We start from the raw sequence: 55,328 nt of genomic DNA on the forward strand, positions 1-55,328 counted from the left end.
CCGCGCCCGACAGGTCACTCAAACGGTGCAGCAGGCTCACCCGCCCAGTACTACACGTGTGCGGCCGCGTGACGTCCGGCGGCCCGGCCGCTGAACAGGCAGCCGCCGAGGAAGGTGCCCTCCAGGGCGTTGTAGCCGTGCACCCCGCCGCCACCGAACCCGGCGACCTCACCGGCGGCGTACAGGCCGGGAACGGCCGCCCCGGACGCGTCCAGGGCCCGCGAGTCCAGGTCGGTCTGGATACCACCGAGGGTCTTGCGGGTCAGGATGTGCAGTTTCACCGCGATCAGCGGCCCGGCCGCCGGGTCCAGCAGCCGGTGCGGCACCGACGTCCGGCCGATCCGGTCGCCGAGGTAGCGGCGCGAGTTGTGGATACCCTGGATCTGGGCGTCCTTGGTGACCGTGTTGGCGATCTGCGAATCCCGGGCCAGCACCTGCGCCCGCACCGTCGCCACATCCAGCAGCGGCTGGTCGGTGAGAGCGTTCATCCGCGCCACCAGGTCGTCGAGGGACGCCGACACCACGAAATCGGCGCCGTGCCGCTTGAACGCCTCCACCGGGGCCGGAGCGCCCTTGCCGAACAGCCGCTCCTTCAGGAAACCGCGCTTGTCACCGGCGGTCAGATCCGGATTCTGCTCGCTGCCCGACAGCGCGAACTCCTTCTCGATGATCCGCTGCGTGAGCACGAACCACGAGTGGTCGAACCCGGCGATCTCCGGACTGGTCCGCAGGTGCTTCAACGTGCCGAGGGTGTCGTACGACGGGAAGTAGGGTGCCGGCAGCCGCCGGCCGAGAGCATCCAGCCACAACGGTGACGGCGCGGACAGGATCCGGATACCGTGACCGGGCCACACCGGATCCCAGTTCTGCACACCCTCGGTGTAGTGCCACATCCGGTCCCGGTTGACCAGCCGCGCCCCGGCGTCCTCGGCGATCTGCAGCATCCGCCCGTCGACGTAGGCCGGCACCCCGGTCACCATCCGGGCCGGCGGGGTGCCCAGACGCTGCGGCCAGAACCGGCGCACCAGGTCGTGGTTGGCGCCGATCCCACCGGTGGTCACCACCACCGCCTGCGCACGCAGCTCGAAGTCACCGGTCTCGTCACGGTTGGACGGCCGGCCCCGGCCCGCGTCGTCACCGGCCAGAATCCTGCCGCGCACCCCGACAGCCGTGCCGTTCTCGATCAGGATCTCGTCGACGCGGTGCCGGTGACGAAACGCCAGCAGCCCCGCGGCGGCGGCCCGGTGCGCGGACGCGGCGAACGGGGCGACCACCCCGGTACCGGTACCCCAGGTGATGTGGAACCGGGGCACCGAGTTGCCGTGCCCACCGGCCTTCAGCTCGCCGCGTTCGGCCCAGCCGGCGAACGGCAGCCACGACAGGCCCAGCGACGACAGCCACGCCCGCTTCTCCCCGGCCGCGAACTCCACATAGGCGCGCGCCCACTTCACCGCCCACGAGTCCTGGTCGTCCAGGCGGTCGAAACCGGCACTGCCCTGCCAGTCCGCCCACGCCAGCTCGACGTGATCGCGGATGCGGGCGCGCCGCTGCTCGGGACTGTCGACGAAGAACAGGCCCCCGAACGACCACCAGGCCTGCCCGCCGAGATTCGCGGCGTTCTCCTGATCGAGCAGGGCCACCCTCTTCCCGGCGGCGGTCAGTTCATGGGCGGCGGCAAGCCCCGCCAGCCCGGCCCCCACCACGATGACGTCGACGTCCACGGCCCGCACCCCTTCCGATGAATATGAGAACTTATCGGATCCGTAGCGGTGGGGAAACAACCCGAACCCGCTGTGACCCCGACCGCCCCACCACGCTCCCCCACAGACACCACCACCCCCACAGCCCACAATGGGGACGTGCCGCACCCCACCGCCGACCCCGCCGGCACCCGCCAGCAACTGGCCACCCTGCGCCCCACCCTGCTCCCCCACTACGACACCGCCCTACCCGGAGCCCACGCCGCCATCCTGGCCCGCCTGCTCCTGGCCCTCGAACACGAACCACTACCCGGCCTCACCAGCCGACACCACCACCACCACGGCCACACCACCGTCACCTTCACCCACACCACCATCACCTACCCCACCGCCGCCGCCACCGCCTTCACCACCCCACCCGACGGCCTGACCGCCACCACCGCCACCGGCACCCCGATCACCGACCCCGCCCAGCTCACCGCCCTACTGTGGCCCGGCACCCCACTCATCACCGAGATCGCCAACAGCGTCGCCAACCTGGCCCTCGCCCGCGCCAACACCCCACCGGCCGACACCGGCCCCGGCGCCCTCGAACAAACCCTCGTCGACGGCCACCCCCTACACCCCTGCTGCCGCACCCGCACCGGCATGACCGTCGCCGACATCCTCACCTACGCCCCCGAACACCACCCCGTCATCCACCTGCGCCGCCTCGCCGTACCCCCCGAACGCTGGCACGGCAACAGCCCACCCGTCCTCCTCGCCCACCCCTGGCAGGCACCCCGCCTCCTCACCGAACACCCCTGGCTCACCGACCTCGGCCCCACCGGCCCCACCCGCCCCCTCATGTCCCTGCGCACCGTCGCACCCCTCGACGGCGGACCCCACATCAAAACCGCCGTCGACATCCAGATGACCTCCGCCATCCGCACCGTCTCCCCCGCCGCCGTCCACAACGGCCCCCGCCTGTCCACCCTCCTGCAAAAACTCACCACCGACCTGCCCCTGACCGTCCTCGCCGAGACCAACGCCGGCGCCGTCATCACCGACCACGGCCCCGACCGCCGCCTCGCCCACCTCACCCGCCAACCCCCACCCGACGACGCCATCCCCCTCGGCCTGCTCCCCCAACACCTGCACACCATCGACAACCCCCACACCCTCATGACCGACCTGTGCCGCATCCTGTTCATCCCCCTGGCCACCCTCCTCGCCCGCGGCATCGCCCTGGAAGCCCACGGCCAGAACACCCTCATCCGCCTACACCACGGCCGCGCCGTACACACCTACTACCGCGACCTCGGCGGCGTCCGCACCCACACCACACGCCTCACCCGAACCGGCCACCCCGACCCCGGCCTGCACGGCGACATCCCCACCGACGACCTCACCGAACTCCGCACCAAACTCTCCGCCGCCGCCCTCGCCACCGTCGCCCGCCAAACCATCACCGCCCTCACCACCCACCACGGCGCCGACCCCCACCACCTCTGGACCACCCTCGCCACCGCCCTACGCACCACCCCCGACGGCCACCACCTCACCACCGACCCCCTACCGGTCAAAGCCACCACCGCCATGCGCCTGGCCACCGACCCCCTCCACGACCAGTGGACCCACCTCGACAACCCGATGGCAGCCGGGAGTTAGGACCACCGATGATCCACACCGTCAGCACCGGACGACTCGCCGCAGCCGCCGCCCACACCGAAGCCGCCCTCACCGTCCACGCCCCCCACCTCACCGAAGCCTTCACCCGCCACCTCCCCCACGCCGCCGACACCATCGGCCGCCGCCTGCGCGCCGCCCTCGTCCGCGAAAACCTCACCCCCCACACCACCGGCGGCCGCACCCACGCCTTCGACCGCACCGAATACCCCCACGCCGGCGTCGCCGACCCCGTCGACCTGCTCGCCGGCATCGACACCACCGGCACCTTCTCCACCGAGATCCGCAACGCCGTCATCAACCAGGCCATCGCCCTCGCCCGCTTCACCCCCACCACCGGCGACCCCCACACCACCAACCCCGACCACCACGCCGTCCACCTCGAACGCCAAGCCGTCACCGGCCACAACCTGCACCCCTGCGGCCGCACCCGCCTCGGCTGGGACACCGTCGACGTCCTCCACCACGACCTCGAAGCCGGCCACACCCCCCTCAAATTCATCGCCGTCCGCGACGACACCCACCTCGGCGACGACCTCGGCACCTGGCTGCACCACCACCACACCGACATCCCCCAACCACCCGCCGGATACCGCCTCCAACCCGTCCACCCCTGGCAACACGACACCGTCCTGCACCGCTACCGAGACCTCTTCACCGACGGCACCCTGCAACGCCTCGACGGCCACCTCGACACCATCCCCACCGCCGCCCTGCGCACCCTCCTACTCCCCAGCGGCCACTACCTCAAAGTCAGCCTCGACATCCAGGTCACCTCCACCCGCCGCAGCATCAGCGTCGCCTCCACCCGCAACGGCCCCACCCTCTCCCGCCTCCTGCACCAGCTCATCGACGACGACCGCATCCTGCTCATGACCGAAACCGCAGGCGCCGCCGTCCCCACCGGCACCGGCCGCGACCTGTCCGCCATCGCCCGCACCGGACTCACCGGCCGCCTCCAACCCGGCGAACACGCCATCCCCGGCGGCGCCCTCGCCCTACCCCACATCCTCACCACCGTCGTCGACCAAGCCGGCGGCAACCCCGCCACCTGGCTCACCGACTACACCCGACTCCTACTCCCACCCCTGCTCCGACTACTCGCCGACGGCATCGCCCTCGAAGCCCACCTCCAGAACTGCCTGCCCACCTTCCGCAACGGCCACCCCCACCGCCTCGCCCTCCGCGACTTCGCCGGCCTCCGACTGCACCCCACCCGCCTCGCCCGAGCCGGCCACACCATCGACCTGTGGCCCGGCTCCGTCATCACCACCACCGACACCGAAACCCTGCGCGCCAAACTCGGATACACCGCCCTGCAAGCCCACCTCGGCGAACTCGTCATCCGCCTCGGCCAAACCCACCACCTCGACGAAACCCACGCCTGGACCCTCATCCGCGACGTCATCGACGCCACCTACGACACCCTCGGCACCCACCCCCACGCCGCCGCCGACCACAGCTGGCTGATCGCCCCCCGCATCCCCCACAAAGCCCTCGTCCGCATGCGCCTGGCCGGCCACGGCGACATCCACATCCCAGTGAGCAACCCCCTCCATGCCTGACCCCATCACCGCCGCACTCCTCACCCTGCCGACACCCCGCTGCGCCTACCTCTACGACACCCACACCCTGCGCGCCCGCGCCCGCGCCCTACGCGCCGCCGTCCCCGCCCGCACCACCATCCTCTACGCGGTCAAAGCCAACGGGCACCAGACCGTGATCCGAACCCTGGCCCAGGAATGCGACGGCCTCGAAGTCGCCTCCGGCGGCGAACTCGCCCTCGCCATCCACGCCGGAGCCCACCGCATCGCCTTCGGCGGCCCCGCCAAAACCGACACCGAACTCGCCGCCGCCCTCGACGCCGGCGCCCTCATCAACGTCGAAAGCCCCCACGAACTCCAGCGACTGGCCGCCCTCGGCCGGCCCGCCGACATCTGCCTGCGCGTCAACCGCACCGGCACAACCCTCACCGGCAGCCACACCATGACCGGCACCCCCACCCCCTTCGGCATCGACGAACACCAGCTGCCCCAGGTACTGGCCACCATCCCCGGCAACCTGCGCGTCATCGGCTTCCACCTGCACGCCGTCTCCAACAACCTCGACGGCCACGCCCACGCCGCCTACCTCACCGACGCCATCACCTGGTCCATCAAAACCGCGACAGCCCACGGAACAGACCTGCGCATCGTCAACGCCGGAGGCGGCCTCGGCGTCGACTACCTCACCGACGCCTCCATCGACCTCACCCCACTGTCAACCGTCACCGTCCCGCACGGCATCGAACTCATCCTCGAACCCGGCCGCTACCTCACCGCCGACGCCGGCCACTACGCCACCGAAGTCCTCGACCTCAAAACCACCCACGGCCGCACCTTCGCCATCCTCCGCGGCGGCACCCACCACTTCCGCCTCCCCGCCGCCTGGGGCTACTCCCACCCCTTCCAGATCATCCCCGTCGACCACTGGCCCCACCCCTACCCCCGCCTGGAGATCACCGACACCACAGTCGACGCCGTCGGCGAACTCTGCACCCCCCGCGACGTCCTCACCCGAGGCCACCACGTCACCCGCCTGCGCACCGGCGACATCCTGCTCTTCAGCCGCGCCGGCGCCTACGGCTGGGACATCTCCCACCACGACTTCCTCCGCCACGACCCACCCACCTTCCTCACCCTCGAATAAACCCCTGGCGCCCCCGCCACACCACTGCTACAAACCACGGGTGCACAACCCCCTCACCCACACCGACCTGCTGCGCCTCATCGACGAAAGGCACGCCACCTTCCGCCGGACGATCCACGCCGCCCCCACCCTCGACACCAAAGTCCCCACCTGCCCCGACTGGACCCTGCACCAGCTCGCCGAGCACATCGGACAGGGCCGCCGCTCCTGGGCCGCCACCGTCACCGCCGCCGACCCCACCAGCGGCCGCCTCCCCGACACCGACCCCGCACCCCACGACCGCACCCAGCTCGACACCTGGCTGACCACCGCCGCCGGCCGGCTCATCGACGCCCTGCGCACCGCCGGCCCCGACCAGCCCGTCTGGACCTGGTGGCCCACCGCCCAATCCCCGCAGACCAGCGGCGCCGTCGCCCGCCACCAACTCCAAGAGATCGCCGTCCACACCTACGACGCCCAGCTCACCACCGGCGACCCCCAACCCCTGCCCACCGACATCGCCCTCGACGGCGTCGAAGAATTCCTGCACACCGTCAGCACCACCACCACACCCTGGCCACACACCCCCGCCACCATCGCCTTCACCACCACCGAAGGCCCCACCTGGCACCTGCGCCTGGACCACGACGGCGCCTACACCGTCACCCCCGACGGCCCCGCCGACACCACCCTCACCGGCACCGCCTCCAACCTGGTCCTGCTCTGCTACGGCCGCGAACCCGACGGCATCACCCTCACCGGCGACCCCACCCACGTCGACCGCCTCATCGAATGGGACCCCAGCTAAACAGGACAACAACCGTCCGCAATCCCCCGTACCGTGGCGCACATGAACCCACCGGGATACACCACCGTCGCGCCCTGGGTCGTCACCGACGACACCGGGGCCTTCCTCGACTTCGTCACCCACACCTTCGACGGCCACGAGACCGCCCGCGTCACCACCGAAGACGGCATGATCGGCCACGCCGAGATCCGCATCGGCGACACCGTCGTCCTCGCCTTCGACCGCCGCCCCGACTGGCCCACCCTGCCCAGCCTCCTGCGCGTCTTCGTCCCCGACACCGACCACACCCTCACCCGCGCCACCGCAGCCGGCGCCCGCATCATCACCCCCGCCGCCGACGACGCCTTCGGACAACGCGGCGCCCGCATCCGCGACCCCTTCGGCAACATCTGGTGGGTGGTCAGCCACATCGAGGACATCACCGAGGACGAGATGTGGCGACGCCTCGCAACCCCCGAACAGGCCGCCGTCATGCGCACCGCACAGCAGACCCTCGACGCCGAACTCACCGGACACCGCCACGGCCGCAGCAGCCCACCCACCCGTCCATAGGGGACACCACTCAGGGACCAATCAGGGAACCACCCGGACGCGCCTGCGACCCCACCCCCACCAGGATCGACCCCATGAACCGAACACTCCTGGTGGCCGCACCCCTGGCGATGACCGCCTACGGCCTCACCCGCATCATCGGCCGCCTCGACGGCCACTACGGCCCCGGCGCCGACTGGCAGCTCGCCCACCTCTTCGGGCTCGCCGGCATGCTGCTGTTCATCCCGATCGTCCTCGGCCTGCGACCCCTGACCCGCACCGCCGGCACCCCCGTCACCGCCATCACCCTGGCCGGCCTGGCCACCACCATCGTCCAGTTCGCCGCCGACATGATCCTCGCCGTCGCCGCCACCGACCGCGACCACCTGAAAACCCTGCAACACCAGTTCACCGACCAGCCCGGCATCCAGCTCGCCTTCTACGACATCGGCCCGATGCTGTTCTTCCTCGGCATCGTCACCCTCGCCGCCCTCACCGCCGCCGCCGGCCACCTGCCCTGGTGGAGCCCCGCCCTGATGCTGATCGCCGTGCTCCTGCCCGCCGCCGATCTCAACCTGATGCCCCTGACCGGCCTGCTCATGCTCGCCGCCCTCGTCCCCCTCACCCGAGCCCGCCCCACCGGGGGCCAGCGACCCGGGCCGTCCCCACACCCGAGTCACGCAGCGACGCGGACGCCCGGCTGATCGTCTCCGGCACCACAGATGTATCGGTCGACCGGCCTCATACCCGCCGGCCGCGCGGATCACCGGGTCCCGCATTCAGCAGGACCCGGTCCCGCAGCACCTCGGGGTTGTCGGCGAAGCCGTCCTTTTCAGGGTTTTGACTCACCGCCTCTAATCCGTCCTAGGATTCTAGTAAGAAAGCGACCCGCGCCTGACATTCCGCCACGAACTCCGGGAACGTCTCCCAGTAGTACGAGATCCCACTGGCCGCCACCGCGACCGCCCAGGCCCGCGCCCGAGCCCACGTCACATCGTCGACGTCCAGCTCCGCGCGGTACGCCTGCCGCGCCGGCGCCGGCAGATCCCACACCGCGGCGTGCTCGGCGTCCGGCAAACCCACCGACAGCGCCCCGAAATCGATCACCGCCCGCAACCGGCCCTCCCCCACCAGCAGGTTCCCCGGCCGCAGATCACCGTGCAACCACACGTGCCGCCCGGTCGACGCGGGCAGCGCCAGCCCGGCCCGCCAGATCCCGTCCAGGGCGTCCACCCGGTCGTCTCCGATCAACGGCCGGCATTCGGCCAGCGCCCGGCTCACCCACGCGTCACACGGCGCCAGCTCCCCGCCCCGATACCAGCTCAGATCACCGGCACGCTCCACACCATCAAGATCAACAGCATGCAATTGGCGTACGAACGACGCCAGCCCCACACCCAGCCCCGCCCAGTCAGCCACCACCGACGGCCCCACCACCTCGCCCTCGATCCACCCGAACACCGCCCACTGAGCCGGAAACGATCGCGCCGGCTCCCCCACGTACACAGGCACGGGTGTCCGCAACGACAGACGGGCCGAAAGGCGCGGCAGCCACCGCACCTCCTTGCGCAGCGCGCCCGCCCGCCCGGCCGTGCGCGGCAGCCGCACCAGCAGCTCGTCACCGAGCCGGAACATCACGTTCTCGGTCCCCGCCCCGGCCCGCGACAGCGGCAGCCCGGCCCACTGCGGGCACTGCGCCGCCAGCAGCTCCCGCACCACCGGCTCCCCGATGGTGATCTCATCCTCATGCACCGCGGCACCCCTCCTTATGTACGCTTGTACACATGACCGAACCCACCATGCGCGAACGCATGCAGAACGGCGACCTCTACATCGCCGACGACCCCGAACTCGGCGAAGCCCTCCTGCACGCCCAAGATCTCACCGACGCCTACAACAGCACCAGCGCCCGCCGCCCCGACGAACGCCGCCGCATCCTCGAAGAGCTCCTCGGCCGGATCGGCGACGGCGTCGACATCCGCCCACCCTTCCGCGTCGACTACGGCCGCTACATCAGCATCGGCGCCCGCACCTTCGCCAACTACGGCCTCATCGCCCTCGACGTCGCCCCCATCACCATCGGCGAGGACTGCCAGATCGGCACCAACGTCCAGCTCCTCACCCCCACCCACCCCATCGAACCCGGCCCCCGCCGCGACAAATGGGAAGCCGCGAAACCCATCACCATCGGCGACAACGTCTGGCTCGGCAGCGGCGTCATCGTCCTGCCCGGCGTCACCATCGGCGACGACACCGTCGTCGGCGCCGGCTCCGTCGTCACCCGCGACCTGCCCGAGGGCGTCGTCGCCGTCGGCAACCCGGCCCGCGTCGTCCGCACCATCGAATGAGACGGCCCCGCCGCCACGACCCGCACCGCCGCGACCGCATCATCGACGCCGCCCTCACCGTCATCGCCCAGAAAGGCGTCGCCGCCACCACCCACCGCGAGATCGCCCGCGCCGCCGACGTCCCCCTCGGCTCCCTCACCTACCACTTCACCGGCCTCGACGAGATCCTCACCGAAGCCTTCACCCGCCACGCCCAAGCCATCGCCGAGATCTTCGACGCCCGCCTCACCGCCGCCCGCACCCGCGCCGAAGCCGTCCAAGCCGTCGTCGACCTGGTCACCGACGACCTGCTCAGCCCCGCCAACGACCTCATCCTGTCCACCGAGCTCTACGTCGCCGCAGCCCGCAACCCCGCCCTGCGCGCCGTCACCCAAGCCTGGATGCAACGCAGCCGCGACGCCCTCGAACACCACTTCGACCCCACCACCGCCCGCGAGGTCGACGCCCTCATCGAAGGCCTCACCCTGCACAGCGCCCTCTCCACCGCCCCGATGACACCCGCCCAGATCCGCCACGCCATCGAGCGCTACCTGAAGTAACCCGGAGTCACCATGAACACCCCCACCCGGCAGGCCCGGCACGCCCGAGCCGCCGTCGCCGCCCTCTTCCTCACCAACGGCGCCGTCTTCTTCAACATCGTCCCCCGCTACCCCCAGATCCGCGAGGACCTGCACCTCAGCAACGTCGCCCTCGGCTCGGCCATCGCCGCCATGCCGATCGGCGCCCTGCTGGCCGGACTGCTCGCCGGCGCGTTCATCCGCCGCTTCCACTCCGCCCGGGTCGCCGCCTTCGGTGTCATCCTCACCACCGTCACCAGCCTGACCGTCCCGTTCGCCCCCAACGGTTTCGGGCTGGCCGCCGCCCTGTTCGTCTTCGGTGCCCTCGACTCGGTCATCGACGTCGCCCAGAACACCCACGGCCTGCGCGTCCAGCGCCACTACGGCCGCTCCATCGTCAACTCCCTGCACGGCGTCTGGAGCATCGGCGCCGTCCTCGGCGGACTGATGGGCTCCGCCGCCGCCGGCCTGAACCTGTCACTGGGCCTGCACCTGACCATCTCCGCCGTCATCTTCAGCATCGTCGCCCTGGCCGCCTACCGGTTCCTGCTGCCCGGCCCCGACGACAGTCCCACCCCTGACCCGGCGGAGACGAAGACCGATCAAGAACCGATCAAAGCCGCCGCCGTACGTCTCCTCGCCGCCCTCGGTGTCCTGGCCGCATGTGGCGCCCTGGTCGAGGACGCCGGAGCCTCCTGGGGCGCCATCTTCCTCACCGACGAGCTGCACACCGACGCCGCCACCGCCGGCCTGGCCGTGGTAGCCATGCAGGTGGCCATGACCATCGGCCGCCTGACCGGGGACCGCGCCGTCGACCGCTTCGGCCAGCGCACCGTGGTCCGCTACGGCGCCGCCCTGGGCGCGATCGGGATGGCCGCCGCCCTCGCCTACCCGACCGTCCCGACCGCACTGGCCGGTTTCGCCCTGGCCGGCCTCGGCGTCGCCACCCTGGTACCGGCCGCCATGCACACCGCCGACGAACTCCCCGGCCTGTCCCCCGGCACCGGCCTGACCATCGTCAGCTGGCTGCTGCGCGCCGGTTTCCTGCTCTCACCCCCGCTGGTCGGTTTCCTCGCCGACCAGTTCAGCCTCCGCGTCGGCCTGCTCACCGTGGTCGCGGCCGGCGTCCTCACCCTGCTGTTCGCCCGCGTCCTGGTGAACCGCACCGCCGCCCCCATCCACTGACACCCGATGTCCCGGCGTTCCGCGGGGAACGCCGGGACATCGGATCGCCGGACCACCGAACGCGGCGTCCCATCGTCGATCCGCACACACCAGATTTTGTACGCCCGGCACCTCCCACAACCGCAGGCGGCACGTCCCGCCTCGTCCCCGCAAGGCAGGCGCCACACCGGACCGCCCGGCGTCCACCGGGCGAATCCGCCCCACACCGCTGACCGCGCGCCCACTCGTGGCGAGTGTGGTTTCGAGTCTTGTCCTGGCGGAGGGCCGGGTGTCGCGCAAGTCCTCGGCCGGGTCGGCCGGTCGTGCGCAGACCCAGACGCCCCGGGCCCGATGGGGGCATCACGGTCCACTGATCGTGTTGCCGCACCGGTGTCCTCAACCTGACCAGCGCATATGGACGGTGACCGGGTGCGCCTCCCGGGCCCGGGCTGACGGCTGATGATCGAGTCGCCCACCCGCCCCAGCCACAGTCCGTCACTCGAATGCGGAACTGCCCGACGGGCCCACCCCACCGACCAGAAACTCGAAACGGTCGAAATCCCTGATCTCAGTCGGCGAAGCCGTCGATGGGTAGTGCGGCTTGCCGCACTACCCATAATCCATCCTAGGATGAAGACTCCAAGGGCTTGGTGCACAGCACATCCGGACAGGGCAGATATCCGAGCCGCTGCCAGAACCGCAGCCCCGCCTCGTTGTCCGGCATGACCAGCAGGTTCACCCGGGGACAGCCCAGTTTCAGCAGCCGCGCCTCCAGCTCCGCCACCAGCCCGGTGGCGATCCCCCGCCGCCGGAACACCGGATCCACGGCAAGCCGGAAGATCCAACCCCGCCGCCCGTCGAAGGTCCCCATCACGACGCCGGCGACCCGCCCTTCCTCCTCGGCGACGAGAAGCAGCTCCGGATCCCGCCGAAGCTTGGCAACCAACTCGTCCCGGCCGACCACATCCCGCCCGGCCGCCTCCCAGACATCCACCACAGCGTCGTAGTCAGTCCACTCGAACTGCCGGATCATCGACAGACTCCCCTCGCACACCCTCTAGGGCATCCTAGGAATCTAGTCCAATAGCATCGCCGTTCCGGAGCCGATCCACGATGCGGCGTACGGCCCGGAAGTCCTCAAAACGCTCCGGCCAGCCCGGCGTTCGGGTTGAGCGCGATGAAGTCGGCGCCGGTGGCACGGGCGGCGGCGAGATCAGCCGGCGCGTCACCGATGAACACGATCCGCTGCCCCGCATGACGTCGTCCGATCAGACGCAGCGCCTCGGTCCTGGTCACCGGATGCCCGAGCACCCGCGCGAAGAAGTCACCCAGCCGATGCCGGCCCAACTGCGCATCGATCTCACCGACCGGCGCGCTGCTGGCCACATACCGCACCGCGGGCACCGCTTCCAGAAAGCCGGTCAGCCCCGGAACCGGCACATACGAGGGCAGCCGCAGCGCCGGCAACTCGGCGTACCGCGCGGCGACCTCGGGCGACCCCACGATCTCGGTCAGCACATATTCGATCTTGCGAGCCCGGGAACACCACGATGCGCGGCGTTGTAGACCTCCACCGCGGCGATCATGTCCGCGTCCCCGTCGCATAACGGCGCCATCTTCACCGCCTCGCTGTCGAACACCAGCACCGGAGCTGTCACGACGACTCATGTCAGGCGACTTCGGTGGAGTCACTTCGATGTCGTCGAGGATCCCGGTGGCCAGGCCATTGACTGCCGCGTCGCCGTCCCGTTCGCCGGGTTCGCCGGGCCACACCGAGACGAAGACGGTGACGTTGGCTTCACCGGCCGCCATCAGGACACGGGGGCGTGGAGATGAAGAACGCTTCGTCGCCGAAACCGGACACCCGGGCGTACCAGTGATCCGAACCGCGCTCCGCCTCGTCGAGATCACGGAACGCCGCGGTGACCGCGCTCTGTTCGGAGTCCGCTGAATGGCGCCCGACCGTCAGTCCGAACGCCCCCACCGCCCCGCTGCTGAACTGCCGCACCCAGGCACGCTGCCACAGTTCGGCCACGTCTCGCTCGAACCGCCGGCCGGGCAGCCGGCCGGACCGGGCGCGGGGCGGGGTGATCCTTCGGTCGACGGCAGGGGCGGGCTGCCCTCAGAGACCGAGCGGAATCGGCCGCGCCGGTGCGCCCGTGTCGAGCAGCGCGGTCAACGGCGTGCTCAGGTCGCGGGGTGAGAACAGGTCACGGCCGGTGTAGCCGGCGATCTCCGCGAGCGTCCACCACCGGAATTCGGCCAGGTTCTCGTCGGCGGCCAGTTGCTCGTCGGTCATCTCGCCGCGGGGCTGGAAGTGACGTACCCGTACCAGAAAATAGTCGTTGATGATGCCGTCGAGCCCTGGCGCGATGGCGGCGTCGACGACCACCTGGTGCCAGACGTGCGGCGGGTCGGCGCCGAGGGTCAGGCCGGTCTCCTCCCGGAGTTCGCGGCGCAGCGCGGTCAGCGGGTCCTCGCCCGCTTCGATGCCACCGCCGGGGGCCGCCCACACACTGGTGGCCCCGCTCGGCACGACCGGGTGTGGCAGGACGAACCGGCACAGCAGGATCCGGTCGTCCTCGTCGAGCAGCAGGGCGCGGACGGAGTGCCGGAGTCTGGGCGTCTCCGCTGCGGGCAGGGCACGGTTGACGATCACCAGGAGGCGGTCCAGGCGGTCCGGGGCGGCGGGCATCCGTTCGCTGGCCCAGGCCACCGAGTTGACCAGGGTGAGCAGGTCGGTGATGTCGATGCGGTCGGGATTGCCGGTACGCTCCAGCAGTTCCGCCCCGACCGCCCGGATCCGTTCGTGGCTGGCGGCCAGCGCCGAGTCGGTGCCGGCGCCGAGGAGTTCGGTGGCGACCAGTCCGCGCATCGCGGCGGCGTGCCCGGCCACCGCCCGCAGCCAGCGCTGCAGCGCTTCGACGGGGGCCGGATGCCGGAGCAGGTCACGCCCGGTGGCGACGAGGGTGTCCACGTCGGCGGCGATGATCGCCACGAGTAGTTCCTGCGCCGACCCGAAGTGCCGGTACAGCGTGCCCGGCCCGACCCCGGCCCGCTGAGCGATCTTGTTGAGTGAGGCGTTCGCCCCGTGCGCGGCGAACTCCTCCCGGGCCGCGGCGAGCACCCGCTCCCGGTTCTGTCGCGCGTCACTTCGCACGGCGCCCCCCTCTGGTTATCCGGAGAACCTCTCCGTAGACTACCGCCATCGAAACGGAGAGCCTCTCCGGATGAGGAGTGACGGCATGCGCATCGGCATCATGATCGGCGAGGTCCGCGGCCCGGCCACCGCGGACACTCTCAGACAGCAGGCCACCGGCGCGGACTCGCTGTGGACCGCGCAGGCGCTCGGCTGGGACGCACTCACCGCCCTGACGGTGGCCGCCCCGCACGCGCCACGGGCCACACTGGGCACCGCGGTCGTCCCGGTCCGCCAGCGCCATCCGCTCACCCTGGCGGGCCAGGCCCTGAGTGTGCAGGCGGCCACCGGCAACCGGCTCACCCTGGGCGTGGGCTCCGGGATCGGCGTCATGGTGGGCGGCATGTTCGGACTGCCGGTGGACCGGCCGGTGGCGTTCATGCGCGAATACCTGGCGGCTCTGCTCCCCCTGCTGCACGGCGAGCCGGTAGCGGCCGGTGGCGAGTTCCTGACGGTGCGCGGCACGGTCGCCGTGCCCGGCACTATTCCCCCACCGGTGCTCCTGGCGGCCCTGGGCCCGGCGATGCTACGGCTGGCGGGCACGGCGGCCGACGGCGCGATCACGTGGCTGACCGGCGCCCGGACGCTGGAGTCCCACGTCGTCCCCACGGTGCTCGCCGCCGCGGCGGGCCGCCCCACACCCCGGATGGTGGCCGGGCTCCCGGTGTGCGTGACCACCGATGTCGCGGACGCCCGCTCCCGCCTGGCCGACCGTTTCGGAATGGCCGCCCAGGTCCCGGAATACCGCCGCGTCCTCGACCACGAGGGCGCCACCGGCCCCCAGGACGTGGCCCTGATAGGCGACGAGGAAACGGTGGCCCGCCAGATCAACCGCCTCGAGGAAACCGGCATCACCGAATTCGTAGCCGCTCCGTCCGGCACCGAAACCGAACAACACCACACCACCGCTTTCCTCCACCACTTGTCGAAACAAAACCAAGCATCGTGACCAGGTCCGCCCCCACCTCCAGGCAGGCGTCTTTTCCAACCCTTTTCCGGTACGCGATTTCAACTCCACACCGATCGGGCAGCTAGGCCTGGTCCCCGCAAGCCGGGCGCACCCCCGGACCGCCCGGCGCCCACCGGGCGAATGCGCCGGTAGCGGCCAGCACCGCAAGCCCCGAACAAAACAAATAGACGAATCTATATCATTTGTGAAGCATCGATAACCATTTCAAACCTCGGTCTCCGCCCCCAACCAACCTCCGACGCCCTCTCCCCTCCCCTCACCTCGCCTGGCAGAAAAACCCCTCCCGCTGCAGATCCACGCAGATATACCACCGTTCTGGCAATTCTCCTTTATCGGCGACCCCACGCGCGGCAAATCCCTCACACAGACGACTGCAATTTCTATAGCCTCGTTTGACTCACCACGGAACTGATACGTTCCCTGATCGCCAACCGGCCCGCAAGCACATTCCTCGTACGAGCGACCACCCCACCCGGGGCCAATCTTGGTGGATTAAAAACCGCTTCGGGCATTATTCTAAGCTGCCGGCACCGCTCGCGGTAAACTCCTCACGCGAGTGTCCGCCTTCCAGCCCCACCCTGGCCAATCTTGGCGGATTTACCACCGTTTCAAGCATTGTTCTCAACTGCCGGCACCGCACGCGGTCAATTCCCCGCACGAGTGTCCGCCTTCCAGCCCCACCCTGGCCGATCTTGGCGAATTTACCACCGGAAACGGTGGTAAACCCACCAAGGTCTCTGCTGAGTGGGCCGCCCGCGCGAGGGATTGACCGCAAGTGATCAGGCTGCCGAGAACAAGGCTCTTTCCGGTGGTGAATCCACCAAGATCGGTCAGGGGTGGGGCTGGAAGGCGGACACTCAGTCGAGGAATTTACCGCGAACAGGCCAGCAGCTGAGAAGACGACTCTATCCGGTGGTGAAATCGCCAAGATCGGCCAGGGCGGGGCCGGAAGTGAACACTCGCGCGAGGAATTGACTGCGGACGGGCCAGCATTCCAGCGGAAGACTCGATTCGGTGGACAATACGCCAAGATCTCAGCTGGGCGGGGCGTCCGTGCGAGGGATCGACCGCGAGCGAACTGAAAGCCGAGAACGATATCCATTTCGGTGTCAAATCGACCGATTTCTGGGATCGAGTGGGATGCCACGGCTGGAGATCGGCCGGAGATCGGCTGAATCGCGGCACGAGGCCGTGCAGCGGTATCGCTATTACGATAAATCAGCCTATGTCAGCTAATGGCAGCGACTCACGTGGAAAGTAGGCCCCTGCCGACAGCTGGGCAGCGGTCCGACTGCGTGCCACTGCCTGCCCGACCGGGGTCCGCAGCCGCCAGATCGGAGCATCGAGCAAGATCGAGGAAACCGGCATACCGCCGCAGAAGCCTACAGAACAGCGCGGCGGAAGCCGGTGCGCGGCGGATTCGCCCGGCGGGCGCCGGACGGTCCGGTGGGGCGGCCCGGCTCGCGGGGACGAGGCTGGAGGTGCCGCCTGCGGTTGTGGAAGGTGTCGGGCGTACCAGATCGGGGTGGCCTTATACATTGACGTTTGTGACTGAACATGGTGCGCGGATCGACGACCAGACGCCGCATTCGGCGCGGCTCTGGGACTACTGGCTGGGTGGTCGCGACAATTTCGCGGTCGATCGGGAGGCCGGTGACGCGATCGCCGCTATCCTGCCGTCGATCGTGACGCTGGCCCGGGAGGATCGGCGGTTTCTGCGGCGGGCGGTGCGGCATCCGGTGGAGGAACGCGGGATTCGGCAGATCCTGGACATCGGGAGTGGGCTGCCGACCGCGGACAACACGCATCGGGTGGCGCAGGAGATCGCGCCCGAAACCCGCGTCGTCTATGTGGACAACGATCCACTGGTGTTGACGCATGCCCGGGCACTGCTGGCCGGTTCCGCCGAGGGCACCACCGCGTATCTGGAGGCCGATCTCAACGATCCGGCCGGCCTGCTGGAGCGGGCGGCCGAAACGCTCGATCTGGACCGGCCGGTGGCGGTGAATCTGCTCGGCATTCTGCATTTCATCAGGGACGACGAGCGGGTCCGCGGGATCGTCCGGGATCTCATGGCGGCGGTGCCGGACGGCAGTTGCCTGACGGTCGCGCACGGCTGTCACGACATCAATACCGATGAGGCGAACCGGATCGTGGAGTTCTGGAACGAGCGCGGCACCCCGAAGATCAAGTATCGGAGTGCGGCCGGGATCGCCCGGTTCTTCGATGGTTGGGAACTGCTCGAACCGGGGGTGGTGCCGTGCAACAGGTGGCGGCCGGATGACCGGGCCGGTGGGACCGATGTCAACCAGTACTGCGGGGTGGCCGTCAAAGGGCGCGTGACGGCATTGTAATGGGAGCGCTCCCATGCAACGATGTCGCTCTATCCCCGACCCTTTCCCCGAAGGAGCCCGCGGATGCGCGCTCTCCCCCGGCTGCTGGCCGCCCTGATCGTGGCCCTCCCCCTCGCCACGATCGCCGCGGTCGCCAACGCCGCCGAAGACCCGATCACCGTTCTGACCAGCGACTTCGAGGACGGTACCGCCCAGGGCTGGGCCGGGCGGGCCGCCGAGACGGTCGCGCACAGCACCGCCCAGGCGCACAGCGGCACCGGCAGCCTGCTGGTCAGCGGGCGCACCGCCGCCTGGCAGGGGCCCTCCCTCGACGTGCTCGACGTGTTCGAGAAGGGCACCGCGTACACCATCTCGGTCTGGGTCCGGATGGCCGACGGCTCCGACAACGCGCGCCTGAGTGTGGAACGCCGCACCGGCGGGACCGCCGCCTACGACCAGGTGGTCGGCAACACCGCGGTGACCAGCGGTTCCTGGGTGAACCTGACCGGCCGGTACACCCTGGCCACCGACGTCGAGTTCCTGCGGGTGTATGTGGAGACGGCGTCCACCACCGGCTCGTTCCACATCGACGACGTCGCCGTCAGCTATGTCCCGGCGCTGCCGATCCAGACCGGCATCCCCTCGGTCAAGGATGTGATCACCGAGTTCCCGGTCGGGGCGGCGATCACCGGGGCGGAGATCGTCACCGAGCACGGGCAGCTGCTGAGCAAGCACTTCGACTCGGTCACCCCGGGCAACGCCCTCAAATGGGACGCCACCGAGCCGACCGAGAACACCTTCACGTACGCGCAGGCCGATCCTCTGATGGCGTACGCCAAATCGAAGGGTCTCGCCGTCCGCGGGCACACCCTGGTGTGGCACAACCAGACCCCGTCGTGGGTCTTCACCGGCGCCGACGGGCAGCCGATGACCGCCACCGCCGAGGACAAGGCACTCCTGCTCGACCGCCTGGAGAACCACATCCGCAACGTGGCCGGCCACTACGGCACCGACATCGGCGTGTGGGACGTGGTCAACGAGGTGATCGACGAGAGCCGGCCGGACGGGCTGCGCCGCAGCAGCTGGTACACCGTGGCCGGCCTGGACTACATCCGCACCGCGTTCCGGGTGGCCCGGGAGGTGGCGCCGCACGCGAAGCTCTACATCAACGACTACAACACCAACGTGCCCGCCAAACGCGACTTCCTGTTCGGGCTGGTCCAGCAGCTCAAGGCGGAGGGCGTGCCGATCGACGGGGTCGGCCACCAGGTGCACATCAACATCAACTGGCCGACGATCGCCGAGACCAAGGCGATGTTCGACAAGTTCGTGCCGCTCGGCATCGACCAGCAGGTCACCGAGATGGACGTGAGCATCTACACCGGCGACAGCGAGAGCTTCCCGGCACCGCCGGCGGACCGGCTGCTCAAGCAGGCGTACGTGTACCGCGACATGTTCGCCCTGTTCCGCCAGTACCCGGGGGAGATCACCTCGGTCACCCTGTGGGGCCTGGCCGACGACAACACCTGGCTGGACACGTTCCCGGTGACCCGCAAGGACGCGCCGCTGCTGTTCGACACCCGGTTGCAGGCGAAGTCGGCGTACTGGGGAGTCGTCGACCCCTCCAAGATCACCGGCTCGACGGCGTCCCCGAGCGCCTCCTCGAGCAGCCCGCCGCCGGGAACCGGGACCTGTGTGGTCACCTACCGGGTCACCGGCAGCTGGCCCGGCGGCTTCCAGGGCGACGTCAAGATCACCAACACCGGGTCCACCGCCCTGAGCTCCTGGCGGCTGGGCTGGAGTTTCACCGGCGGTCAGCAGATCAGTCAGCTCTGGGGCGGCGCCCACACCCAGTCCGGCGCCGCGGTCACCGTCACCAACGCGGCCTGGAACGGCACCCTGGCCGCGGGCGGCTCCACCACCGTCGGATTCCTGGCCGGCTGGACCGGCGGCAACCCGGCGCCCACCGCGTTCACCCTCAACGGAACCGCCTGCACGGTGCTGTGACCCGGCCACCCCGCGATGATCGACTTTGCCGCCATAGGGCACCATCGGCCCGTGCACTACGTGACGGCAACGGCGATCGATTGGATCGGGAACCGGCCGGCCCTGGTCGAGGTCCATCTCGCCGAGGCGGACGGCGACGAGGCCGTGATCATGGGCCGGGCGCCCCTGCTCAGCGCGGGCCCTCTACGGTACTCGCGCATGCCGATGCGCCTGGACCTGCGCTGTGACGTGATCGGCCACGACGGTGCGGACACCGTCGTGGTCCGATTGCGCTACGGCCTGACCGACCAGCGCGGCCGCGACACCTTCCGGGTCGACGCGACAGCCGTCCGCCCGGAGAACCCCCGCGAGATCTTCGACCGCCTCATGATCAACCACCATGTGGACCCGGAGAAGCTGGGCGACGTGGAACCGGCCTGGCTGTCGTTCACCGAGTTCGCCCAGACCGGAATCGATCGCCTGGCCCCCGGCCCGGAATCCGACGGTTTCATCGTCCGCTGGGGCCGCTACTCGTGGTCCGACCGCACCGCCGCCCTCGACTTCACCCGCCGGCTGACCCTGCTCACCGACGACGGCCCGCAGGTGTGGCAGGTCAGCCTGGAGATGCGCTTCGCCGGCTTCCACACCCTGCCGACCGGCGACAGCGGCCTCGACTTCACCCCGGTCGGGCCCCGGCGCGCGTCCGCTCTCGCCCAGGTCAGAGCGACGATCAACGACCACCCGCACCTGTACGAGCTGTGGTGCGCGGTCCCCCGCCACAGCACCCTGACCTTCGAACCTCAGCCGGGTCACAGCCGCCACCCCTGACACTGACCGGTGTGGACGCTTCGGTGCGCGCGGTGGCCGGATACGGCGCAGCGCTGGCGATGACCCCGTACCTGCTGATCAAGGTCTCCTGGGTGGCGGTGGGCCTGGGCAGTCCGGCGGCGACCGGCGCGGTGGTGCTCAACACGGTCACCATCGGCATGGCCGCGGCCGGGATCGCCCTGGCCCTGGCGCTGGTCCGGCCGTGGGGCGAGCGGATCCCGGCGCTGCCGGTGCTGGCGTGCGCCTGGATCGGCGGCGGCTTCCTGATCCCGATGCTGCCGTACGCGATCGTGGACTCACTGATCTCCCCACCCGGCGCCGACCCGGCCATGCCGGCCTGGGAGTACCCGCTGCTCCAGGCCAGTTTCCTGGGCATGGGCGCGGGCCTGGCCGTGGCACTGCCGCTCTACCTGCGCGCCCGCTGGCCGGCCGCCTTCGAAGGCCGGGCCGGAGACCACCCCGCACCGGTACGCCCGATCCCCGCCCTGTCCGGCGCCGCCGCCCTGATCCTGTTCGACGTCTACCAGGCCGCGGGCGGCGTGACCGGCACCAGCGAACGCCTGCAGGCCGGCAACGCGGCGCTCTGGACACTCGGCGGCGCCTGGGGTCTGTGGGCACTGACCCGCACCCGGCCCGGCCCGCCACGCTGGGCGCCGCTCACGGTGACCTGGCTGGCCTCGGGCTTCCTGGTGGCCTGGAGCGCCTGGAAACTCCCGTTCGCCCTCCTCGGCGTGATCGAGTCCGGCCCGCTGGAGACGGCCCACCTGGCTCTCGGAATCGTGGTGGGCGCGGTCATGCTCCGCGCGGTCACGAAGCGCCCACCCGCGTGATGTCCGCCTGGATCATCGCCTTGTACCCGTCGTCGGGAAGCGCCTCCAGGTGCTCGGCCGCCGCGGCGAGATGCTGGCGGGCCATGCGCTGACAGGCATCGGCCAGATTCAGATGCAGAGACGGCAGGAACGCCCGCACCCGCAGCGAGTCGTGGTGACCGCGGGCCCGCGCGTCGTCCAGGTCGGTGACCGCGGCGAGCGCCCGCTGATCCCACCTCAGTTCGTCGGCCACCGCGTGCTGCAGATCGGCCGGATAGTGGGCGATGCTGCACCGGTGCAGCGCGTCACCGTCCGCTCCGACCCGCTCCCACAACCCGGCCAGCGCGTTCCGGGCCCCCTCCCGGTCGCCCGCTCGCCTCCCGGGGTCCCGATCTCCCGCCGGCGACCGCGGTGGCGGGCACGCTCGCCGGGCGCCTGGGCATCGTCCCGGTGATCGCCGTGCAGGGTGCCGATTTCCGCGTGGCCGGCCTGCTGGTGATCGCGCTGCTACGACGAGCCGAAACGGGCCAGGTACGCGCCCGACCACCGGTGATAGAGGACCTGGTAGACGATGACGGCGCCGAAGCACGCGACGGTCAGCACGGTGAGGCCGATCCGCCACCCGGCGACACCCTCGCCGATCTGCAACGTGAGCTGGAACAGGTTGAGCCCGATCACGAGGATGAACGGCACCACCGCGATGACCGAGACCTTGCGGACCCGGGTCGCCTCGGCGACGGCCAGCTCCTGCTCGCCGGGCGGCAGCCGGCCGCCCGTGCGGATGGCCCGCACGATGCGCCGCCGGGTGGGGTGGTCGAGGCCCCAGAGCGGTGAGACGAACGTCCCGGCACGCCGCCGCACCACCCACGCCATCACGGCGATCAACCCGGCGGTCAGCAGCAGGCCCGCCGCCATGATGAGCGGCACGACCCAGGAGCTGTCGCCACCGGCTCGCACGCCGAGCACCGCCGCCCCCGCGATCAGGAGCAGCGACAGCGTCGCGAGCACGATGTAGTAGATCCCCATCCGGCGGGTGGCCCGGCCCCGGATCTCCTCGATGTCCACACGGGCCTGCTGCCCGGCCGTCCCGCCGGATAAACGGGTCAGAGTTCGCGGCAGTAGAGCGCGTCCGGGGTCCTGGCCGAGAAGATCCGGCCGGTCCAGGCGATGCCCGCCACGTATTCGTCGTCGGCGCACTGGCCCTTGTAGTGGCCGCCGGCGAAGTCGCCGCCCGGATCACCGGCCGGGCGGTTGTCGCTCCGGTCGAACCACACGGTCCGGCCGGTCCCGGCCAGCGGGGTGGTCGCCACCGCGCAGAGGCCGCTGGAGACGGCGGCGCCACGAACCGAGTACCCGATCAGGTACGCGCCCGCGGGGCACTGGAACTTGGTGTACCCGGATGCCCAGTCGGTGCTCACGTGCGCCTGATCCTTGACCACCCGATGACCGTTCCAGGTCAGGGCCGCAGCGGTGTTCGTACAAAATCCGCGGTTTCCGGTGTGACTGAGTCCGATCAGGCGCTGTCCGTCCGGGCAGGCGGCTTTGCGGGCACCGTTGTCCCAGTCTCCGGCGGCACGCATCCGGTTGGAGGCGACGAAGTCGGCGTGGTCGGGGCTGAGCATGGACCGGGACGCGACGGGTGCCACGTACCCCTGGCGTCCGGTTGTGGTCAGGCGCCGCCAGGCGTCGGCCCGCCAGTCCCCGGCCACCTCGATGCCGGTGCGGACGCCGGCCCGGTCGAAGAACAACAACCCCCACCCGTTCGCGGTACGCCGTTCCGCCCAGCCCACCACCGGCCAGTACGCGAAATCGGCATCGCTCTCGATCAGGAAATCGGTGAAGTAGCCGAACCATTCGCGCTGTTTCGACCCGGCGCCGGCGTTGCCGTCCACCCCGAACTCGCTGATCCACACCGGTGCGGTGAAGTGCTGCCCGGTCTCCGCCGAGACGAAGAAGGCGTCCCGGTTGAGCACGTGGAACAGCTCGGCCCGGCTGAAGTCCCGGTATCGGGGATCGGTGGTCTCGCCGGTTCCGGTGGCACCGCTGTGGTGGGGGCCGGTGTAGTCGTAGAAATGCGCGGCGTAAACCAGTTTCCCGGAGCTCGCCAGGGTGTGCGAAAGGGTGCGCACCGGTTTGAGGGTGGGCCGTTCGTGGGCGAATCCGTCGACCGGAACGCCGGTCCAGTTGATGCCCTCCACGATGATCAGCAGATTCGGGTTGGCCTCGCGCAGGATCCGGTCGCCGAGGCGCTGGGCGGCGGCGAACCAGTCGTGGTCGTTGCCCCAGCCCCAGTTCGGGTCGTCGAGGACGGTGCGGCGCACCTCGTTGTACAGGTCGGCGCCGACCACGCGGGGGTTGCCCGCATGGCGGCGGACCATGGTCAGCCAGGCGTCCTCCCACTGGGCGGCGGTCTGCGAGGTGTTCCAGCGTTCGTTGCCGTCGACTCCGCAGCACCAGCGGGTGGTCGTGGTGTGGTTGTTCAGGATGACGGCCAGGCCGGCGTCGGTGAGGGCGGCCACCACACCGTCGTACACCTGAAGTGGGGTTCGCCCTCGCCATTGCGGGTTGGCGGCGACCGCCGTGTCGGCGACCGGCCGGGTGTCGCGGACCATCTCGCTGGAGAACGGCAGCCGCACACTGTTCAGGCCGATCGCCCGGAACCCGGCGACGATGTCGGCGACCGGCGCCCGGTCCAGCCCGAGCGGCACCCGCCCGGCGTTCTCCCCGGCGTGATGGTTGGCGTCGTCGGTGTCACTGCCGGAGCCGTTCCAGGTGCCGCTGGCCCCGTGCCAGTTCCCGGACCGCAGCTTGAACCGGTCCCCGTCGGCGTCCACGATCCACCGTCCGCGGGTGCTGAGCGGCGCGGTCCAGCCGGGATCCTCGACGGCGGCGGAGGCGGGCACCGCGGGCGGTATCAGCGCGGCGAGCAGGGCGAGGGCGAGGGTTCGGCGCACACGTCACATCCAAGAGCATCAACCCCGTTTGGGAAATGAGCCTTCCAGAACTTGTTCCACCCCCCGGGTGACACACCTGCCCCACCGGCACTCTGGTGGCCGGCCGGCGCGGGCGGAAGCGCCGTCAGCCCTGGGTGGCCACCACTTCCCAGGAGCAGTGTGCCTGGGTGGTGACCTCCCAGTAGCCGTTCTTCTCGGACGGATAGAGGGTGCTCTCGCCCTTGGCGTCGAATTCACCGTCGGCCGGTTCGATGTGGTGCGAGTCGATGTCGAACTCGGGGTAGCCGTTCCAGCGCAGGGTCAGGAAGTTGAACTCGCCGCGATCACAGTCGAGCGTGAGTGAGACCGATGTCGGCGCGACCGCGATGACGACCGGTGCTCCCTTCCAGTCGCCGGTTCCGGACTTCCGGAAGATCTCCTTCGGCGCGGGTGCGCCGGCGGCCTGAACCGGGGTGGCGATCATCGGGAGCAGGGACGAGGCGGCCAGCAGGAGACCGAATCGCTTCATGGCAGGTCCGTTCTTGATGTCGAGCCGGAGAGGGCGCACCGATCATGCGGTCCCGGTCCGGTTCGACGGCGCCGGAACGTCCCGGATTCACCCCTGCGGTGAGCGGGTGAAGCGGGCCCGCCACCGGGTCGGCAGGGAGGTTCCCGGGGCGGCCACCTGGTCGACGGAGACCGGATGCAGGCCGCCGGTGGCGAAGGTGTCGATCTCGGTGCGGGTCAGCGGCCACGGTGGGCCCTCGCCGTCCGCGTCCACCCGGGTGGTGGCCGCCGCCAGCACGACCAGGGTGCCGCCGGGTGCCACGAAATCACCGACCGCGGTGATCGCGGCCGGCCGGACCGCGAACGGCAGGGCCTGGATGTTGTTGCTCTCCAGGACCAGGTCGAACGCCTGCCGCCACGCCTGCGGCGGGTTCAGCAGGTCGGCGACCGTGTAGGTGACGGTGCTGCCGGGATGGCGGGACCGGGCCAGCTCGATCGCGGTGGCCGAGATGTCGAATGCGGTCGTGGCATAGCCGAGGGCGGCCACGTGCTCGGCGTCGCGGCCGGGCCCGCAGCCGACGATCAGGGCGCGGCGGCCGTCTCCCGGTGGGAGGTCGAGGGCGCGGACGTGGGCGCTGGGTTCGGCCACGTCCCACGGGACCACGGCCTGCCCGGCGCGGGAGGCGGCGTACAGCGTCTCGAACCAGCCGGTGGGGTCGCCGGCCGCCAGCGACTCGGCGGCCAGGCGACGGGCGTCATCGGCGGGGGACGACACGGCGCAGTTCGCGCAGGGCCTGGCGGCGGACGTCACCGGTGAGGGTGTCGACGTAGAGGCGGCCGGCCAGGTGGTCGGTCTCGTGTTGCAGGGCGCGGGCCAGAAAGCCGGTGCCCTTGATGACGAGGGGTTCGCCGTGCTGGTCAAAACCGGTGGCGGTGACCGATTCCGATCGGGTGGTGTCGAAGCCCATGCCGGGCAGTGACAGGCAGCCCTCCTCGTCGGTCTGCTCGCCGTCGTGGTCGCTGAGCACCGGGTTGACCATGTGGCCGACGACGCCGCCCACGTTGTAGGAGAAGACCCGCAGGCTGACCCCGATCTGTGGGGCGGCGACCCCGGCCCGGCCGGGTTCGCGGACGGTGTCCTCCAGGTCGCGGACCAGCTCACGCAGTGCGGAGTCGAAGGTGGTGACCTCGTCGGCGGGGGTTCGCAGCACCGGGTCGCCGTAGATGCGGATGGGCCTGACTGTCATGACTGACAGGCTATCCGGTCATTACCCGCGGTCAGGCGAAGAGGGTGGGCCGTTCGCCGGACAGCATGTGCCGAAGCTTGATCAGCGAGCGGCGGGTCTGGCTCTTCACCACGGTGATCGGCACGCCCAGCTCCTGGGCCACCTCTTCCACACTGTGGTCGGCGAAGTAGCGCAGCATGACGATCGCCCGGTCCCGGCCGGGCAGCCGGGCGAGCGCGTCCAGCAGAGTCATGCGCAGCTCCGGGCTGACCGAATAGGACGGCTCACGCAGCACGCCCGGCACGGCCTCGGTGGAGCTGCGGCGCCGCCGGTGATCGAGGTAGACGCGAAGAAGGACCTTTTGCGCGTACGCCGTCAGATTGTCACTGTCGACCGCCCGCTCCCAGCTCAGGAACAGCTTCGCCAGGGTGGTCTGGGTCAGGTCCTGGGCCAGGTGCCAGTCCCGGCAGAGCTGGAACGCACTGCTGTGCAGGCGGGCACTCGAGGCGCTGGCGAAGCCGCCGAAGTCCACCTGCATGTGGATACCGGACCGATCGGTACGAACCGTTGTCCGCGTATGTTCACGTATCTCGAGCATGTCCGCGATGTCGCCTCTCCTGCAGCCACCGCGGCACAGACGGTGCCACTGTGAGGCCTCCCGGTGCCGCGCGTCGGTCAAAGTACGCGCTTGTCCCCCGTTCGTGGGGGCGGTTGCCGACAGTGGCACGCATTCGGTAGAGACGGCTCGGAGAGCGCTATGAGCACCCTGTGCAGGAGGTCCGAGGCAGCCGAACGACCTAACCGGACAGTGCGGCCCGGACCGGCGCCGACTTGGCCGCCGCCTCGTCCACCTCGGCGACCGGATCACTGTCCGCGGTGATCCCGCCACCGGCCCACACGTGCGCCCGGCTGCCGTCGACCGCGACGGTCCGGATGGTGAGCCCGAGATCCAGGTGGTCGTGACCGATCCAGCCCACCCCACCCATGCTGACCCCACGCCCGGCCGGTTCCAGCGCGGCGATCTGCCCGAGAGCGGCCAGCTTGGGCGCACCGGTGACACTGCCGCCCGGGCAGACAGCCCGCAGCAGCTCGGCCAGACCCACGTCGCGGTCCAGGTCCGCGGACACCACCGACTCCGCCTGCCACAGACCACACCATCGCCGTACGGCGAACAACTCCTCCACCGTCACCGGCCCCGTCCCGGGCAGCCGGGCGAGGTCGTTCCGCTCCAAATCCACGATCATCACGTGCTCGGCCCGCTCCTTGGCCGACGCGAGCAGTTCCCGGCGCCCCGCCGCGGTGGCCGGCCGGGTCCCCTTGATCGGCCGGGTGATCACCCGCCCACCCCGCACCTCGACCAGCGTCTCCGGCGACGCGGTGGCGATGGCCCATTCCCCGCCCGCCACAGCGCCGTCCGCCTGCCGCCCCACGGAAGACAGAACGTTCTCCCTCGGAGGCCCACCGCTACCGCCACCCGCCAACCGCCCGCCGGCAGACAGAACGTTCTCCCTCTCGAACTCACCGCTACCGACGCCCGCCAACCGCCCGCCGGCAGACAGAACGTTCTCCCTCTCGGACCCACCGCCACCGCCATCCGCCAACCGCCCGCGGACAATCAGAACGTTCTCCCTCTCGGACCCACCGCCAGTGGCCCAGCCGTCGCCGGGGAGGACGCCGCCGTACCGGGCGCCGGGAAGGTCCGCCACCCGCCGCAGGGCCGCCGTGGGGTCGCCGGAGTAGGGCGCGGACGCGTGGCCCACGACGTTGACCTGATAGACGTCACCGCGCCCGATGGCCTCCCGCACCCGCTGCACCGCGTCGGCGTGATCGGCCCGGGTCCAGCTCTCCCGCCACGATCCGAGCGCCCAGGCCCCCGGCGACGAGGGGGAATCGGGGAAGGCGGCGTCCGGCGGCGGGAGAGGAGCCCCGGCCGGAGAAGGATGGAGCGCGGCGGGCCACTCCGCCGGGCGACCCGCCCGGGAAGGATCCGTCACCGCACCATCGGGCGGCGGGGTGAGGGTGGGCCAGCGGTGGGCCGGGGGTACCGCGAGGGCGCCCGCGACATGCGCGTACACGACCGCGTAAACGTCCGGAATGCCGGGAACCGGGGACGGGGATCCGACGACACCGCCTGCCATCACGGAACCGGCATCCGCCGATACGTAGAGTGCCGCCCCGCAAATGGCGCCATCACCGATCGTCTTGTTTTTGTCATCCGTTCGGCCGAGGTTCCGCACCGGTAGTCCGTTGCCGGCGAGGAACGCTGCCACAAGCTCGGCAGGGTCACCGGGATCACCCCGAAACCATCGAAACGCCCGTAAGGGGTGGTGACGGGCTTGGCAGGAGCGCGGAGCACCCGGCGGAGGACCGAAGGAGGGTCGCGGAGAGTGGTCGACAACCGTCATCGCGTGGAGCATGGAGGGCGAGGATCCGTGAGCCGACGCCGTCACCGGGTTGAACCGTTGTCGTTCGATGTGAGGTAACGTTCGTCACCGCAAATGTGAACCTTCACACAGCCCCCAACCGGAGTAAAACGATGTGCCAGCACCTGAACCCATGCCCCTCCGCCGACGCCACCGACCGTGAGGCCGCGCGCATCATCGCGACCTTCCGGGAGCAGGGCTGGAGCCTGCTCTGCAACGGCGTCATCGTCTTCGAGGACACCGGTGAGCTGCTGCCGGACGGCACGATGATCGAACCGCACCGTGGTCCGGCCGTGCACGCCCTGGCAGCCTGAGAGTAGACGCAGCGTAGTCAACGAGGTACGGAGAAAACGGCGCAGGCCGCGATCAGCGACGACCGCGACCTGCGCAACGGGCTCAGTCCTCGAACGCCTCCGGCGACGGGCAGGAACACACCAGATTCCGGTCGCCGTACGCCCCGTCGATCCGCCGCACCGGCGGCCAGTACTTGGCCGTACGGTCCACGCCCTCCGGGAATCCGGCCACGGAGCGTGAATACGCGTGATTCCATTCATCCGCCGTCACGGCCGACGCGGTGTGTGGCGCGTTCGCGAGCGGGTTGTCGTCCCGGGGCCACTGCCCCGCCGCGACCTTGTCGATCTCGCCCTTGATGGCGATCATCGCGGCGATGAACCGGTCCAGCTCGGCGAGGTCCTCGCTCTCGGTCGGCTCCACCATCAGGGTGCCGGCGACCGGGAACGACATGGTCGGCGCGTGGAAGCCGTAGTCGATGAGCCGCTTGGCGACGTCGTCGACGCTCACACCGGTGGCCTTGGTGATCGGCCGCAGGTCGAGGATGCACTCGTGGGCGACCAGGCCGCCCTCACCCGCGTACAGCACCGGGTAGTGCTCCCGCAGCCGCGCCGCCACGTAGTTGGCCGCCAGCACCGCCGACGCGGTGGCCGCCGCGAGACCGTCCGGGCCCATCATCCGGATGTACGCCCACGAGATCGGCAGGATGCCGGCCGACCCGTGCGCCGCCGCTGACACCGCGTGATGGTCGCCCTGTTGCAGAGGGTCACCGGGCAGGAACTCGGCGAGGTGCTGCCGGACCGCGACCGGGCCGACGCCGGGGCCGCCGCCACCGTGCGGGATGCAGAACGTCTTGTGCAGGTTGAGGTGTGACACGTCCGCCCCGAACTTGCCCGGCCGCGCGTAGCCGACCAGGGCGTTCAGGTTGGCGCCGTCCACATACACCTGGCCGCCGGCCTCGTGCACCTTGGCGCACAGGTCGGCGATCGAGGTCTCGTACACCCCATGGGTCGACGGGTAGGTCACCATGATCGCGGACAGCGCGTCCCGGTGCTTGTCGATCTTGGCGTCCAGGTCGGCCAGGTCGATGTTGCCGTCGGCGTCACAGGCGACCACGACGACCCGCATGCCGGCCATCACCGCGCTGGCGGCGTTGGTGCCGTGCGCCGACGACGGGATCAGGCAGACGTCGCGGTGCTCGTCGCCACGCGACCGGTGGTAGCCGCGGATGGCGAGCAGACCGGCCAGCTCACCCTGCGAGCCGGCGTTCGGCTGCACGCTGACCGCGTCGTACCCGGTGATCTCGGCGAGCCAGCCCTCCAGCTGGGCGACCAGATCCTCGTACCCCCGGGTCTGCGACGACGGAGCGAAGGGGTGGATGTTGGCGAACTCCGGCCAGGTGACCGCCTCCATCTCGGTGGTGGCGTTCAGCTTCATCGTGCACGAACCCAGCGGGATCATGCCGCGGTCCAGCGCGTAGTCCCGGTCGGAGAGCTTGCGCAGGTAGCGCAGCATGCTCGTCTCGGAGTGGTGGGTGTTGAACACCGGGTGCGTCAGGTAGTCGCTGGTCCGGGCCAGGTCCTCGGGGATGACCCGCGGGCCGGCGTCCTTCACCGGCGCGCCGAAGGCCTCCAGCACCGCCGCGACATGCGCGTCGGTGGTGGTCTCGTCGGTCGACACCGAGATGTGGTCGGCGTCGACGACACGCAGGTCGATCCCGGCCGACGCGGCGGTGGCGGCGATCGTGGCCGCCCGGCCCGGCACCCGGACCGTCACCGTGTCGAAGAAGGCCGGGGTGACCACCTCCAGCCGCGCGGCGGTCAGCCCGGCCGCGATCACCCGGGCCTTGCGGTGGGTGCGCAGCGCGATCTCCCGCAGGCCGGCCGGGCCGTGGTACACCGCGTACATGCTGGCCATCACGGCGAGCAGCACCTGGGCGGTGCAGATGTTGCTGGTCGCCTTCTCCCGGCGGATGTGCTGCTCGCGGGTCTGGAGGGCGAGACGGTAGGCCCGGTCGCCGTCGGCGTCCTTGGACACCCCGACCAGCCGGCCGGGCAGCGACCGCTCCAGGCCGGCACGGACCGCGAGGTAACCGGCGTGCGGGCCGCCGAAGCCGAGCGGCACCCCGAAACGCTGGGTGGTGCCGGCCGCGATGTCCACGCCGATCTCGCCGGGCGCCCGCAGCAGGAGCAGGGCCAGCAGGTCGGCGGCGGCGGTGACCAGGGCGCCCTTGGCGTGGGCGGCCTCGACAAGGGCCGTGTGGTCCCGGACGGTGCCCGAAGCGCCCGGGTACTGCACGTGCAGGCCGAAGTAGTCTTCGGGAAGATCGCCGCCGTCGAGATCCACCAACTGGACGTCGATGCCGAGCGGTTCGGCACGGGTGCGCAGCACCGACAGCGTCTGCGGGAAGGTGTCGGCGTCCACCGCGTACACGCTGCTCTTGCTCTTGGACGCGCGCCGCGCGAGGGTCATCGCCTCGGCGACCGCGGTGGCCTCGTCGAGCATCGAGGCGTTGGCGGTGGTGAGCCCGGTCAGGTCGGTGACCATGGTCTGGAAGTTGAGCAGCGCCTCCAGGCGGCCCTGGCTGATCTCCGGCTGGTACGGCGTGTACGCCGTGTACCACGCGGGGTTCTCCAGGACGTTGCGCTTGATCACCGCGGGGGTGATGGTGTTGTAGTAGCCGAGACCGATCATCGGGGTGGCGAGCACGTTGCGGCCGGCGATCGCGCGCAGCTCGGCGATCGTCTCCTCCTCGGAGGCGCCGGCCGGCAGGTCGAGGACACCGTCGAAGCGGATGCTGGCCGGGATGGCGGCATCCATCAGCTGACCGACCGACCCGTACCCGATGGTCTTGAGCATCTGGGTCTGCTCGTCGTTGTCCGGGCCGATGTGGCGTGCGACGAACGGGGACGTCATGGGCGACTCCAAGCGTGAGAAGGTCGGCAAACAGACCTCCCCCTCTGTCATACCCCGAATGCGGGCACTTCAGAGCGCCTGCCCGGTACGGTTCCTTTGCCTGAGAGGTTCCGGGGAGGAATTGCCCCTTCGGCGCCCTGTCGACAGGGTCTCTCCCGCACGGGTGTTGTCGGCAATCACAACGTACCAGCGCGCACCGACATGATCGGGAGTCCTAGGGTGTGCCTGTGACGTACTTCCCTGCCGCCGACCGCTACGCCGAAATGATCTACCGGCGTGCTGGTCGCAGCGGTCTCAAGCTCCCCGCCATCAGCCTGGGCCTCTGGCACAACTTCGGTGACGCCCGGCCCGGCGACCGTCAGGCCGACATCGTGCGCCGCGCGTTCGATCTCGGGGTAACCCACTTCGACCTGGCCAACAATTACGGGCCGCCGCCCGGCAGCGCCGAGACCAACTTCGGCCGGATCCTGAAGGCGGACTTCCAGCACCACCGCGACGAGATGATCATCTCGACGAAGGCCGGTTACACGATGTGGGACGGCCCGTACGGCGACTGGGGTTCCCGCAAGTACCTGGTGTCGTCGCTGGACCAGTCGCTCAAGCGGATGGACCTCGACTACGTCGACGTGTTCTACCACCACCGGCCCGACCCGGAGACCCCGCTCGAGGAGACGATGTCGGCGCTGGACGCGATCGTCCGCTCCGGCAAGGCCCTCTACGTGGGCATCAGCAACTACAAGAGCGAGCAGGCCGCCGAGGCCGCCCGGATCCTGCGGGAGCTGGGCACGCCGCTGCTGATCCACCAGCCGTCCTACTCGATGCTGAACCGGTGGATCGAGCACGACAACCTGCTCGACACCCTGGAGACCGCCGGCGCCGGCTGCATCGCGTTCAGCCCGCTCCAGCAGGGCCTGCTCACCGACCGCTACCTCGGTGGCATCCCGGCGGATTCGCGGATCCGGACCAGCGTGTTCCTCAACGAGAGCGCCCTGGACCAGAAGACGCTGAACCGGCTGCACACGCTCAACGACGTCGCCAAGCGGCGCGGCCAGTCCCTGGCCCAGCTGGCGCTGGCCTGGGCGCTGCGCGACGAGCGGATGACCAGCCTGATCATCGGCGCGTCCAGCGTCGGGCAGCTGGAGAACAACGTGGCCGCGCTGAAGAACCTCAAGCTCGACCAGAGTGAGCTGGACGAAATCGACGCGACGGTGCTGGCGAGGTAGCCGTACCCTCCCGGGTCATGACCGACCTCGTCGAACGGCACACCGCCCTGGCGGTCGTGGTCGGCTCCCGCGCCTATGGACTCCACGGGCCCGGGTCCGACCACGACCGGCGGGGTGTCTTCGTGGCGCCGACCCGCTCGTTCTGGTCCCTGGACAAGCCGCCGACCCACTTGGACGGGCCGGCCGAGGAGCAGTTCTCCTGGGAGATCGAGCGGTTCTGCGTGCTGGCGGCGCAGGCGAACCCGACCGTGCTGGAGGTGCTGTGGTCCGATCTCGTCGAGACGGTCACCGCCGACGGGGAGCTGCTGCGGGCCACCAGGCGGGCGTTCCTGTCCCGGCGGGTCGCGGACACCTACGGGTCGTACGCCCGTGACCAGCTCGCCAAGGTGGCGTCCCGGCGCGAGCGGACCGGCGAGGTCAACCACAAGCAGGCCATGCACATGATCCGCCTGCTGATGGCCGGTGCCCACGTGCTGCGCACCGCGGAGGTCCTGGTCGACGTGTCGAATCTTCGAGATCAATTGCTTGCGGTACGCCGCGGCGAGGTCCCCTGGCCGGAGGTGACGGAGTGGGCCGGCCGTCTGCAGGACGACCTCGCCGCGGCGGCGGCCACCACCGTGCTGCCCGAGCACCCGGATCGGGCCGCGGTGGACGCGATGCTGGTGGCCGTACGGGAAAGGAACCTGAAGTGACCACCGTAGTGCCGGAGTGGGCCGCCGACGCCGCCACCGCCCTGCCGTATCCCCTGCTCTTCGCCACGGTGAGCGGCGCCCACCTGTACGGTTTCGCCTCCCGCGACTCCGACCTGGACCTGCGGGCCGCCCATGTGCTGCCGCCGGCCGAGGTGGTCGGCCTGCGCACCGGCCCCGACACCCTGGAACAGTCCGGCGTCCGCGACGGCGTCGAACTCGACATCGTCAGCCACGACCTGCTGAAGTTCGCGAAACTGCTGAACAGCCGCAACGGGTACGTCCTGGAACAGCTGCTGTCCCCGCTGGTGGTGGTGACCACCGACGTGCACCGCGAGCTGACATCCCTGGCCCCCGGCCTGATCACCAGCAACCACGCCCACCACTACCTGGGGTTCGCCCGCACCCAGGAACGCCTTTACCACGGCACCGGCCAGCTCAAACCGGCCCTGTACACGCTGCGTGTCCTGCTCACCGGCATCCACCTGATGCGCACCGGCACGCTGGAATGCGACCTGCGCGTCCTCGGCGGCCGTCTGCCCTACGTCCCCGACCTGCTGGCCGCCAAACGCGAGGCCGAGCACGGTCCCCTTCCGGCCCAGGCGGCGGCGTGGCTGGCAGCCGACGTCCCCGCCCTGCGCGCCGAGCTGGAGGACGCGAGAGACGAGACGAAACTGCCGGGGTACGCCGACCCGGCGGCCGTCTCCGCCCTGCACGACCTGGTGGTCCGCACCCGCCTGAGCCGCTGACCGGCCCGCCGTGGTGATCAGCCGAGGATCGCGCTGACCAGTGCTCGCAGGCCGGCCTCCGGATCGGTGTCCGGCCGCTCGCGCAGGTGCTCCACCAGATCGCTGCGGACGGCGGCCAGCAGGGCGTGTGCCAGGAAGTCCGCGTTCTCCGGCCCGCGGGCCCGCGTGATCAGCGCGGTGAGCCCGGTGTGCAGCCGGTCGTAGGCCTCGTTCTGGTACGGGCTGCCGGAGCCCTCCCGTTCCAGGGCGAGTGCCAGCACCCGGTGGCGTTCCTTGAACCGCCACGTCCGCAGCAGCAGCTCGGCAGCGCCCGCCGCGCCGGTGGCCCCGGGCGCCGGTGGCCGGCTGCCGAACTCGGCGGTGAGGCGCTGCTGGTAGAGCGCGGTGAGCAGGGCGCGCCGGTCACCGAAGCCGCGGAAGATCGTGCCCTTGCCGACGCCCGCCTCGGCCGCGACCGCGTCCATCGACACCTCGTCCGGCTCGGCCGCCGTGTCGAACAGCCGCCCGGCGGCCGCCAGCACCGCCTCCCGGTTCCGTGCCTTGTCAGCGCGCACCACCACTCCCCCCGCTAAAACGGACCGGCAGTCCGCTAAGGTTGATGCGGACCGCTGGTCCGTATCTTACGAGGAGACACCATGCCCCAGAACCCGGCACCCGTCCTGATCACCGGCGCGAGCGGCACCACCGGCAGCCGCCTCGCCCGCCTGCTCACCGAGTCCGGCGTGCCGATCCGGCGGGCCGGGCGCACCGGCGGCGACGTGCGATTCGACTGGAACGATCCGGCCACCTTCGCCGGGGCGGTCCGCGACATCCGCTCGGTCTACCTGATCGCCCCGCTCGGCGTCGCCGACCCGGCCCCCATCGTCACCCCGTTCCTGGCGGCGGCCCGGGACGCCGGCGTCACCCGGATCGCGCTGCTCGGCTCGTCCGCCATCCCGGTCGGCACACCCGGCCTCGGCACTCTCGGCCCGCTCGCCGGCGAGTACATCCCGGAGTGGACCGTGCTGCGCCCCTCCTGGTTCGCCACCAACTTCACCGGCGGCCACCTGCACGCCCGGACCGCCCGCCGCGACGGCGAACTGGTCAGCGCCACCGGCGACGGCCGGATCCCGTTCATCGACCCCGCCGACATCGCCGCCGTCGCCGGCCACGTCCTGACCACCCCGGAAACACCACCCCACGATCTGGTGCTGACCGGCCCGGAAGCGCTCCGCTTCGACGACGTCGCCGCGGCGCTCACCACCGTCACCGGCCGCCGCGTCAGCCACCGCCGTGTCACCGAGACCGAACTGGCCGCCCACCTGCGGCGGCACGGCACCCCACCGGAGTTCGCCGGCCTGCTGGCCGCCCTCGACACCGCGATCGCCGCCGGCGCCGAGAACCGCACCACGACCACGGTCCGGGACCTCACCGGCACGGCGCCACGCCCCCTGCTCCACGTCCTGCGCTCCGAACAGGGCAGCCTCCTCAACTGACGTCTACGGGTCCATCGAAGTCCGCGATCTGACCCGCGCGGCCTCGGCTGCCTGTTCGGCGTACGAAACTGGCCCGGATGGCGGCCTGTCGCCGCGAACCGCGGGCTTCCGGACGACGTCTTCGCCGTCATGCGCACCCTCGCGCAACGCCTCGGAGACGAGGGCGTGCGGCTCGTCACCCGGTTCGATTGAACTCGTGGCGCTGGAACCCGGTTCCGCCAGGATGCGGTTCAGGTGGTGGTCCAGGGTGCGCCGCACGTCCGCCCGGGTGCGGCGCCGGTGCAGCAGGTCCAGGCCGAGTCCGCTGATGCCGCCGACGAGCAGGTTCGCCTCCTGGGCCGGATCGATCGAGGGCCGGGCGCCGGCCGCCGCGATCAGGGCGGTGACCAGGTCCTCCAAGGGGTGCTCCTGGTGCAGGAAGACCGCCGCGAGCGAGGGATCGGTGAGGCTCCACGCGTAGTAGGCGGTCATCACCCGCAGGCTGGTGCGGCGCTGTTCGTCGAGTGGGAGGAGTTCCTCGAGAGTGGCGCGGAGCAGCACCCGGGGGTCGGACGCGCCGCGTAGTGCCGCGATCCGTTCCCGGCTGTGGTGCCCGTTGTCCCGGTGCAGCGTGCGCAGCGCGGTGATCAGCAGATGGTGCTTGCCGGTGAAGTGGTACTGCACCACCCGTGGGGTCACGTCCGCCTCGGCGGCGATCTCGCGGATGGTGGCCCTCTGTAGTCCACGCTCGGCGGCGATCCGCCAGACCGCCTCGACGATCCGGCGACGGTGACCGGTCAGTTCCGGCTCGGTGGCCTCCGGGAGCGGTGGATTCTTGCGCGCCCGGTATGCCCGGGCCTGGCAGGCGCGGGAGCAGTAGACCGGCCGGCGGCCACGCGCGGGCGGCCGCACCGGCCCGCGGCACACCGGGCACCTCGTTTCGTCACGCACCCACTCAATCTAGCCGCGCATTAAGTGTGACGTTTCGGCAGTTCAGGGCTTGCTGACGGCAATTCCCGATGGTGTCGTTGATACGTTCGTATCACGACAGGGAGTGAACTGTGGACGACGGCTGGTACCGGCTGGCAATGCTTCTCACGCTCGCCGCGGGCGTCTGGGAGGGCCCGATCGCGATCATCTTCCGCGTCTTCACCGACAAGGGCCCGAGCGTGATGGTGGCGGCCAACTACCTGCCCGCACCGTGGTGCTACGCCGCCGCGACCGCAGCGGCGCTCGCGGCGTTCGCGGTGATCGCCCTCCTGGAGACCCGGCGCCGGAGAACGATGTCCGACGTCCGATGATCTCGTCCGGCTGACGGCGATCTCAATCGAGGGAGAAGGGGTCGACGGCGACCGGGAGCAGGCCGTCCGGGGTGGCGTAGAACAGGTGGTCGCGCAGGTGCGGCTCGCTGTTCAGGGCGGCCGGATCGCCGCCGGCGCGGACCGGGAACGGCTGGGCGGCGATCCGGGCGTGCAACTCGCTGAACGGCCAGTCGGCGCCGAACAGCCGCCGCAGCCGGGCCATGGTCGTCACGTCCCCCGGGCGCACCCTGTCGATCCAGATGTCGGCGGTGCGGGGCAGGTTCCAGGGGCGGCGGACCGGGCTGCGCGGGCAGCCGGGCAGGTGAGGGCGGTCGCGGACCTGCGCCGTCCACCACGTGTCGTCGTCCGATACCTCCGGACGGTACGTCTCCGCGTCGACGGGAGCGGCCGTGCCGCGCAACCGGAGTGGCAGGCGTACCCGGTGCTCCTCCAGGTAGTGGGCCAGGCCTTCCGGCCACTCGTACACCCCGTCGGTCAGCACCGCCGCACCGAGCGGGCGGCCGCACAGGACACAGGCCCACGGGGTGCCCCGCCAGGCGAACGGGGTGCCGGACCGCAGGTACGCGATGGCCTCCCGGTCCGGTTCGGCGTCCGACACGAACGCGCACACGTCCGGCCCGCCGTCGTCGCCCGGTTCCGCCCAGAAGCCGATCCGTGTCACGGTGGCCAATGTACGCGTGTCCTGAAAGGATTCACCCCATGGAGTACCGGAATGTCGGGGGCAGTGGACTTCGTGTCAGTGAGCTGTGCCTCGGGACGATGACGTTCGGCAAGGAAGCGGACGAGACGGAGTCGCACGCGATCCTCGACAGGTTCGTCGAGGCGGGCGGCGACTTCATCGACACCGCCGACGTGTATTCGGGAGGAGCGTCCGAGGAGATCATCGGGCGGTGGCTGGCCCGGCAGCGGCGGGATTCCCTGGTGGTGGCCACCAAGGGCTTCTGGGGCACCGGCGACGCCCGCAACGACCACGGCGCCGGCCGCAAGCACCTGATCGCGGCCGTGCACGACAGCCTGCGCCGGCTCGGCACCGACTACCTCGACCTGTACCAGCTGCACTGTTTCGACGAGACCACACCCGTCGAGGAGACCCTGTCCACGCTCGACCAGCTGGTGCGTACCGGCAAGGTCCGGCATCTGGGGGTCTCCAACTACGCGGCCTGGCAGCTGCAGAAGTCGGTGGACGTGGCCCGCTTCCGCGGCTGGGAGCCGTTCGTGGCGTCCCAGCCGCTGTACAACCTGATCGACCGGGAGATCGAGCACGAGCACGTGCCGGTGTGCCGAAACGAGGGGGTCGGGATCATCCCGTGGTCGCCGATGCGCGGCGGCTGGCTGACCGGAAAATATCGGCGCGGCATGACGTCGGCCCCGACCGGCGCGCGCTGGGACGGCGACCAGCAGCCGTGGCTGGGCAACTGGGAGAACAGCGTCGACGAGCGGGTGTGGCGGGTCACCGACACCCTCATCGACGTCGCCTCGTCAGTGGGCCGGACCCCGGCCCAGGTGGCGTTGCGCTGGGTGGCGCAGCGGCCCGGGGTGACCGCCCCGATCGTCGGCGCCCGCAGTGTGGCCCAGCTCGACGACACCCTCGGCGCGGTCGGCTGGGCCCTGGACGGCAAGCACATGGACCGGCTGACCGAGGCCGGCGACCAGCCCCCGCCGTACCCGCACGCCTATCTGGCCCGCTCCCCCCGGCGCCGCTCGTGACCGAATTCGCCAAGGGGAGCCGCCATCAGGGCCGGCGGTTCTCCGGGCTGGACCTGTGCGAGATCGATCTGGAGGGTGTCGAGTTCTCCGAGTGCGTCTTCCACGACGCCCGGTTCAACTGCTCCCAGCAGACCGACGTGGCGTACCTGAACTGCCGTTTCGTCAACAGCAACTTCTTCGACGCGTCCTTCACGAACTGCAAGGCCGTGGGCAGTACGTTCGAGCGCTGCACCTTCGACCTGACAGGCGTGGACGGCGGCGACTGGTCGTTCATCACCCTGACCCGCGCCGACCTGGGCACCGCCACCTTCACCGGCGCCCGGATGCGGGAGGCCGACCTGACCGGCACCCGCTGCCGCAACGGCACGATGCGCGGCCTGGACCTGTCCGGCGCCCAGCTCGGCGGCGCCGACTTCACCGGCTGCGACCTGCGCGGCACCGACCTGCAGGCGTTCGACCCGCGGGTCACCGAGATGAGGGACGCGGTGATCACCGTGGATCAGGCGGTCACCCTGGCGATGGCGCTCGGCCTGCAGATCCGGGAGGTGTGAGCCGATGACCCGGACCACACCGCCCCGCCCGGTGGACATCGCCGAGCTGTTCCCGGAGTTGCGCGACCACTGCGCCACCACCACCCGGCTGCACCCGAGGCCGGGCACCCCGGGGGTCGGCGACAGCTCGATCGGCGGGCCGCCGCGGTGGCCGGCCGGCGAGCCGTGGCCGTACTGCACCGACGGCGACCACGACGACGACAAGGACATGCTGACCACGCTCGCCCCGGTGGACCAGCCGATCCCGATGATCCTGGTGGCCCAGCTGTACCGGCGGGACGTGCCCGGTTTCATCGGCCCGGACGACCACGACCTGATGCAGGTGCTGTGGTGCCCGCTGGACCACACCGAACACGACTACCAGCCGCGCGTGCACGTGGTCTGGCGGCGGTCCGCCGACGTCACCGAGGCGCTGGACACGATCCCGGAGCCGCCGGTGGCCAACGAGGCGTACCTTCCCCGACCGTGCGCGCTGCACCCGGAACAGGTCGTCGAATACCAGTTCCAGGATCTGCTGCCCGACGATCTGCGCTCACGCATCGACGAGTGGGATTCCGGGTCGCCGAGCTACTTCTTCGACCTGTCGCTGGCGCCCGGCTGGAAACTCGGCGGCTTCCCCGACTGGTCGGTGTCCGGCCCGCGAAAGGTCAGCTGCGCGACGTGCGGGTCGGAGATGGCCTTCCTGCTGGCCGCCGCCAGCGGCGAGTGGGCCAACGAGGGGCAGAGCTGGCGTCCGCGGGACGATCCCCCGGACACCGACATCGACCCGGCCGGTGTGGTTCTCGGCCGGGCCGAGGACCTCAACCTCTTCTACTGCCCGGCCTCCTTCGACCATCCGGTGGCCGCGGCCGGTCAGTAGCGGTGTCACGGAGACCGCGTCCGACCCTGCCGTCGAGCCATCCCTCAGAGCGGAACTCTTGATCGAGGTCCGATCTGCGCGGCACTGAGGCTCGCGCGGCGGGGCGACGTGGGCCCGGGGCCGGCCCGGGGTGGGTGCTCGCGCCGGTGTCCCGGCCCCGGCATGCGCCCACCGACCGGCGTGAGTGTGACGCCGCCGGGATGGGGTGCCGGACGCCTGCGCACGAGCCGGGAGGGTGCGCGTTCAGCGGGAGCGCGACCTTCCGACGGAGATCATCCGGGTAGCAGCGGCCGCATGAACGTGCGGTCCCAGCGCAGCACACACCCCGACTCGTCGCGGATCCGGTCGGCCGCCACGAACTCCGGATCCACCCCGAACCGCGCCCGGTACCGCTCGTAGGCGGCCAGGCTGTCGAAACTGAACAGCGCCTCGGCCCGGTCGCTGGCCCCCTCAGCCGGCAGGAAGTAGCCGTGGTGCACCCCGCCGTGCAAGGCGACCAGACGCATCCACTCGCGGGCGAACCGCTCGAAGGCATCGATCCGCGCCGGGTCGATGACGTAGTGCACGACACACGTGATCACCCGAACACCCTGCCACACCGTCGGGTGTGGACGTGTCGCGACCACACCCGGCGGTGACACCCTCGCCGTCAGCGTGACCGTGATCCGGGCCGCCACCCGAGGGCGACCCGGTCACGGCCCGGTCATGGCCGGGGCGCCACCCGCGGCATGATCCGGCGCTCGCCGGATTCGGCCATCGCGTGCAGAACACCACCGGCGATCGGCACCACCCGGGCCAGACCCGGTTGCCCGTTACGCCGGGCCAGCTCGGGGCCGAGCCGGTTCATCAGCAGGGTCAGGGCCGGCAGGGGACGTACGTAAAGGGTGATCTCGGTGATCAGACCCTCGCCGTCCAGGCGCAGCCGCTGCGCCTCGAAAATCCGGGCGGCGCCGATCCGGGCCTCGTAGAAGAGCGCCACCAGCGGCCCGTCACCGGCCTGATCGGTGTAGGTGACGCCGTCGATCTCGGCCAGCGCCACTTCCAGCAGGGTGCCGACCTGCTCCCGGCCCCGGAACGTGAACCGCTCGGTGATCGGCGAGATCAGCGTGACGTCCGCGCTCAGGGCGGTGACGGCCCGGGCGGCGTCACGGGACTCCCCCGCCGCACGCCATACCGCTACCGCGTCCATCCCCGCACGGTGCCACAGTGGTTCCCGCACCATCAACCCGAAAGGCAACCATGACCGATTTCGATACGCACGAACGATCCCGCTGGGCCGGCCGGGCCACCACGTTCCGGGACAGTTTCGCCGCCCTGCTGGCCGCCGCCACGGTGAGCGGCTGACCAGGGGTCAGCGGCCGGCCAGCTTCTCCAGGGCCGGGACCACAGCGGCCGGGGACGGCATCGCGGCGATCTCGGCGGCCACCTCGCGGGCCGCGGCCAGCAGCGACGGGTCGGTGAGCAGCCGGTCCAGGTCGGCGGCGGTGATCGACTTGGCGGGCACGGCCAGGCCGGCGCCCCGGCGGGCGAGCAGCTCCGCGTTGTGCCGGCGGTCCCCGGCGCCCGGCGTGGTCAGCTGCGGGACACCGGCGGCCAGCCCGCCGAGCACACTGCCCGCCCCGGCGTGGTGGACGAACGCCGCCGCGTACGGCAGCGCCTGGTTCAGCGGGATCCGGCCGACCGGGCGCACGTTCCGCGGCAGCCCGCGCCGGGTCTCGCCGCGGACCAGCACGAACTCGGCGTCCACCGCGCCCGCCGCGGCGATCACCGCCGGGCCGGGGTCGCCGGTGTCCGGCCCGGACAGGGTGGACCGGCTGACCAGCACCCGCGGCCGGTCCCCGGGGGTGGCCAGCCAGTCGGGCAGGTGGCCGCCACCGGAGTACGGTTCCGGCCGCATCGGCACCGCGCCCGGCCCGGCCGGGACCGCGCGCAGGCTCGGCGGGGTCACCGCGATCGTCAGGTCCGGCGCCGGCACCTCCCGGCCGGCCAGCACCGAACTGCCGGCCACCGCCTGGAACAGCTGCTCGGCCGGCCACAGGGTGTTCTCCTGGAGCACCGACGGCACGCCCAGCCGCCCGGCGACGATCGCACCGACCTCGCTGAGGGACTCGTACACGATGAGATCGGGTTTCTCGGTCCCGGCCAGGGCCAGCAGCGGCTCCTCCAGCGCCAGCCCGGCCCGCCCGAAGATCTCCCCGACGAACCGGTGCCCGGCCCGGCCGGCCATCTCGGCCCGGGCCAGACGCGGATGCCGCAGGGCGGACCGCATCGCCCCGGACCGCAGACTGAACCGGGCACCGATGTCGGCGGTGCGCAGCCCGAGCACGTCGGCCGGGAAGTCACCGGAGGCCAGGACCACGTCGTGCCCGGCGTCCCGGCAGGCGGCCGCGAACGGGATCAACGGCAGTAGATGCCCGGACAGCGGCACGGACACGAAGACGATGCGCATGCCCAGCGTTGTATCACGCTTCCAGGATGCGTTTCAGCCCGTCCAGGTCGGCCTGCACGGCGCGGACGTCGGCGTCGAAGTCCACAGTGCTGTTCGCCCGGCGTACCGTGAAGATGATCTCGCTTCCGTCGCCGTCGGCGATCACCCGCACCGGGTTGTAGAAGGTCTCCCCCGACGCCACCGTCACATGATGGTCGAGCACCCCGAGGTCGTTGCGCGGCGCGAACACCACCTCGACCCGGCCCAGGGCGGCCGAATCCACAAACCAGCGGCCGTCGACGTTCTCGATCGTGCTGCCCAGGCCGGGCGCCCACGCGGGCAGATTCGCCGGGTCGGCGATGTACTCGTAGACGTCTTTGACCGGCCTGTCGATGTGTGCGCTCAGATGCATACCCGGAAACTACCCGGGCTCCGGCGAACCGGTCTTGAACGAATCGGCCGCCCGCAGCACACCCTCTAGACCATCCTAGGAATCTAGGTGTTTGCCTTCTGTACGGTGTGTCGGTTTAGGCTGATGGCATGTCTGTGAGTACCGCCCCCGTCACACACCTCGCCAGGCCGCACCGGCCGGTGGTCGTGGCGGGCACTCTCAGCGAGTTGCGCGGCCCCACCGCCGGGCTCGTCGAGCTGCCGTTGCGCCTCTGGTGGCAGCCGCAGCGGGCCTTCGACCTGAGCCAGCACACCATGCTGCTGTGGATGTATGAGAACGTGCTCCGCGAGGCGATCCGGGTCGACGAGCTGCGCGGACATCTGGACGGCGCCACCCTGGTCCGGCTGTGGCCGGAGCTGAACCTGCCGCGCGGCGTCCGGGCCGCCTGGGAGGCCCGGCATCCCCGGCTGCGGGTGCGGGCCGCCGCCGCGTGAGCGTCGACGACTTCTACCGCGACATCGCCCGGATCGCCCTCAAGGTGGCCGACAAGCACGGCTTCGTCCTCGGCGGCGGGGTGGCCTGGCTGGTCAACGGCCTGGTCGCACGGCCCACCGAGGATCTGGACCTGTTCACCGACACGGCCGGCGGGGTGGCCGCGGCGGCCGGCGAGGTGACGTCGGCGCTGACCGCGGCCGGCTACCGGGTGGTCCGCGAGGAGGCCGACGAGCTGTTCGAGGGCATGAACGCCGACATCCAGGAATTCCTGGTGGCCTCCGAGTCCCGGGCGCTGCGGCTGACCCTGTGCCGCCTGGACCGCAACCGCGCCCCGGTGGTGATGGACGTCGGCCCGGTCATGCACCTCGACGACCTGGTCGCCACGAAGGTCGCCGCCCTGGTCAACCGGCGCGAGGTCCGCGACTACATCGACGTGGCCGCCGCCCTGGAACGCTACCCGCTGGACCAGGTGCTGCGCCTGGCGCACGCCGCCGACCCGGCCCTGGACCCGGAGGACATCGCCGACGCCGGCCGCTACCTGGACCGCCTCGACGACGCGCGCTTCGCGCTCTACGGCCTGGACCCGGCCGCCATCGCCGCCCTCCGCTCCCGGTTGTCCGGCTGGCCGAGAGACTGATTTCCGGTACGCCGCACACCTCCCACAACCGCAGCGCATGGCAGATCGCGAGAGTCCCCGCGAGCCAGGCGCCCCACCGGACCGCCCGGCGCCCGCCGGGCGGATACGGCCGTCGCGGCCACTCACTCCGGTACGGCGGCGGATCGTGCCCGGCCGGCCTGCCGATGGAAGACCACCGTCACCCAGGCGCACATGAGAAAGGTCGTCGTCACCGCCGCGTAGGCGGGCCAGACCGGAACGCGCGCGGTCCCACCGGTGGCGGCGAGGACGGAGACACCGACCGACGGCATGGCGGAGACACCCAGACTACAGATCGACAACTTCGAATAGCTGCGGAGCGCGCTCGCGGCCGGGCCGGCATCACCACGCCCCAGGTGTGGGGCGATCGAGGCCGCCACGAGGATCACCAGAACGACCGAGCCGCCGAAGACGAAACCGGACGAGCCGTCGGCCCGGTGAAGGCCGACCACCTGATAGGCGGCGGTCAACAGCGGCGCCAGACTGCCGGACACGATCCCGATCTCCCGCTCGATCCGGAGGCCGGCACGCAATATCAGCTGGTGGATCCCGAGCAGCCCCATCAGCCCGGCGACACCGAATCCGGTGCCCGCGATGACGTGCCCCACCTCCAAGGCGAGGACGAAGTCCTTCATTCCGGACAGCATCGAGTACGCCAGTGCGGAGGTCGTCATTCCCATGAAACAGGAGAACAGCAGCAGCAGGGCATTCTGCATGTGATCGTCGGGGACTCCGGCCCCGCCGACCGCGCCGATCCGATGGGTGATCAGCACCACGATCGAGCTGAAGGCGAAACCGGCTATCAATCCGGAAAGCTGCGAATAGGCGTCAGCTACTTGTGCCGCATCCACATTGGCCGCCTCGGAGAGAATGGGTCGTGACGTGCTTTCTCGGCCGAATGGAAAGGTTTCGTCTCCGGCACGTCGCTCGGCCGGAAAATCTATCAGGAAGCCACCGGGATGACCCGATATCCGATCTTTCATCTGCTGTCGGTAATCGAGCATCGCCATCGTTGAACCGAACGTGTGGCCCTTTCGGCGGAACCGCTCCGGGCGTCAGTCAGGCCCATCGGGCGCGACCCGGATCACCGCAACGCGGCGGTGGCGGCACGGAGCGCGGCGAACATCTCCGGGTCGGTGCGCAGATGCCCGGAGTTGACCCATCGCAGGGCCAGGTTCTCGCCGTACGCCTGCCGGAGTTCGTACGCCCCGGCCGGCGGGGTGCACATGTCGAAGCGGCCGTGCACCAGTGTGGCGGGGATGTGCCGGACAGCCCCGACGGCGTCCAGGATGTGGTTCTCCGGGATGAAGCAGCCGTTGGTGAAGTAGTGCGTCTCCAGCCGCGCGATCGGCACCGTGGTCGGATCCCCGGTGGCCAGCCGCTCGTTGCGCACCGGATCGTAGTCCAGTGAGGTCAGTGCGGCCTCCCACAGCGCCCATTCGACCGCGTGCCGGCGCGCCACCGCCGCGTCCTCGTCCCGCAGCCCACGGTGGTAGTGGGCCATCACGGCTTCCGGGTCGTCGCGCAGGTCCGCCGGCACCGGGCCGGTGAACCGGTCCCATTCGGCGGGCAGGAAGTGCCGGGGCGGGCCGCCCATCGCCCAGGCGTCGTCGGCCCGCCGGGCCAGGTAGACGCTCCACAGAGTCAGGCCGCGGACCCGCCCCGGATGCCGCATCGCGTACAACAGGGCCAGGGTCGCCCCCCAGGAGCCGCCGGCCAGGTGGGCGCTCTCCCACCCGAGGTGCCGCCGGAGCGCCTCGATGTCGGCGATCAGGTGGCCGGTGGTGTTGTGCCCGGTCTCCGCGAACGGGGTGCTGCGCCCGCATCCGCGCTGGTCGTGGAAGAGCACGTGATGCCGGGCGGGGTCGAACAGGGCCTTGTGGGAGTCGCCGTACCCGGCTCCGGGACCGCCGTGCAGCAGGATCACCGGCACCCCCGCCGGGTTGCCCCAGGACTCCCAGTGCACCCGATGGCCGTCGCCGACGTCGAGGTGCCCGTCTGCCGCGATGATCTGTTCGCCCTCCCCGCTCGGCGGGTCGAAGCGCCGCTGGAACGCGTCGAGGGCCTCCGGGGTGACGGTCAGCGCGTTGGCATGCGATTCCCGGTTGCGGGCGGCCAGGCGGCGCAGCAGCTCATTGCGGGGCACCGGGAAGTACAGCAGCCGGACCTCGGCACCCGCCTCCTCGGCCAGTGCCCGCCAATGGTCCCGGTCGGCCCGCAGCCACAGGCCGTGGTCGACGATCACGTCCCGGCCGGCGGTGAGCAGCGTGACCATCTCGGCGCGGACCTCGGCCACCACCGGCGCCGCACGCTCACCGTAGGTGTGCTCCGGATAGTCCACGCCGTAGCGCCCGTGCCGGGCGAACACCCGCTCGTCCACGGAGAGGCGAACCGCCCCGGCCGGCTCCAGCACACGGGTCGCGTAGGTGGTCTTGCCGGATCCGGTCAGCCCGGTCAGCAGGTAGACGGTGGCCATCAGAGCAGGTTACGTGCCGGCTCGCCGGTAGCCGGGCCGCTGTCAGGGTGTGGTGGTCCCGGATTCGGGGTGGGCGCCACGGTCCACCACGAGGATCTGGCCGGTCCGGAGATGTTCGCCGCGCTGCGTGTCGTGACGGCCGTGCCGCGGTGGCCGGGGTTATGCTCGATGGGCATGACTTTCGATCCAGCCGTGCCTTTCGATCCAGCAGAGACTTTCGATCCAGCAGAGACCGTCGACGAGCATGTGACCTCCTACCGCGCGGCCTTCGCCACCGGGTCCAGCGCCGTCGTGGACCGTTTCTACGAGCCCGGCGCGGTTCTGGTCCCGCAGCCCGGCACCGCACTGACCGGCCCGGCCGAGCGGCGGGCGGCGTTCGGCCATCTGCTCGGTTTCGGCGTCCCGATGGTCGCGCGGACCCGGCGCCTGTACGTCGCGGACGACATCGCCCTGTCGATCGTCGACTGGTCGATGCGCGGCACCGCCCGCCAGGGTTACCCACTCGACCTGTCCGGTGTCTCCGCCGACGTGCTGCGCCGGGGCGCGGACGGCCGTTGGCGCTATCTGATCGACAACCCGTTCGGGACCGCCGCCTGACCACCTCGCAAGGCCTGCGTGGCCTGCCCGAGCCGGCACGTCGTACCGGCTCGGGCAGGCCGGCGCCCGGGCCGGTGGGGATGCCGGCCCGGCGAGCCCGCTCAGCAGCAGCCCGGCGTGGCGACGGCGGCGTCCGGCATCGGTTTGTCGCCGACGGGCGAGTCGCCCTTGACCACGTACACCTCCCACGGCTCGTTCCCCGGCCCTCGCACCCACACCTTGTCCTGGAGCGCGTAACAGCACTCGGTGTCACCCTCGGTGAGGGTGATCAGGCCGGCGTCGGTCAGCCGGCTGGTCGCCGCGTCGACCTGGTCGCTGGTCTCGACCTCCACGCCGAGGTGGTCCAGCGCGGTCGGCCGGCCGGGCTCGCCCGCCAGCAGCACCAGCTTGAGCGGCGGCTCGGTGATGGCGAAGTTGGCGTATCCGGGGCGGCGCTTGGCCGGTTCGGCACCGAACAGTTTCGTGTAGAACGCGACCGACGCCTCCAGGTCGGCGACCCGCAGCGCGAGCTGAACACGGGACATGACACCCCTCCAGTTATCTAGACGACTCTCTAATCAGCTTGCGATGACATCCCGTGAGCTGTCAATGTAGAGAAGTGTCTAATCAAAGCGCCCCCACCGTCGGCGCGGCCCTCAGCCCGGACGGCGCGGCCGAGCTGGCCCGCGTGTTCAAGGTCCTCGGCGATCCGGTCCGGCTGCGGGTGCTGTCCCTGATCGCGTCCCGTGGCGGCGGCGAGATCTGCGTCTGCGACATCACCGGCGCGTTCGACCTGACCGGCCCGACCATCTCCTACCACCTGCGGCAGCTGCGCGAGGCCGGCCTGGTCGACTGCCAGCGCCGCGGCACCTGGGTCTACTACTGGGTCGTCCCGGCCCGGCTCGCCCTGCTCTCCCAGTTCCTCGACCCCACCGACCGGAGCGCCCCGTGACCACCACCGTCCTGTTCGTCTGCGTCCACAACGCCGGCCGCTCCCAGATGGCCGCCGGCTGGCTGCGCCACCTGGCCGGTGACCGGGTCGAGGTGCGCTCGGCCGGTTCCGCCCCGGCCGCCGGGCTCAATCCGGTCGCCGTCCGCGCGATGGCCGAGGTCGGCATCGACATCACCGCCGAGCAGCCCCGCCTGCTCGACCACGCCACCGCCGAGACCAGCGACGTCATCGTCACGATGGGCTGCGGCGACGCCTGCCCGTATTTCCCCGGCAAGCGCTACGAGGACTGGCCTCTCGACGACCCGGCGGGCCGTGACATCACCGCGGTCCGCCCGATCCGCGACGCCATCCGCACCCGGGTCGAGCAGCTCCTCACCGACCTGCCGTGACGGTGACCACCGCATTCGCCCGGCGGCCGCCGGGCGGTCCGGTGGCGCGCGGATCTCGCGGGGACGAGACGGGGCCATGCGACCCACGTACCGCGAAATCTACCGGTAGCCGGCCGCCTGCATGGTGAACAGCTGGGCGTAGAGGCCGCCGGCCGCCATCAGGGTGTGGTGGGTTCCGGATTCGGTGAGGGCGCCGCGGTCCATCACGAAGATCTGGTCGGCGTGGGTGATGTTGGCCAGCCGGTGGGTGATCAGGATGGTGGTGTGCCGGCCCTGCCGTCCGCGCAACGCCCGGAACAGGGCGTCCTCGGCGCGCGGGTCCAGGGCCGACGACGGTTCGTCCATGATCAGCAGTGGGGCGTCGCGCAGGAACGCGCGGGCGGCGGTGATCCGCTGCCACTGGCCGCCGGACAGGTCCTGGCCCTCCTTGAAGGTACGGTCGAGCAGGGTGTCGTAGCCGTGCGGCAGTTCGGCGATCATCTCGTGGGCGGCGGCGAGCAGGGCGGCGGCTTCGATCCGGGCCGGGGTGACGTCGGCGTCCACGTCGCCCATGGCGATGTTGGTGGCGGCGCTGAACGGCCACTTGTTGTGTTCCTGCAGCGCGACCGCGATGTGCCGGAGCAGCCCGGCGGTGTCCCAGTCACGGTAGGAGCGGTCGTTCCAGGTGATCGTGCCGGTGCTGGGTTCGCGCAGCCCGGCGATGATCGCGGCGAGGGTGGACTTGCCGGAGCCGTTCTCGCCGACCAGGGCGATGGTCTCGCCGGCCCGGATGGTGAGGGTGACGTCGTCGACGGCGGGCCGGTCCCGTTCCGGGTAGTGCAGGCTGACGCCGGTGACGGTGAGCCGTTCCAGGGTGGCGGGTTCCGGCCGGCCGGCGGTGGACGGCGGCAGGTAGCCGGAGGCGGTGGTGAGGAAGCGGACGTACTCGTTGAAGAACTGTCCACTGGCGTACACCCGGTCGATCTGGAACGTGGTCAGCGACAGCGACCGCTGGGCGGCCTGCACCGCGATCACGCAGGTGGCGGCCGCGGCGAGGGGGATGCGGCCGTCGATCAGCAGGGCGCCGAGCAGCACGTACACGCCGGTCAGCGCCACTCCCCCGACCACCGCGCCGACGCTGGTGGTCGTGGTGACCTGCTGCGCGACCCGCAACTCGACGGCGATCTGCGCGCCCATCACCCGGTCGTAGAGGCCCAGCAGGAAGGTCCGCAGGCCGTAGGTGCGCAGTTCGGCAGCCGATTCCCGCTCGGCCATCAGCCGCTGCAGCACCCACTGCCGCCGGCGCCGGGTGGAGCTGGCCAGATAGCTCTGGAACCGGACGTGCCCGGCGCGCAGGGCGGCGTACCCGGTCGGCACGGTGGCCACCACCAGGGCGATCAGCAGCAGCGGGTGCACGGTGACGACGGCCACGGTGACGGCGAGCAGCCCGGCCACCCCGGCGAACAGGTTCATGGTGTCCTGCACGAGTTCGATGGCCGCCTCGGTGCCGCGGGTGGCGCGTTCCATCCCCTCGGCGAATCCGTCGTCGTCGAAGGCGCGCAGCTCCACGGCGGTGGTGTGCTCGAACAGTTCCCGTTCCACGTGCAGATGGACCCGGGGTGTCAGGCCGTTGACGGCGTAGCCGACGGCCATGCCGAGGATGCCCCGGATCGCTGTCGCGGCGGCCAGCCAGAGCAGGGCGGGCATCGCGGCGCGCACCCGGTCGGGGGTGGGCCCGCCGGCGAACAGTTCGATGAGGACCCGCTGGGTGGCGATCAGCCCGAACGCGGCCATCGCCCCCGAGCCGACCGTGGAGACGGCGACGAGGGTGGTGCGCAGCCGGTCGGCGTGCCACGCGACCCGGACGGCCTTGGCGATCAGGCCGGGGAGTTCGGTGAAGATGCCGAGCATGCCGGCGTCGGCGCGGGCCCGCACGCCGGTCTCCCACCAGCTCGGCCGCAGTTCGGGAAGGACCTGATCGTCTGCTGCCACCCTTCAACCGGTACCCGACGGTGGGCCGGGCGGTGGCGTACCCGCTGTCCGATGGACAGCGGGACCACGTCAGGACGCGATGCCGGTGAAACCCTGAACCCTCTCCATCCGCACCCGGACCAGCAGCTCGCCCTCGACCGCGTTGCGCCTGCCGTACGACCCGGCCAGCTCGGCGCCCATGTAGCGTTCGGCGATCCGGGTGGCCCAGACCAGCATCTCGTCCAGGTCGGTGCCGAGTGTGGCGGTGCCCCGGACGGTGACGTAGGCGAACGGCGCGATCTCCTCGTCCACGCAGATCATCACCCGAGGGTCCCGGGCCATCGCCTTGCCCTTGACGGTGTCCGCCCCGGTGTTGAACACCAGGTCGTCGCCGTCGAGCACGAACCAGATCGGCACCACGTGCGGCGACCCGTCCGCGCGCACGGTGGCCAGTTTCCCGGTCCGGGTCCCGGCGGTGAGGAAGTCACGCACCTCGTCGTCGCTCATCCGTTTCGTCATGCCCGCATTCTGCCCGCTCAGCCCAGCACGTCGAGGCGCTGGTGGCGGTCCACCTGCACCCGTGCCGTGGCCAGGCCGATGCCGCTGCTGCCACCGGTGACGAGAAAACGAACGCCCGCTCAAGCTGATGCGCCCCCACCGCGCACCGCATGGCACAGAGTGTCAACTCATGCACATGATGCCGCCAGGTGCATGGCGTAGCATCGGCGAATGAGCACCATGGCCGAACGCAAGCGGCAGCTCGTTGCCGGAGAACTACGCGACGCGGCGCTGATGCTGCTCGCCACCAAGGGCTTCGACACCGTGACCGTGGATGACATCGCCGCCGCCGCGGGCGTGTCCCGGCGGACCTTCTTCCGCTACTTCGCCTCCAAGGAGGACGTCGTCGTCCGCTGGCTCGCCGACATGAGCGAGATGGTCGTCGCCGTCCTCAGCGAACGCCCCCTGGACGAGCAGCCGTCGACAGCGCTGAGACACGCCGTCTGGGCCCCTCTCGAACTCTGCACCGATCACCCCGACCACACCGAACGCTCCCGGGTGGTGGCCCGCCTGGTGCTGGACACCCCCGCCCTGGAGGCCCGCTGGATGGAGTACCAGGTGCGGGTCCGCACCGACCTGGCCGTCGAACTGGCCACCCGGCACGGACTCGACCCGGACGCCAGCCCGTGGCCCCGCCTGGCCGCCGGCATGACGATGCTCGCCCTGGACCAGGTGCTGCAGCGCTGGCAGCCCGGCGACGGCGAGCACGATCTGGCCCGGCGCACCGACGAGGCGTTCACCGTGATCGCCCCCGCCCTGGACGCCTCCTGACCGCAGGTGGCCGGGCGCGTGCCGCCCGGCCCACCGTCCCGTCAGCGCCGGCCGTCGCCCGCGGTGCCCCGCGCGAACTCGCCTTTCCACACGCCGCTGTCGAACTCCAGCCACCTGCCCCCGTTCCGGGTGGGGTCGAACAGCCGGACCGTGGCGATCAGCTCGTCCTCGTCGTTGCGGTCCTCGTCCAGCAGGATCGGCCCGTACCAGCCGACGAACTCGATCCCCAGCCCGTCCGGACCGCAGTGGAACCAGGACAGCGGCACCGATGTCAGGTACGTCCGGCCGCTGTCGGACGCATACAGCCTGGCCTCGACGTCGCCACGGTCCCGGATCGCCTCGCACCTCGACTGCGACATGTCGGCGTCCATCCCGACGGTGAGCTTCCACTCGTTCGGGACCGAGGTGCCCGGCGATCCCGGCCGCCTCGGCCACCAGCGGCGCCGGAAAACTCCGGCCGATCAGCGCCGCCGCCTGGAGCAACGTGCGGGCCGGCGACCCGAGACGGGCGGCGCGGGCGGCGACCTGCCCGGCCAGCCCCGGCGGAACAGAGGCCGTCGGAGCGATGAGATCCACCGGCGGCGCGAAGGCAACCGGCACGACGGAGGCCGTCCGGGCGGTCGAGGCCGTCGGCGCACGCCGGGACCGCCAGCCGTCGGCCGTCGCGGTCAGGGTGCCGTGGGTGACCATGCCGGCCAGCAGTTCCTCCACGTGGAACGGGATGCCGTCGGAGGCCTCGCGCAGGCGTTCCATGACCGGGCCGGGCACCTGATCGGCCGGGATGCCGAGGCACTGCGCGGCCAGGTCGCGGATCTCGCCGCCGCCGAGCCGGGCCGGTTCCAGAACCGTCGCCGCCCGGCGGGCCACCAGCGTGCGCATCAGGTCGGCGCCCGGGTTGCCGCCGGTCCGGACGGTGCCGATCACCAGGATCGGCTCCTCCTCGAGGTGGTCGGCCAGGTAGTCGACGACGGCCAGGGTCTCCGGGTCGGCGTCGTGCAGGTCCTCCAACACGAGCAGGCCCCCGGAGAGGGCCGCGAGCAGCCGCAACACACCTTCGGCGAGTACCACGGGCGACTCGTCGAGGCGATCGCGCGGTTCCCGAACCGGCGCCGGAACCTGTTCCCCGCCACGCGAGGGCCGTGGTGGCGGGACCCGGCATTCCGGGAGGAGGCGGGCGAGGGCGGGCCGGTACGGGACGAGGGCCGGATCACGGGGCGGGCCGGTGCGACGCAACCCGGACATGAGCGCTTCCCGGAGCGGGCGGTAGGGGTCCGTACCGCAGGTCGCTCTGCCTCGCAGGGATCGCATGCCGGCGGCGCGGGACCACCGGGAGGTCTCGGCGGCCAGGCGGGTCTTGCCGATGCCGGGCTCGCCGGCCAGGAAGATCATCCGGCCGGTCCCGGAGGCGGCTGCGGTCAGGGCGGCGCGGAGGCCGTCCTGTTCGGTGCGACGGCCGACGAGGGGGCCGTCGAGGCGGAGGCGGGCGTCCTTGGCCAGGGCGAACCCTCCCTCGGCAGCGCTCGGAGTCCCTCCGAAGGTAGGCCGCGGGACGGGGCGGCGGGAACGTACCCGTCGTGTACACGACCGAGCGACATACATTGACAGATGTCGATTGCAGCGCCTACCGTCGGCCGAGGAAAGCGCTTACCCGCAGCGTACGGCCGAACCCACTGAACCGGCCGCGCGCTACCCGTCATCCCCAGGCGGGGCGGGCGCTTCCGACACCCCCATGCCGTCTCCCCGGACGGCATCCGTCCCCCAACGGAAGGGAAACCCATGTCCACCAACATGCGCCGCCGCACCGTCCTGGCCGCCCTGTCCGCGAGCGTCATCGCCGCGGGCGGGCTGGCCGTCGCCAGCGCGTCCCCGGCGCTGGCCTACGAGAACAGCCCCGTCGGGTACGCCGGCCTCAACGGCGGCACCCCCGGCGGCTCGGCGTCCACCGTGGTCACCGTGACCACCGCGTCGGCCCTCAAGTCGGCGCTCAGCTCCAGCACGTCGCAGACGGTCCGGGTGTCCGGGCTGATCTCGATCTCCGGCATGTACAGCGTGGCCTCCAACAAGACGGTCATCGGCGTGGGCTCCGGCTCCGGCATCACCGGCGGCGGCCTCAACCTCAACAGTGTCCGCAACGTGATCCTGCGCAACCTGATGTTCCGCAACGCCGGCGACGACTCGATCAACGTGCAGGAGGGGTCGACCAACATCTGGATCGACCACAACGACCTGGCCAGCGGGTACGACGGCCTGATCGACATCAAGCGCGGCTCGGACTACATCACCGTCTCGTGGAACCGGCTGCACAACCACGACAAGTCGATGCTGCTGGGCCACAGTGACGACAACGGCTCCCAGGACACCGGGAAGCTGCGCGTCACCTACGTGCACAACTGGTTCGAGGGCACCGGGCAGCGGCACCCGCGGGTCCGGTTCGCCAACCCGGTGCACGTGCTGAACAACTACTACAGCAACATCGGGTCGTACGGGGTGGCGTCCACCGAGAACGCCGGCGTCTACGTCGAACGCAACTACTTCGAGAACGTCGCCAACCCGACCGTCACCCAGACCGGCGACTCCGACCCCGGCAACATCAAGGTGCTGAACAACTACAAGGTGAACTCGGGCACCGAGCAGGTCCGCAACGGCGCCAGCGTCGCCGCGATCCCCTACTCGTACACCCCGGAGTCCAACAACACGGTCAAGGCCACCGTCACGGCCGGCGCCGGAACCGGCAAGATCTGACCCCTTTCCGGTACGGTCGGTGCCCGCTCGCCCACCGAGCGGGCACCGATGCTGTGAATATCCGGGTGGGGTATCGACCTGAACCCGGGCAGGACCTAGCGTTGACGTCCCGGACGTTCCGTTTAACGGAAGGCGTTCGCTCATGAGCGCTAGCACGGTCGACGTCAGCAGCACCCCCGACGGGACCCTCGTCATCCACCCCCACGGCGATCTGGACGCCGACGACGCGATCGGCCTGCGCCGCGCGCTGGTCCACGCGATCCGGCACACCCGCCCGTTGTGCCTGGTCCTCGACCTGGCCGACGTCCACGACCTGGACCCGCTGAACCTGGGCGCGCTGGCCGCCGCGTGCGGGGTCGGCGACGATCATCAGGTGGCGGTGTTCGTGGACAACTCGTCGGCGGCCCTGGCCGTCCGGCTGACCCAGGCCGGCGTCCCCGAGCACCGGCTGCGTAACGTGGCCTGACGCCGGCCGCCTCAGTGATCATGGTCTGCGGTTCCCCCCGGCGCCGGCAAGACCACCAGGG

Annotated in this window: 58 protein-coding genes, 3 pseudogenes and 1 riboswitch; of the genes and pseudogenes, 31 read left to right on the forward strand and 30 right to left on the reverse strand. The window is 70.8% G+C overall.

The genetic code is table 11. From position 1 onward, the window contains the following. Positions 1-50 precede the first annotated feature (50 nt). Positions 51-1,781 (reverse strand): FAD-binding dehydrogenase, encoded by a 1,731-nt coding sequence (locus ACQ0O7_RS13630; protein WP_430782398.1) that lies wholly within the window; start codon positions 1,779-1,781, stop codon positions 51-53. A gap of 78 nt (positions 1,782-1,859) precedes the next feature. Between ACQ0O7_RS13630 and ACQ0O7_RS13635 the strand changes: the two genes are divergently transcribed. The 6 genes from ACQ0O7_RS13635 (at position 1,860) to ACQ0O7_RS13660 (ending at position 8,078) form a co-directional block, all read left to right on the forward strand. Further along, positions 1,860-3,350 (forward strand): IucA/IucC family protein, encoded by a 1,491-nt coding sequence (locus ACQ0O7_RS13635; RefSeq protein ID WP_430782399.1) that lies wholly within the window; start codon positions 1,860-1,862, stop codon positions 3,348-3,350. Between the two features lie 8 nt (positions 3,351-3,358). After that, on the forward strand, positions 3,359-4,933 hold the full coding sequence (locus tag ACQ0O7_RS13640) for an IucA/IucC family protein (protein WP_430782400.1): 1,575 nt from the start codon (positions 3,359-3,361) through the stop codon (positions 4,931-4,933). Further along, a complete protein-coding gene (locus ACQ0O7_RS13645; RefSeq protein ID WP_430782401.1) occupies positions 4,926-6,056 on the forward strand; it encodes an alanine racemase in 1,131 nt (376 codons plus the stop codon). The genes ACQ0O7_RS13640 and ACQ0O7_RS13645 overlap by 8 nt, the downstream gene beginning before the upstream one ends. Before the next feature lie 40 nt (positions 6,057-6,096). Next, positions 6,097-6,843 carry a maleylpyruvate isomerase family mycothiol-dependent enzyme gene (locus ACQ0O7_RS13650; protein ID WP_430782402.1) on the forward strand — a complete coding sequence of 249 codons (747 nt, stop codon included), beginning with the start codon at positions 6,097-6,099 and terminating at the stop codon, positions 6,841-6,843. A 42-nt stretch (positions 6,844-6,885) separates the two neighbouring features. Then, a complete protein-coding gene (locus tag ACQ0O7_RS13655) occupies positions 6,886-7,395 on the forward strand; it encodes a VOC family protein (protein WP_430782403.1) in 510 nt (169 codons plus the stop codon). A gap of 74 nt (positions 7,396-7,469) precedes the next feature. Continuing rightward, positions 7,470-8,078 carry a hypothetical protein gene (locus ACQ0O7_RS13660; protein ID WP_430782404.1) on the forward strand — a complete coding sequence of 203 codons (609 nt, stop codon included), beginning with the start codon at positions 7,470-7,472 and terminating at the stop codon, positions 8,076-8,078. Between the two features lie 160 nt (positions 8,079-8,238). Here the strand turns inward: ACQ0O7_RS13660 and ACQ0O7_RS13665 are convergent, their stop codons facing one another. After that, complete coding sequence (locus ACQ0O7_RS13665; protein ID WP_430782405.1) at positions 8,239-9,126, reverse strand: aminoglycoside phosphotransferase family protein; 888 nt, start codon at positions 9,124-9,126, stop codon at positions 8,239-8,241. A gap of 32 nt (positions 9,127-9,158) precedes the next feature. On the opposite strand from ACQ0O7_RS13665, the gene ACQ0O7_RS13670 reads away from it, so the two are divergent. The 3 genes from ACQ0O7_RS13670 to ACQ0O7_RS13680 are packed head-to-tail and all read left to right on the forward strand — an operon-like array spanning position 9,159 to position 11,464. Then, positions 9,159-9,722 (forward strand): sugar O-acetyltransferase, encoded by a 564-nt coding sequence (locus tag ACQ0O7_RS13670; RefSeq protein ID WP_430782406.1) that lies wholly within the window; start codon positions 9,159-9,161, stop codon positions 9,720-9,722. Then, the gene (locus ACQ0O7_RS13675) at positions 9,719-10,261 is read left to right on the forward strand and encodes a TetR/AcrR family transcriptional regulator (protein WP_430782407.1); all 543 of its coding nucleotides are present in this window, start codon (positions 9,719-9,721) and stop codon (positions 10,259-10,261) included. Before ACQ0O7_RS13670 ends, ACQ0O7_RS13675 begins: the two co-directional genes overlap by 4 nt. A gap of 12 nt (positions 10,262-10,273) precedes the next feature. Further along, a complete protein-coding gene (locus ACQ0O7_RS13680) occupies positions 10,274-11,464 on the forward strand; it encodes an MFS transporter (RefSeq protein ID WP_430782408.1) in 1,191 nt (396 codons plus the stop codon). A 604-nt stretch (positions 11,465-12,068) separates the two neighbouring features. Here the strand turns inward: ACQ0O7_RS13680 and ACQ0O7_RS13685 are convergent. The 4 genes from ACQ0O7_RS13685 to ACQ0O7_RS13700 all read right to left on the reverse strand — a co-directional run bounded on the left by ACQ0O7_RS13685 (position 12,069) and on the right by ACQ0O7_RS13700 (position 14,603). Then, positions 12,069-12,476 carry a GNAT family N-acetyltransferase gene (locus tag ACQ0O7_RS13685; RefSeq protein ID WP_430782409.1) on the reverse strand — a complete coding sequence of 136 codons (408 nt, stop codon included), beginning with the start codon at positions 12,474-12,476 and terminating at the stop codon, positions 12,069-12,071. 104 nt (positions 12,477-12,580) lie between these two features. Continuing rightward, positions 12,581-13,255: a hypothetical protein gene (locus ACQ0O7_RS13690; RefSeq protein ID WP_430782410.1), complete on the reverse strand. Its 675-nt coding sequence runs from the start codon at positions 13,253-13,255 to the stop codon at positions 12,581-12,583. Next, positions 13,242-13,478, reverse strand: coding sequence for a hypothetical protein (locus tag ACQ0O7_RS13695; protein WP_430782411.1), 237 nt, complete (start codon positions 13,476-13,478; stop codon positions 13,242-13,244). Before ACQ0O7_RS13695 ends, ACQ0O7_RS13690 begins: the two co-directional genes overlap by 14 nt. An 87-nt stretch (positions 13,479-13,565) precedes the next feature. Continuing rightward, positions 13,566-14,603, reverse strand: coding sequence for an NUDIX domain-containing protein (locus tag ACQ0O7_RS13700; protein WP_430782412.1), 1,038 nt, complete (start codon positions 14,601-14,603; stop codon positions 13,566-13,568). A gap of 85 nt (positions 14,604-14,688) precedes the next feature. Between ACQ0O7_RS13700 and ACQ0O7_RS13705 the strand changes: the two genes are divergently transcribed. The 5 genes from ACQ0O7_RS13705 to ACQ0O7_RS13725 all read left to right on the forward strand — a co-directional run bounded on the left by ACQ0O7_RS13705 (position 14,689) and on the right by ACQ0O7_RS13725 (position 21,589). Beyond that, complete coding sequence (locus ACQ0O7_RS13705) at positions 14,689-15,591, forward strand: TIGR03564 family F420-dependent LLM class oxidoreductase (protein ID WP_430782413.1); 903 nt, start codon at positions 14,689-14,691, stop codon at positions 15,589-15,591. A gap of 1,568 nt (positions 15,592-17,159) precedes the next feature. Beyond that, positions 17,160-17,966: an SAM-dependent methyltransferase gene (locus tag ACQ0O7_RS13710; protein ID WP_430782414.1), complete on the forward strand. Its 807-nt coding sequence runs from the start codon at positions 17,160-17,162 to the stop codon at positions 17,964-17,966. Between the two features lie 63 nt (positions 17,967-18,029). Beyond that, positions 18,030-19,952 (forward strand): endo-1,4-beta-xylanase, encoded by a 1,923-nt coding sequence (locus ACQ0O7_RS13715; protein ID WP_430782415.1) that lies wholly within the window; start codon positions 18,030-18,032, stop codon positions 19,950-19,952. A gap of 51 nt (positions 19,953-20,003) precedes the next feature. Further along, positions 20,004-20,759 carry a hypothetical protein gene (locus tag ACQ0O7_RS13720; RefSeq protein ID WP_430782416.1) on the forward strand — a complete coding sequence of 252 codons (756 nt, stop codon included), beginning with the start codon at positions 20,004-20,006 and terminating at the stop codon, positions 20,757-20,759. An 11-nt stretch (positions 20,760-20,770) separates the two neighbouring features. After that, positions 20,771-21,589 carry a hypothetical protein gene (locus ACQ0O7_RS13725; RefSeq protein WP_430782417.1) on the forward strand — a complete coding sequence of 273 codons (819 nt, stop codon included), beginning with the start codon at positions 20,771-20,773 and terminating at the stop codon, positions 21,587-21,589. On the opposite strand, the gene ACQ0O7_RS13730 is transcribed toward ACQ0O7_RS13725, so the two are convergent. The 9 genes and pseudogenes from ACQ0O7_RS13730 to ACQ0O7_RS13770 all read right to left on the reverse strand — a co-directional run. Then, positions 21,567-21,902 (reverse strand): hypothetical protein, encoded by a 336-nt coding sequence (locus tag ACQ0O7_RS13730; protein ID WP_430782418.1) that lies wholly within the window; start codon positions 21,900-21,902, stop codon positions 21,567-21,569. The two genes, ACQ0O7_RS13725 and ACQ0O7_RS13730, sit on opposite strands and share 23 nt — an antisense overlap. A gap of 173 nt (positions 21,903-22,075) precedes the next feature. After that, positions 22,076-22,633: a hypothetical protein gene (locus ACQ0O7_RS13735; RefSeq protein WP_430782419.1), complete on the reverse strand. Its 558-nt coding sequence runs from the start codon at positions 22,631-22,633 to the stop codon at positions 22,076-22,078. A gap of 38 nt (positions 22,634-22,671) precedes the next feature. After that, positions 22,672-24,522, reverse strand: a complete 1,851-nt coding sequence (locus ACQ0O7_RS13740) for a glycoside hydrolase family 5 protein (RefSeq protein ID WP_430782420.1) — start codon at positions 24,520-24,522, stop codon at positions 22,672-22,674. A gap of 124 nt (positions 24,523-24,646) precedes the next feature. Further along, complete coding sequence (locus tag ACQ0O7_RS13745; protein WP_430782421.1) at positions 24,647-25,030, reverse strand: hypothetical protein; 384 nt, start codon at positions 25,028-25,030, stop codon at positions 24,647-24,649. A gap of 87 nt (positions 25,031-25,117) precedes the next feature. Beyond that, a complete protein-coding gene (locus ACQ0O7_RS13750) occupies positions 25,118-25,783 on the reverse strand; it encodes a class I SAM-dependent methyltransferase (protein WP_430782422.1) in 666 nt (221 codons plus the stop codon). Further along, positions 25,764-26,255 (reverse strand): peptide deformylase, encoded by a 492-nt coding sequence (gene def / locus ACQ0O7_RS13755; RefSeq protein WP_430782423.1) that lies wholly within the window; start codon positions 26,253-26,255, stop codon positions 25,764-25,766. The genes ACQ0O7_RS13750 and def overlap by 20 nt, the downstream gene beginning before the upstream one ends. A gap of 31 nt (positions 26,256-26,286) precedes the next feature. Continuing rightward, positions 26,287-26,772, reverse strand: coding sequence for a sigma-70 family RNA polymerase sigma factor (locus ACQ0O7_RS13760; RefSeq protein ID WP_430782424.1), 486 nt, complete (start codon positions 26,770-26,772; stop codon positions 26,287-26,289). Positions 26,773-27,031: 259 nt separating this feature from the next. Continuing rightward, a pseudogene (locus tag ACQ0O7_RS13765) lies at positions 27,032-27,772 on the reverse strand (chorismate-binding protein); the annotation flags it as partial. A 105-nt stretch (positions 27,773-27,877) separates the two neighbouring features. Further along, positions 27,878-28,102: pseudogene (locus ACQ0O7_RS13770) on the reverse strand (anthranilate synthase component I family protein); the annotation flags it as partial. 668 nt (positions 28,103-28,770) lie between these two features. On the opposite strand from ACQ0O7_RS13770, the gene ACQ0O7_RS13775 reads away from it, so the two are divergent. Next, positions 28,771-28,971 (forward strand): DUF5999 family protein, encoded by a 201-nt coding sequence (locus ACQ0O7_RS13775; protein ID WP_092543581.1) that lies wholly within the window; start codon positions 28,771-28,773, stop codon positions 28,969-28,971. 82 nt (positions 28,972-29,053) lie between these two features. Here ACQ0O7_RS13775 and gcvP read toward each other — a convergent pair whose 3' ends face one another. After that, on the reverse strand, positions 29,054-31,864 hold the full coding sequence (gcvP, locus tag ACQ0O7_RS13780) for an aminomethyl-transferring glycine dehydrogenase (RefSeq protein ID WP_430782425.1): 2,811 nt from the start codon (positions 31,862-31,864) through the stop codon (positions 29,054-29,056). Between the two features lie 78 nt (positions 31,865-31,942). Then, a riboswitch (glycine riboswitch) is annotated at positions 31,943-32,032 on the reverse strand. Between the two features lie 53 nt (positions 32,033-32,085). Here gcvP and mgrA point away from each other — a divergent pair. From mgrA to ACQ0O7_RS13795, 3 genes are read left to right on the forward strand one after another with little or no spacing between them, the layout of a single operon-like run. Then, positions 32,086-33,087: an L-glyceraldehyde 3-phosphate reductase gene (gene mgrA / locus ACQ0O7_RS13785; protein WP_430782426.1), complete on the forward strand. Its 1,002-nt coding sequence runs from the start codon at positions 32,086-32,088 to the stop codon at positions 33,085-33,087. Between the two features lie 17 nt (positions 33,088-33,104). Next, positions 33,105-33,779, forward strand: coding sequence for a nucleotidyltransferase domain-containing protein (locus ACQ0O7_RS13790; protein ID WP_430782427.1), 675 nt, complete (start codon positions 33,105-33,107; stop codon positions 33,777-33,779). Beyond that, positions 33,776-34,525 carry a nucleotidyltransferase domain-containing protein gene (locus tag ACQ0O7_RS13795; protein WP_430782428.1) on the forward strand — a complete coding sequence of 250 codons (750 nt, stop codon included), beginning with the start codon at positions 33,776-33,778 and terminating at the stop codon, positions 34,523-34,525. The genes ACQ0O7_RS13790 and ACQ0O7_RS13795 overlap by 4 nt, the downstream gene beginning before the upstream one ends. 17 nt (positions 34,526-34,542) lie before the next feature. On the opposite strand, the gene ACQ0O7_RS13800 is transcribed toward ACQ0O7_RS13795, so the two are convergent. After that, positions 34,543-35,079 carry a TetR/AcrR family transcriptional regulator gene (locus tag ACQ0O7_RS13800; RefSeq protein WP_430782429.1) on the reverse strand — a complete coding sequence of 179 codons (537 nt, stop codon included), beginning with the start codon at positions 35,077-35,079 and terminating at the stop codon, positions 34,543-34,545. An 81-nt stretch (positions 35,080-35,160) separates the two neighbouring features. On the opposite strand from ACQ0O7_RS13800, the gene ACQ0O7_RS13805 reads away from it, so the two are divergent. Further along, positions 35,161-36,000 (forward strand): ergot alkaloid biosynthesis protein, encoded by an 840-nt coding sequence (locus ACQ0O7_RS13805; RefSeq protein ID WP_430782430.1) that lies wholly within the window; start codon positions 35,161-35,163, stop codon positions 35,998-36,000. 3 nt (positions 36,001-36,003) lie between these two features. On the opposite strand, the gene ACQ0O7_RS13810 is transcribed toward ACQ0O7_RS13805, so the two are convergent. Continuing rightward, on the reverse strand, positions 36,004-36,930 hold the full coding sequence (locus ACQ0O7_RS13810) for a TetR/AcrR family transcriptional regulator (RefSeq protein ID WP_430782431.1): 927 nt from the start codon (positions 36,928-36,930) through the stop codon (positions 36,004-36,006). Positions 36,931-37,040: 110 nt separating this feature from the next. Here ACQ0O7_RS13810 and ACQ0O7_RS13815 point away from each other — a divergent pair, with 110 nt between their 5' ends. Further along, entirely contained in the window at positions 37,041-37,280 is a 240-nt protein-coding gene (locus ACQ0O7_RS13815) for a hypothetical protein (RefSeq protein ID WP_430782432.1), read from the forward strand. Positions 37,281-37,302: 22 nt separating this feature from the next. On the opposite strand, the gene ACQ0O7_RS13820 is transcribed toward ACQ0O7_RS13815, so the two are convergent. Further along, complete coding sequence (locus tag ACQ0O7_RS13820; protein ID WP_430782433.1) at positions 37,303-37,962, reverse strand: hypothetical protein; 660 nt, start codon at positions 37,960-37,962, stop codon at positions 37,303-37,305. Between the two features lie 38 nt (positions 37,963-38,000). Between ACQ0O7_RS13820 and ACQ0O7_RS13825 the strand changes: the two genes are divergently transcribed. From ACQ0O7_RS13825 to ACQ0O7_RS13835, 3 genes are read left to right on the forward strand one after another with little or no spacing between them, the layout of a single operon-like run. Next, the gene (locus ACQ0O7_RS13825; protein WP_430782434.1) at positions 38,001-39,008 is read left to right on the forward strand and encodes an aldo/keto reductase; all 1,008 of its coding nucleotides are present in this window, start codon (positions 38,001-38,003) and stop codon (positions 39,006-39,008) included. Next, a complete protein-coding gene (locus ACQ0O7_RS13830) occupies positions 39,005-39,559 on the forward strand; it encodes a pentapeptide repeat-containing protein (RefSeq protein WP_430782435.1) in 555 nt (184 codons plus the stop codon). The genes ACQ0O7_RS13825 and ACQ0O7_RS13830 overlap by 4 nt, the downstream gene beginning before the upstream one ends. Positions 39,560-39,563: 4 nt before the next feature. Continuing rightward, on the forward strand, positions 39,564-40,418 hold the full coding sequence (locus ACQ0O7_RS13835) for a hypothetical protein (RefSeq protein WP_430782436.1): 855 nt from the start codon (positions 39,564-39,566) through the stop codon (positions 40,416-40,418). A gap of 272 nt (positions 40,419-40,690) precedes the next feature. On the opposite strand, the gene ACQ0O7_RS13840 is transcribed toward ACQ0O7_RS13835, so the two are convergent. The 4 genes from ACQ0O7_RS13840 to ACQ0O7_RS13855 all read right to left on the reverse strand — a co-directional run bounded on the left by ACQ0O7_RS13840 (position 40,691) and on the right by ACQ0O7_RS13855 (position 43,258). Continuing rightward, positions 40,691-40,999: an NIPSNAP family protein gene (locus tag ACQ0O7_RS13840; protein ID WP_430782437.1), complete on the reverse strand. Its 309-nt coding sequence runs from the start codon at positions 40,997-40,999 to the stop codon at positions 40,691-40,693. Between the two features lie 122 nt (positions 41,000-41,121). Continuing rightward, positions 41,122-41,607, reverse strand: a complete 486-nt coding sequence (locus tag ACQ0O7_RS13845) for a hypothetical protein (RefSeq protein ID WP_430782438.1) — start codon at positions 41,605-41,607, stop codon at positions 41,122-41,124. Positions 41,608-41,769: 162 nt separating this feature from the next. Beyond that, positions 41,770-42,867: a nucleotide disphospho-sugar-binding domain-containing protein gene (locus ACQ0O7_RS13850; RefSeq protein WP_430782439.1), complete on the reverse strand. Its 1,098-nt coding sequence runs from the start codon at positions 42,865-42,867 to the stop codon at positions 41,770-41,772. A 13-nt stretch (positions 42,868-42,880) separates the two neighbouring features. Then, positions 42,881-43,258: an SRPBCC family protein gene (locus ACQ0O7_RS13855; RefSeq protein ID WP_430782440.1), complete on the reverse strand. Its 378-nt coding sequence runs from the start codon at positions 43,256-43,258 to the stop codon at positions 42,881-42,883. A gap of 128 nt (positions 43,259-43,386) precedes the next feature. On the opposite strand from ACQ0O7_RS13855, the gene ACQ0O7_RS13860 reads away from it, so the two are divergent. Continuing rightward, complete coding sequence (locus ACQ0O7_RS13860; protein WP_430782441.1) at positions 43,387-43,731, forward strand: hypothetical protein; 345 nt, start codon at positions 43,387-43,389, stop codon at positions 43,729-43,731. Then, positions 43,728-44,369, forward strand: a complete 642-nt coding sequence (locus ACQ0O7_RS13865; RefSeq protein ID WP_430782442.1) for a nucleotidyl transferase AbiEii/AbiGii toxin family protein — start codon at positions 43,728-43,730, stop codon at positions 44,367-44,369. The genes ACQ0O7_RS13860 and ACQ0O7_RS13865 overlap by 4 nt, the downstream gene beginning before the upstream one ends. Positions 44,370-44,491: 122 nt before the next feature. Here ACQ0O7_RS13865 and ACQ0O7_RS13870 read toward each other — a convergent pair whose 3' ends face one another. Both ACQ0O7_RS13870 and pip read right to left on the reverse strand, forming a co-directional pair. After that, positions 44,492-45,397 (reverse strand): hypothetical protein, encoded by a 906-nt coding sequence (locus ACQ0O7_RS13870; protein ID WP_430782443.1) that lies wholly within the window; start codon positions 45,395-45,397, stop codon positions 44,492-44,494. Between the two features lie 74 nt (positions 45,398-45,471). Next, on the reverse strand, positions 45,472-46,863 hold the full coding sequence (pip, locus tag ACQ0O7_RS13875; protein WP_430782444.1) for a prolyl aminopeptidase: 1,392 nt from the start codon (positions 46,861-46,863) through the stop codon (positions 45,472-45,474). 174 nt (positions 46,864-47,037) lie between these two features. Here pip and ACQ0O7_RS13880 point away from each other — a divergent pair, with 174 nt between their 5' ends. After that, entirely contained in the window at positions 47,038-47,460 is a 423-nt protein-coding gene (locus ACQ0O7_RS13880; protein WP_430782445.1) for a YybH family protein, read from the forward strand. Between the two features lie 101 nt (positions 47,461-47,561). On the opposite strand, the gene ACQ0O7_RS13885 is transcribed toward ACQ0O7_RS13880, so the two are convergent. Next, positions 47,562-47,984 (reverse strand): ArsI/CadI family heavy metal resistance metalloenzyme, encoded by a 423-nt coding sequence (locus tag ACQ0O7_RS13885; protein ID WP_430782446.1) that lies wholly within the window; start codon positions 47,982-47,984, stop codon positions 47,562-47,564. A gap of 74 nt (positions 47,985-48,058) precedes the next feature. On the opposite strand from ACQ0O7_RS13885, the gene ACQ0O7_RS13890 reads away from it, so the two are divergent. Next, positions 48,059-48,391, forward strand: a complete 333-nt coding sequence (locus ACQ0O7_RS13890) for an ArsR/SmtB family transcription factor (protein ID WP_430782447.1) — start codon at positions 48,059-48,061, stop codon at positions 48,389-48,391. Next, the gene (locus ACQ0O7_RS13895) at positions 48,388-48,780 is read left to right on the forward strand and encodes an arsenate reductase ArsC (RefSeq protein ID WP_430782448.1); all 393 of its coding nucleotides are present in this window, start codon (positions 48,388-48,390) and stop codon (positions 48,778-48,780) included. The genes ACQ0O7_RS13890 and ACQ0O7_RS13895 overlap by 4 nt, the downstream gene beginning before the upstream one ends. A 99-nt stretch (positions 48,781-48,879) precedes the next feature. Here the strand turns inward: ACQ0O7_RS13895 and ACQ0O7_RS13900 are convergent, their stop codons facing one another. Together ACQ0O7_RS13900 and ACQ0O7_RS13905 are read right to left on the reverse strand one after the other, a co-directional pair. After that, a complete protein-coding gene (locus ACQ0O7_RS13900; protein WP_430782531.1) occupies positions 48,880-50,670 on the reverse strand; it encodes an ABC transporter ATP-binding protein in 1,791 nt (596 codons plus the stop codon). A 150-nt stretch (positions 50,671-50,820) separates the two neighbouring features. Then, positions 50,821-51,249: a PPOX class F420-dependent oxidoreductase gene (locus tag ACQ0O7_RS13905; protein WP_430782449.1), complete on the reverse strand. Its 429-nt coding sequence runs from the start codon at positions 51,247-51,249 to the stop codon at positions 50,821-50,823. A gap of 210 nt (positions 51,250-51,459) precedes the next feature. On the opposite strand from ACQ0O7_RS13905, the gene ACQ0O7_RS13910 reads away from it, so the two are divergent. Continuing rightward, complete coding sequence (locus tag ACQ0O7_RS13910) at positions 51,460-52,059, forward strand: TetR family transcriptional regulator (protein WP_430782450.1); 600 nt, start codon at positions 51,460-51,462, stop codon at positions 52,057-52,059. Positions 52,060-52,100: 41 nt separating this feature from the next. Here ACQ0O7_RS13910 and ACQ0O7_RS13915 read toward each other — a convergent pair whose 3' ends face one another. Both ACQ0O7_RS13915 and ACQ0O7_RS13920 read right to left on the reverse strand, forming a co-directional pair. Continuing rightward, positions 52,101-52,418, reverse strand: a complete 318-nt coding sequence (locus ACQ0O7_RS13915) for a hypothetical protein (RefSeq protein WP_430782451.1) — start codon at positions 52,416-52,418, stop codon at positions 52,101-52,103. Positions 52,419-53,037: 619 nt separating this feature from the next. Next, a pseudogene (locus tag ACQ0O7_RS13920) lies at positions 53,038-53,658 on the reverse strand (ATP-binding protein); the annotation flags it as partial. 177 nt (positions 53,659-53,835) lie between these two features. Here ACQ0O7_RS13920 and ACQ0O7_RS13925 point away from each other — a divergent pair. Next, a complete protein-coding gene (locus ACQ0O7_RS13925; RefSeq protein ID WP_430782452.1) occupies positions 53,836-54,801 on the forward strand; it encodes a pectate lyase family protein in 966 nt (321 codons plus the stop codon). 142 nt (positions 54,802-54,943) lie between these two features. Next, a complete protein-coding gene (locus ACQ0O7_RS13930) occupies positions 54,944-55,267 on the forward strand; it encodes an STAS domain-containing protein (RefSeq protein WP_430782453.1) in 324 nt (107 codons plus the stop codon). The last annotated feature ends 61 nt before the right edge of the window (positions 55,268-55,328 follow it).

This window comes from Actinoplanes sp. G11-F43, assembly GCF_050589265.1.
Taxonomy (GTDB): domain Bacteria; phylum Actinomycetota; class Actinomycetes; order Mycobacteriales; family Micromonosporaceae; genus Actinoplanes.

What these genes read in the sequence shown, in the direction of transcription:
- ACQ0O7_RS13640 (WP_430782400.1), top strand. Translation starts at nt 3,359, where the DNA reads ATGATCCACACCGTCAGCACCGGACGACTCGCCGCAGCCGCCGCCCAC.
- ACQ0O7_RS13645 (WP_430782401.1), top strand. Translation starts at nt 4,926, where the DNA reads ATGCCTGACCCCATCACCGCCGCACTCCTCACCCTGCCGACACCCCGC.
- ACQ0O7_RS13655 (WP_430782403.1), top strand. Translation starts at nt 6,886, where the DNA reads ATGAACCCACCGGGATACACCACCGTCGCGCCCTGGGTCGTCACCGAC.
- ACQ0O7_RS13660 (WP_430782404.1), top strand. Translation starts at nt 7,470, where the DNA reads ATGAACCGAACACTCCTGGTGGCCGCACCCCTGGCGATGACCGCCTAC.
- ACQ0O7_RS13670 (WP_430782406.1), top strand. Translation starts at nt 9,159, where the DNA reads ATGACCGAACCCACCATGCGCGAACGCATGCAGAACGGCGACCTCTAC.
- ACQ0O7_RS13675 (WP_430782407.1), top strand. Translation starts at nt 9,719, where the DNA reads ATGAGACGGCCCCGCCGCCACGACCCGCACCGCCGCGACCGCATCATC.
- ACQ0O7_RS13680 (WP_430782408.1), top strand. Translation starts at nt 10,274, where the DNA reads ATGAACACCCCCACCCGGCAGGCCCGGCACGCCCGAGCCGCCGTCGCC.
- ACQ0O7_RS13685 (WP_430782409.1), bottom strand. Translation starts at nt 12,476, where the DNA reads ATGATCCGGCAGTTCGAGTGGACTGACTACGACGCTGTGGTGGATGTC.
- ACQ0O7_RS13690 (WP_430782410.1), bottom strand. Translation starts at nt 13,255, where the DNA reads ATGGCGGCCGGTGAAGCCAACGTCACCGTCTTCGTCTCGGTGTGGCCC.
- ACQ0O7_RS13705 (WP_430782413.1), top strand. Translation starts at nt 14,689, where the DNA reads ATGCGCATCGGCATCATGATCGGCGAGGTCCGCGGCCCGGCCACCGCG.
- ACQ0O7_RS13715 (WP_430782415.1), top strand. Translation starts at nt 18,030, where the DNA reads ATGCGCGCTCTCCCCCGGCTGCTGGCCGCCCTGATCGTGGCCCTCCCC.
- ACQ0O7_RS13745 (WP_430782421.1), bottom strand. Translation starts at nt 25,030, where the DNA reads ATGAAGCGATTCGGTCTCCTGCTGGCCGCCTCGTCCCTGCTCCCGATG.
- def (WP_430782423.1), bottom strand. Translation starts at nt 26,255, where the DNA reads ATGACAGTCAGGCCCATCCGCATCTACGGCGACCCGGTGCTGCGAACC.
- ACQ0O7_RS13760 (WP_430782424.1), bottom strand. Translation starts at nt 26,772, where the DNA reads ATGCAGGTGGACTTCGGCGGCTTCGCCAGCGCCTCGAGTGCCCGCCTG.
- ACQ0O7_RS13775 (WP_092543581.1), top strand. Translation starts at nt 28,771, where the DNA reads ATGTGCCAGCACCTGAACCCATGCCCCTCCGCCGACGCCACCGACCGT.
- gcvP (WP_430782425.1), bottom strand. Translation starts at nt 31,864, where the DNA reads ATGACGTCCCCGTTCGTCGCACGCCACATCGGCCCGGACAACGACGAG.
- ACQ0O7_RS13790 (WP_430782427.1), top strand. Translation starts at nt 33,105, where the DNA reads ATGACCGACCTCGTCGAACGGCACACCGCCCTGGCGGTCGTGGTCGGC.
- ACQ0O7_RS13805 (WP_430782430.1), top strand. Translation starts at nt 35,161, where the DNA reads ATGCCCCAGAACCCGGCACCCGTCCTGATCACCGGCGCGAGCGGCACC.
- ACQ0O7_RS13825 (WP_430782434.1), top strand. Translation starts at nt 38,001, where the DNA reads ATGGAGTACCGGAATGTCGGGGGCAGTGGACTTCGTGTCAGTGAGCTG.
- ACQ0O7_RS13835 (WP_430782436.1), top strand. Translation starts at nt 39,564, where the DNA reads ATGACCCGGACCACACCGCCCCGCCCGGTGGACATCGCCGAGCTGTTC.
- ACQ0O7_RS13845 (WP_430782438.1), bottom strand. Translation starts at nt 41,607, where the DNA reads ATGGACGCGGTAGCGGTATGGCGTGCGGCGGGGGAGTCCCGTGACGCC.
- ACQ0O7_RS13850 (WP_430782439.1), bottom strand. Translation starts at nt 42,867, where the DNA reads ATGCGCATCGTCTTCGTGTCCGTGCCGCTGTCCGGGCATCTACTGCCG.
- ACQ0O7_RS13855 (WP_430782440.1), bottom strand. Translation starts at nt 43,258, where the DNA reads ATGCATCTGAGCGCACACATCGACAGGCCGGTCAAAGACGTCTACGAG.
- ACQ0O7_RS13860 (WP_430782441.1), top strand. Translation starts at nt 43,387, where the DNA reads ATGTCTGTGAGTACCGCCCCCGTCACACACCTCGCCAGGCCGCACCGG.
- ACQ0O7_RS13870 (WP_430782443.1), bottom strand. Translation starts at nt 45,397, where the DNA reads ATGGCGATGCTCGATTACCGACAGCAGATGAAAGATCGGATATCGGGT.
- pip (WP_430782444.1), bottom strand. Translation starts at nt 46,863, where the DNA reads ATGGCCACCGTCTACCTGCTGACCGGGCTGACCGGATCCGGCAAGACC.
- ACQ0O7_RS13880 (WP_430782445.1), top strand. Translation starts at nt 47,038, where the DNA reads ATGACTTTCGATCCAGCCGTGCCTTTCGATCCAGCAGAGACTTTCGAT.
- ACQ0O7_RS13885 (WP_430782446.1), bottom strand. Translation starts at nt 47,984, where the DNA reads ATGTCCCGTGTTCAGCTCGCGCTGCGGGTCGCCGACCTGGAGGCGTCG.
- ACQ0O7_RS13900 (WP_430782531.1), bottom strand. Translation starts at nt 50,670, where the DNA reads ATGCTCGGCATCTTCACCGAACTCCCCGGCCTGATCGCCAAGGCCGTC.
- ACQ0O7_RS13905 (WP_430782449.1), bottom strand. Translation starts at nt 51,249, where the DNA reads ATGACGAAACGGATGAGCGACGACGAGGTGCGTGACTTCCTCACCGCC.
- ACQ0O7_RS13910 (WP_430782450.1), top strand. Translation starts at nt 51,460, where the DNA reads ATGAGCACCATGGCCGAACGCAAGCGGCAGCTCGTTGCCGGAGAACTA.
- ACQ0O7_RS13915 (WP_430782451.1), bottom strand. Translation starts at nt 52,418, where the DNA reads ATGTCGCAGTCGAGGTGCGAGGCGATCCGGGACCGTGGCGACGTCGAG.
- ACQ0O7_RS13925 (WP_430782452.1), top strand. Translation starts at nt 53,836, where the DNA reads ATGTCCACCAACATGCGCCGCCGCACCGTCCTGGCCGCCCTGTCCGCG.
- ACQ0O7_RS13930 (WP_430782453.1), top strand. Translation starts at nt 54,944, where the DNA reads ATGAGCGCTAGCACGGTCGACGTCAGCAGCACCCCCGACGGGACCCTC.